Source organism: Photobacterium sp. DNB23_23_1, from assembly GCF_052873815.1.
This window is the reverse complement of record NZ_JBNNXT010000013.1, coordinates 1-55,165: the sequence shown is the minus strand read 5'-3', so window position 1 is coordinate 55,165 and position 55,165 is coordinate 1. Positions and strand designations below refer to the sequence as shown.

Below are 55,165 nucleotides of genomic sequence, written 5' to 3'. Positions count from 1 at the left end.
GCAGCTGTGCTAATTTTTCTTCGTCCAGCGGAGACATAATATTGATATAGCGATATACATCTAACGTATCACTGGCTCTAGCAGCCATTGCAGATTGTGATGCAACCGATATTTCTCGGTTGTTCGTTTCCCATGCTAATGAAGACACGGCTTCAAGGTAGTCATTATCAGCCTTCATCCATTCGGTTGGGTTAACCAGAGTGTTTAGAGCCAGCTTAGGCTGATTCAACATGATATGGGCATTAGATATACGCAACGCTTCAGTGACGTTTAGCGGCCGTCTTTGTTGTAGCCGGTTACCGTAACGGATGACGGAGCGGTGATCACTACGGTAACTGTATAAGCGGGTAGTGTGGCTAAGTAGCTCAGGGTCATTTGGACGTTTTGCAAGTAGAGCTAACAGACTTTGAAATGCGGCTGAGGTTCCTTCACCTTTTTCAAGTGCGTTGAGCCATTGGGCATACTCGGTTGGGTAGATATGGTTATGTGCCGCCAACTTTTTGAAAAAGCTGCCCTCATTAAAGAGATCACCCAGTGCTCGTGATTCATCTATACCGGCACGGATGTTTTTTGCACTCGGATTAATCGAGACCAGTTTGATGCTTACTGACTGTGCTTTTTCTATCTCGCTTTGCCAGCGATATATCTGATGCAGTAATACATAATCATACTGACTGGGTGCGATGGCGATTGCTTCAAGCAGCAATTGCTCGGCAAGGTTGAGCTCACCGATAGCTATCGCGATCTGTGCCGTTTGAGTGTATAGCTCTGCGGTTGGTTCAATTGTTAATAAGTGACGAGAAAGAGCAATGACAACATCAAGGTTTCCTACCTGCTTAGAGTGCGCTATTCCTGCCGCGAGAAAGTCTACGTTGTTGTATAACGGGCCTCTATAACTGTTAAAGAAAGATTCACTTAGCTGTGATTGGCCACTTTGTACCATTAAGTCAAACAACTTCTGGGCGTTTTCAAGATCTTCGAACTCCCGGAATGCATCAAGTTGTACTCTCAATGACTTGTCATAGTCCTCACTTTGTAAGGCAAGAGAAACTAACTCGTCATAAGAGGTTTCACCACTTTGCTGGTGAGGGTACAGGTAATCAAACCCCTTATCCGGCATTGATAGTGATATGGCGGTATCAGCAAATTGCCGGGCAAGTTCTGCTTCAGGTATGTATTCTATTTTATTCAGCAATGCGAGTAACGCTGCTTGAGCTTGTTGTTTCTGTTCTGGTTGGTCTTGGTATGTTTGTTCAAGAAGTAGAGACAGGTACCGGCCGATTGAATCCCAATCGTCGTTACCTTCTGTTGTTTTAAGAATACTTTCTAGCAGTTCAGTCGCATCGTTCAACTGCCCAGTGGCAGCATAGTTATCCACGATTTGTTTTATGATCTCGCGGTTTTTCGGGTCATCAATATAGAGTTGCTGTAAAAAGGCCAATGAAACTTCAGGCGAAGAAGAGCGGGCAATAAGTTTTACTAGCATGGATTTATCAGGCGCAACAAGCCACAGCGCCCATAGAGACGTTGCAGTTAACACCACAAGGGTGAATTTGTTGATGAGCCTTATCCTTGGCTTTTTGTGCTTACTTTTTGCCATCGCTTTCTTAATATTCCTTTCGCGTTATAGCACTTGGCACTGGATAGTGCCCTTGAGCTCCCCTGTTTTAGGGCTTGCTAATTCTATTTGTCCTTTTGCACTGCGTTTTATCGTTAATCTAGGGCCATCAATACGCTTACAGCTTTTGGCGCCTCTTATCACCATTTTTAATGGCATGTGTGCGGAAACACCCCAATCAATAACGTTGTTCTTGACTTCCCAATTTACCAGTTTGCCGTTTGCACTTTTGAGCTGAAGTGCACTGTCTGGTGAACCGTTAGTTGTGAAGCGGGTCTTTGGCTGTTTAAGGATCATAAATTTGCCATCGGGCCCTGAGTTCCAACCTGCAAACTGATTTCCGCGTGGGTAGCCTAATGAATCAGGCAGCCGGATACTTGCGACTCCAGTTGTTGCTATTTGCCATTGCCCATCCAATGTTCGAGCAACCCCTGTCTCATACAGTGCTCGCGCCCTTTGGGCGTATTCACTTAAGTACAAGGGGGTGCTTTGTTGCTTAACAGCCCAATCATAAACTTTCTTTAAGCCATTGAGTGAGGCTGGATAAGCACCTGAGTACATATGGTAGTAAATACTAATATTTTTTAAGCGACGTGGGGTGCCTAGTATTTCAAAAGTTTCAACCGCGCGACTGTAACCATCGTGATGCTCAGTCCAAAGATTGGTATAGAGGTTTTCGTTTTGAACCGGAGCATAAACTTGCACCCCGGAAGGATACCAAGCAATGGTGGGTGATACTTGAGTAAAGTTTTTGTTTCCCCTAACAACGTATGTATTTCCGCCATTTACATTTAATAAATTTGCCTGCTCGGCAATGGCGATGACCTCTTCTGTCGGATCGGCATTTCCAGACCAAAGAATAAGTTTGACCTTTTTGGTACTCGGTGAAAGTGTCGTATTGATATATTCAGTGCTACCAATGATTTCATTGTAATAATCAATGGTATAACCAGGTATGGGTAAGTGATCACCGCATGCCTTTGTTTTACTGGTGTTATTTAAGTCCCAGAAAAAAGGATGGCTGAAGGTGTGCGAAGCAATTTCAACATTAGGTAGTTTAAATATATTTTTAGCAATTCTTTCTAGCTGCGGACTCTGCTCAGGGTATAGGCCACGGAGTCCAACCTCTCCTTCAATGACCGATACCGTTTGAGGGAGTGAGTATTGTTTAAGAATATTTTCGTATAAGACTTCTGCGGTATAAGGTTTATTTGTGAACCAAGCTTTGGATGGAAATCCATCACCATCAATATGGCTAGTCAGTATGCGAAGCCCACTTTCAGTTGTTACATCAGCTGCGGGAATTTTTGTTAACTTCAATGTATTGTCTAATAATCTGAAAGGGTCAATACTCCAACTAATTCTTCCGTTGGCCAGTTGTGTCACTGGGAACGGGGATAATGCAGCACCTCCCCAAGGTGCTTTGAACAGTGCTGTTGTGGTTTGGCCAGCTTCGTTACCAAAGGTAATTTCACTGCTCACACCGATTTGTGTAGGCTGCCAAATGGTGTGTTTTTCAAATTGGCTATATGCCGCAGGGTAAAATTGCTGGGTCCAGTTTTGACCTTGTTGTTGGGTGATGTTGCCGGATATATTACCTTTATCGGCAATCCCCAGCTTGGCCAGAATAGCTCTATTGGTGGGTAACGCATTGAGGAATAAAACAGGGCGCTTACCGATTACAGTATTAACCCAAGACTGTAAGCTAGGCACTTGCTGGTAGCTTGCTTCTTCTAACCAAAAAAAGAAACCCGCATAACGACTGATATCAATAGTGCTGAAGTTAGCTGTGCGAATATCTACACATTCTGGCACATAGCCATAATACTCAATAGGCATCGACATCATTCGGTGACACTGTGATGTCACCATACGGCCAAATTGACCGTCATAAAAACCGAGAACCCGCTTAGCGATGGGTTCGATTGTACTAACACCGAACTCATACAGTAAACCGTCACTGATGTAAGGGGTAAACCCTTCGTTGATCAGGCGTTTGGCGGCTCGTTTCTGGGCGTCTCGGTTACTGGCTGGCAAATAGTCAATGACAATGGCTTCAACCCCCGCCTTTTTTACTTCTTCCAGTTTGCCTGTTAACCATTGGCGGTCAGATTCAGGTACTAATTGGTAGCTATCTGCGAGTGGATCGTAGCTGTTATACATTGACTCGGCGGCTAGCGCATAGGGCTTGAAACGAATCTGGTCGAGTATTTCGAAACCCCGGTTAAATATCAGAAGAGGTTTGGCCGGAAGTGCATGCAACGCATCGAGGGTATTAGCGAGTGCAGTTTGCTGCTTGCTTGTTTCATCAGGTGACGAGGCAAAAAGAGTATAGCTATCTAGCGTATCAAGGAAGATACCGTCAAACCCACGACCAGTAAGAGTGCTTGCTTGATTAGTCAGATATTCTTGCCATGCGGTAGCCGATAAATCCATGACATGGCTAGACCAATTTGGATTGATGAGCGGAGAGAGCCCAGTAAGGCTTTTGGGTAATGCCTCACCGTCGTATTCACCGACACTGAGGTAGGCGAAAACTTGTGTCTCTGCCTTTTGTAGGGTTTTAATTTGCTTATCGGTGATCAAGCTAGGGGTGACAACAACCCGGTCGTAGTTAATAAGCTCTCGAACTGAGTCAATTTGGTTATAATAAAAAGCGACGGACTGCCCTGCGTTTGCTGAGTGAATAGGCAGCAGTAATACGATAATAAACAACGTGCGCTTGATAACATCCATGTCCCACCTCTTCCCTTAGCTATTCACAGTCCTTAAGGGCATTGTTAATGCTTAATATGTAATAGTAAAGTTAAGATTATGAAAATGTATAGTTTTTTATTGAAGTTGTCACAAGATTTTTAAGTGATAGGTTGCATATTGCGTTTTTAGTCTGGTTATCAGTTCAAAAAACAGCCAGTTTGAAAAATATGACGGTTCCATGGTCGGGCAGATTCAAGTACGATACTCCTCTTTTTGGCTTCATGCCGAGCAAAACTCTATAAAGAAAGCGATATGGCACAAAAACATAAGCAGAAAGCGCCGAATAAGGGGCTGCACCCACGAAACCCTCATCGAGCCCGTTATGATTTTGACAAGCTGATTCAGAGCTGTCCGGAATTATCACAGTTTGTAGAGAAGAATCCCTACGGTGACTTGTCGGTCAACTTCAGTGACCCTGACGCCGTTAAAATGCTGAACCGTGCATTGCTTAGCCACTTTTACTCGGTTTCTTATTGGGATATTCCCGCTGGCTTTCTTTGCCCTCCGATCCCTGGAAGGGCTGACTATTTGCACTATATTGCCGATTTATTGGCAGATTCCAACGGTGGCAAGATACCAAAAGGAAAAGCGATAAAGGGTATTGATATCGGAAGCGGAGCAAATTGTGTTTATCCAATCATTGGCCATCGTGTATATGGTTGGCATTTTACGGCTGTCGACATAGATCCGATATCAATCAAATCTGCCAAGTTTATCGTTGAAGCAAATGCTTCATTGAAAGGCGGCATTCAATGTCGGCTGCAGAAAAATCCAGATCATATTTTTACCGGTATGATTAACGATAGCGATTTATTTGATTTCACCTTATGTAACCCTCCGTTTCATGCTTCTTTAGAAGAAGCCATGGCAGGCAGTGCCCGTAAAGTGAAAAACCTTGCTGCTAACTCGCAAAAGAAAGGCTCGCACCATTCTGCAAATGCGATGAAAGGTAAAAAGCCGGTTTTGAATTTTGGCGGTCAAAAAGCCGAGCTATGGTGTCCCGGCGGAGAATCCGCATTTATTAAGCGTATGATTGACCAGAGTGTGGGCAAGGGAAGTCAGTGTTTCTGGTTTACCACGTTAGTGTCGAAGAAAGACAATTTGTCTTTGATTTATAAGCAGCTAAAAAAGGTCGGAGCAACTGAGGTTAAAACGATCGACATGGCGCAGGGACAAAAGCTCACTCGGGTTGTTGCATGGACATTCCTTTCTGCCGAACAACAGGACATATGGCGTAAAACCCGTTGGTCTAAATAATGCCGCCCCCCAAATAGCGCGAAGCTATTTGGGGAGAGGCGAAATACTGTTTGCTGCTCTACATGTTTGGATAATTAGGCCCGCCACCGCCTTCTGGCGGTATCCAGGTAATATTCTGGGAAGGGTCTTTGATATCACAGGTCTTACAATGTACACAGTTGGTGGCATTGATTTGAAATGCCGCTTTACCGTCTTTTTCTATGATTTCGTAAACGCCAGCAGGGCAATATCGTTGACTAGGCTCATCATAACGCTCGAGATGAAAGTTGATCGGAATAGCGTCATCAGCCAATTTTAAATGACAGGGCTGGTTTTCTTCATGCTGTGTTCCAGATAGGAATACTGAAGAAGCTTTATCGAAACTGAGTATACCATCAGGTTTTGAATAGCTGAGTGGCTGGTGGTTAGCTATTGGCTCTAGGCATTCATGATCTGGTTTATTGTCTTCCAGTGTCCATTTGAAGGACTTTCTAAACCATTTCTGTTCGATAGAAGCTAGGGTTCCACCTAGTAATGTACCAAAGCGTTGGATCACCGTCCCGAAGTTTCGTGACTCATGCAGTTCGTTGTGTAACCAAGACTGGCAGAAAATTTTGTCATAACCCGGTGTTGTATGGTGAAACCCTTGTTCTAATTCATGAAAAATTGCCTCGGCGGCAATCAAACCGGACTTCATCCCGGTATGGCTGCCTTTGACTTTCGCCATATTCAAAGTGCCCGCATCACAGCCAATTAACAGCCCGCCTGGAAACTGTTGCCGCGGTAGGGATGACAGGCCGCCTTTGGTGATGGCTCTAGCACCATAAGCGATACGTTGGCCACCGGTTAAATGCTGGGCAAATAGTGGATGGTGCTTGAGTTGTTGGAATTCATCAAAGGGGCTTAAGTAAGGATTATGATAGTTCAAATCGACAATCAACCCGACGGCGACTTGGTTGTTTTCGAGGTGGTAGAGAAAACTGCCACCAGTGGTGCCAGTTTGACTCAGCGGCCATCCGACGCCATGGATAACATGACCGGGACGATGGTGTTCGGCTGGGATCTCCCATAACTCTTTTAGTCCTAAGGCATAATGTTGAGGTTGCTTGCCATGGTCGAGATGGAACTGCTTAATGAGTTGCTTACCCAGATGCCCTCGAGATCCTTCAGCAAAAATTGTGTACTTTGCTTTGAGCTCAATACCGGGCTCGAAAGTGGATTTATGTTCTCCTTGCTTATCAAGCCCCATATCCTTGGTGACGACTCCCGCCACTATACCTTGGCTATTGTAGAGTATGTCACTGGCAGGAAACCCAGGAAAAATTTCGACACCTAGCTCTTCAGCCTGCTTAGCTAGCCAGCGGCAGAGGTTACCTAAGCTGATAGCAAAGTTACCTATGTTCTGTAAGGTTTCGGGTACCAGTGGGTCAGCGACGGTGATGTAGTTGAACTCATTAGTGAGATAACAAAATCTATCGTCGGACACCGCGGTGTGCAGTGGTGCCCCCATGCGTTCCCAGTCAGGAAAAAGTTCATCCAGCGCTTTATGTTCGAATAGTGCACCTGAGAGAACATGGCTTCCGATTTCAGCGCCTTTTTCTACAACGCAAACTGATAATGGGCGTTCATTTTCACTGGCAAGCTGCATCAGTCGACAGGCTGCAGACAGTCCGGCGGGGCCAGCACCGACAATAATAACATCAAACGACATGCTTTCTCTTTGCTGCTCTGAACTCATGCTTTAATCCCTAACTGTACTGCGCTTGGTTAAAATATAGTCCAGTTGACGTAAACGTAAACTCAACTAGGCTCAAAGAATACGTCAATTACGGGGCTTAGCCGCCTTGGTTTGATAAGGATGTGCCTGTGAAAGTGTATGTTGCGATTAAGCGTGTCATTGATCCTTACGTTAAGGTAAGGGTGAAAAGTGATGGCTCAGGTGTTGAAACCGCCAATGTCAAAATGTCCATGAATCCGTTCTGTGAAATTGCGGTAGAGGAAGCAATTCGCCTTCGTGAGGCTGGCCATGCTGATGAAGTTGTTGTGGTCTCTGCCGGTGAGGCCGCTTGCCAAGAACAACTCAGAACTGCCTTGGCGCTGGGTGCTGACAGAGCAATACATATTGAAACCGATGCAGTGGTTGAACCTTTGTCTGTTGCGAAACTATTAGCGGCGCTGGTAAAGCAAGATCAACCAGAACTCTTTATATTAGGTAAGCAATCGATCGATACTGACAATAATCAGGTTGCGCAAATGCTCTCAGCGCTATTGGGCTATCCTCAGGGGACATTTGCATCAAAGGTCCGTGTTGAAGGTGACGATGTCACAAATAAGGAAGGGCAATCAATCAACGTGACACGAGAAGTCGATGGAGGACTAGAGACTCTTCGCCTAACGTTACCTGCGATACTGAGCACAGACTTACGGTTGAACGAACCACGTTATGCATCCCTCCCCAATATCATGAAAGCAAAAAAGAAACCGCTTGATGTAATAACCCCTGAAGCGTTGGGGGTCGAAATAAAGAATCATCAAGAGGTTATCGAAATATTAGCGCCAACGCAGCGAGCTGGGGGGATAAAAGTCGATTCTGTTGCCGAGCTTGTCGATAAACTCAAAAACAGTGCAAAGGTGATCTGATGACGATTCTAGTAATTGCAGAGCATGATAATCACCGTCTGGGTGGGGAAACACTCAAGTCTGTCGGGGCAGTATCCACATTACAACAAAGCATTGATGTATTGGTTATAGGGAGCCAGTGCCAGTCGGTCATTGAAGAAGCCTCAAGCATTGGTGGTATCACTCGAGTCCTTGTTGCCGATAACCTTAATTATAAAGATCAACTTGCTGAAAACTGTGCACAGTTGATCGCCGAGCTTGCCAAGGATTACAGCCATATTGTTGCACCGGCAACAACGTTTGGTAAAAACCTCCTACCTAGGGTCGCAGCATTGTTGGACGTGGGGGTGCTGTCTGATGTCGTTACAATTGAAAGTGAAGACACAGTGATTCGTCCGATATATGCCGGTAATGCGCTCGCAAGAGTACGCAGTCGTGATAGTAAAGTATTGATGACCCTTCGTGGGTCAGCATTCGATGCTGCTTCTTTGGGCAATACTCAAGCGGAACAAAAAAGGGTAGACATTGCTATAGGTAATGATTTGAGTGAGTTTGTTGAGCGACAAGTGTCTGAAAGTGAAAGACCTGAACTCACCGCTGCTCGCGTTGTAATCTCAGGAGGCAGGGCGCTTGGTAGCAAGGAGAACTTTGGGTTAATAGAGCAGCTTGCAGATAAACTTGATGGCGCAATAGGAGCCTCAAGGGCGGCTGTGGATGCTGGGTATATTTCCAATGACTTTCAGGTTGGGCAAACCGGTAAGATTGTCGCACCGGAGTTATACATTGCAGTGGGCATTTCGGGTGCTATTCAACATCTCGCGGGAATGAAGGATGCCAAGGTTATTGTGGCGATCAATAGCGACCCAGAAGCGCCAATCTTTGATATTGCGGATTATGGATTAGTCGGTGATTTGTTTGATATTTTACCTGAACTCATTGACTCGGTGTAAACGATGGCTTGCAAGCTAAACGCTTGTATCGATAGCTGTTAATCAATGATTTTCCAGCCGTGCAGATCTGCCATGTGGGTTAGCGCGGCCATGTCTTTTCTTTCTTCTTGAACCATCCAATCGATAAATCGAGTGACAGTGTCACCTTTGCTAACGGTTTGATAATAATATTGCCAAGTACTATTGGTAACAATGGTTGCTAAGTTCGGTAGTTTTAAATAGCCTTGCTGAATCTCGTGTACAACTAGCATTAGATCGGTAATGGTTACACCTTGGCCTGCAAAGCACGATGTTAACGCCATATCTAATGTGTTGAACGTTAATCCATCTTTATTGACTTGCTCTGACCGGTTGTTGCGGGCGAGCCACTCGCGCCAGTCACATTGGTCAGGTGTTGGGTGTAATCGCGGGTAGTTGGTGATGAGCTCATCGATAGAGATTGGCCGCTCTGTTTTTGTTAATAACTCTGAATATACGGGGGCGAGGTATTCTTTTCTGAAGAAAGTGAGCATATTGCTACTTTTGGTCACCTCAGGGACGTTATATATCGCAATATCACAGTCATCCTCCTCTAATTGCAGCAATTCATTGCTGTGTCCCATACTTGAAGACAAGATAATATTGACATCAGGGTTGAGTGATTTAAAGGAATGCAAACGTGGGATAAGCCAACGGACCGCAAAGCTCATTGCAACCTGTACTCTCAAGGTGCCGGTTTCTTTGGCTTTCAACTGTCGGATGGTTTGGTTCAATTCGCTGTATTGTCGAGTGAGTAATAACGCGACTTCCTTTCCTTGTTGTGAGAGTTCGAGCGAACGGTGATGACGAATAAACAAACTAAACCCAAGTTGTTCTTCTAACTGCCTGATTTGGCGGCTGACAGCACTTTGTGTCACATTGAGTTCGTCAGCTGCCAAAGTAAAGCTTAAGTGACGAGCTGCCGCTTCGAAAACCCGTAACCCGTTTAAAGATGGCGGCAGTAGGCTATGTCTTTTTTTCATCGACTATCCTTTTAACGTAAATGGAAACGGTTGAATTGTGTTCGCATGAGTTTTATGAATGCAAAGGTACTATAAATGTCGTTTGAAACACAAACCTGAAGATCTTAAAGTCTCTAATTCAGTAGTTTGATGCCTATCACACATTGTTAAGCCTCTTTTTCATCACTACTGATATTCCTCTCTGTGTTGCAATGCTTAGTGTTTGTGGTGAAAAATGAAAAAACTGATCAGCTTAGCTGTCCCGCTAATTATCTCTCAGCTGGTTGCGCAATTGTTGGTGTTTACTGATGTTTGGATGATGGCGCAGATGAGCATTCTTGCTATTGCTGGTGGTGGCCTTGGTGCTGCTGTGTATTCGATCATCTTTACTGTTGCAGGTAGCACCGTAGGTTGTGTGGCGAATTTGATTGCTATCGCTTATGGCAAAAGACTGAAAGACACAGACAAAGGAGATGCCGAAGTTAGCATTTCACTCAAGAGTGGACTGTTGCTTTCCGTTATCCTGACACTGACCCTGTTACCACTATTCTTCTTGATGGATGGCTTGCTGCTTAAAGCAAACCAAGATCCAGAGGCTATTGTCCTAGCCGTCGATTACCTCGATGCACTTAAGTGGGCGATGTTACCTACTTTGATTTTGTTGGTGTTACGAAGCCTTGTTAGTGCATTTGGCGATACTCGTTCAGTCATGGTGATGTCAATCGTAACTGTCATCTTAAATGTTCCACTCAGTTATTTGATTGCATTTCATTGGCAGATGGGATTAGCAGGTTTAGGTTATGGCACTGCGTTAGCCGCCTTCATCGTCATGCTTGGTTATGGGTACTGGGTCTTCACCCGCAATAAGTACCGTCAATATAACCCGTTAACCCATTGGCATGAGTATCGTTTGGGGATCCTCGTACCTTTGCTGGCAATTGGGGTACCCATTATGATTGCGACCCTGATGGAGCATGCGCTCTTTTCTACAGCGGTATTATTGGCGGGTACCTTGGGTGCGGTGTCGTTAGCTATTCATCAAATTGCGATGCAGTGTTTGAACCTGTCTTGGAATGTGGCATTTGGCCTGTCGCAGGCGGCTTCTATATTGGTGAGTCAGCATGTTGGCCAGCAAGAGCCTGAGATAGTTAAGTATTATGCTAAACAAGGTTTAATACTCGTGACTATAACCAGTACATTACTTGGGATCTTATTGATTGCAAATCCCGAGTTTCTTACCGTCGTCTTTAACGTGGAAGGCGATACTCTAGCTGGAGAATTGGTTGCCGCTCTGCCTGGCGTGATGATCATGGTCGCTGCCTGCTTTGTTGTTGATGCTTGGCAATTGGCAGCAATCAGCATCTTGCGTGGAATGAAAGTGGTTAAAACGCCAACGGTAACCACGGTGATTGGATATTGGCTTATTGGCCTTCCGGCAGCCTGGCTATTAATGCACAAGTTCGGTTTGGAAGGCGTGTGGGGCGGAATAGCCGTTGGGTTAGCTGCGACAGGGCTAATGCTGTTGTTCATCTTGCTGCGTGAGCTACGAAAGCTGGAGGGACAATATGAAGGCAATTATATCGAGCAAGAGTCAACGGTGATGTCATCCTAAGCGTTATATCCCTAATGTGCCCATAGATAATTCGTACGGAAGTCTTCCGTACGAATTGCCGTTCTGACGATGACAGGTTATACTTTTCTTGTACGGAACACTTCCGTATAGAAGGAGGTTCATATGGCAACAGCGCGCTTAGACTTGCGTTTAGATGAAGAAATTAAAGCTAAAGCCGAGAAAGCCTCAGCATTATTGGGGCTGAAAAGTTTAACTGAATATGTGGTTCGTCTAATGGATGAGGATGCGACCCAAGTAATCGCAAATCATGAAAGTATCACCCTTGATAATGATGCATTTGACCGATTTGTCGAAGCATGTGATAAGGCGAAGTCACCGAATAAAGCATTGCTCGATGCAATTAATTTTGCTGATGAAAAGGGCTTTAAGTAAGTGAGTTGGTCCAAAGAATTTATCGAGCTTGATAAAAAATCACATGATCGTGCCTCGTTTGATTGTGGAGAGCCGGAGCTCAACATATTTATACAGACCCAAGCGGCGAAGCACATGCAGGCAGGTATTAGCCGAACAATGGTACTACCTGCCTTACTTCCGCTTCCAAACCAAAAATTACCGATTTGTGCTTTCTACAGCATTGCGCCAAGCTCAATTTGTCGCGATACATTACCTGCAGTAATGGCAAAAAAGCTCCCAAAATATCCTATCCCCGTATTTCTGTTAGCCCAGTTAGCCGTTCATCATGAATATCATGGTCACGGTTTGGGGAAGGTGAGTCTCGTTAGAGCGTTAAAGTACTTATGGCAAGTTAATGCGCATATGAGAGCTTACGCCATAGTGGTGGATTGTTTGAGCCCAGACGCAGAATCTTTCTATACCAAATACGGTTTTGAAGTATTGTGTGAGCACAATGGTAGGGTCAGGATGTTTATCCCGATGAAAACCGTTGGTCAGCTGTTTGATTGAAGCTAGTCTGCTCGACGTTGAATAAGCGTAAAAAAGCCGGAGTGATTGCTCCGGCTTGATCTAATCAACGTAAACGGAATACGTCAGTTTGTTTGTCGTTTTGTACTTCGGCAAAGCTTCGGATGAACGGACCTTGTTGGCGGACTTCTTCTGGAAGGCGGTCTATTAAGGACTTGGCTTCTTCTTTTGTTTCGAAATCCCCATAAATCACCGCATACCAGCGACCACTTTGACTTTTCTTCCAGTTAACCCAAATAGGTTGCTGGCCTTGGATATGGTTAATGTAGTTTCTAACATCAGCTTGACGCTCTTCAGTCAGAGCAAGCACCTGGATTGTGAAGCGCTCAGGGTTGAGGTGGCCATAGGCTTCTTCAGTGGTCATCTGGCCAATACATTGGCTATCAGTGTGTGTATTTTCAGTGGTAGAACAGCCGGCCAGCAGAAGTACGACTAGCATTGCAAAAATCTTTTGCATCGAAAAAACTCCTTGGTGAATAACCTTTATATCCAGCATCTTGGATATATCTTTTAATTTTTATTAACGACAATTTTATCAACATTGATGAGTGTTTGTTTGACATTACTCGATGTGTAGAGTGTGTTTGCCGAAGAACGCAGCAATAGTTGATTAAAAAACCACCGTCCAACCAATAGGGGCCAGCGCATTCTTGCTATGCGTTTGACGTTGTATAGAAAACAGCTCGTTTGATGATTCTATTTTCAGTTACCTCTAAAGTTGAAACTAAGGTGTGACTATTCTAACTATATTTCATTATACTGTATATATGTACAGTATCTTTGGGAGCGATGGAGATGGAGCTATTTCCTTACTTTATTGAAGGTGTTAAATGCGGTTTTCCGTCACCTGCTGATGGTCATCAAGAAGAACTTGATTTAGAAAGTTATTTGATTCGAAACCCCAATGCGACTTTTTTTCTAAAGGCATCGGGTGACTCAATGATGGGCGCTGGGATTTACGATGGTGATCTATTGGTCGTCGACCGGGCTGAGCCCGTATCTCCTGGGCGAATTGTGATTGCCCGTATTTATGATGAATTTACTTGTAAGCGGTTGATGCGCCATGAGCAAGCATGGTGGCTAGTGGCAGAAAATCCCAGCTTTCAGCCATTCCCGATGCCTGAAGATTCAGAAATCTTTGGGGTGGTGACACGCAATGTTCACAACCTACTGGAGTAAGCCATGGCGGCATTAGATGGGTATCGTGGTCAGGTTTGGGCGCTTGTTGATGTTAAAAGCTTTTATTGTGCCTGTGAGCAAATCTTTGACCCTAAATTAGTTAATAAACCTCTTGTTGTCCTTTCGAATAACGATGGTTGCTGTGTCGCTCTTTCACCACAGGCCAAAGCGTTAGGTATCAAGCGAGGTGCGCCTTGGTTCAAAATTGAACGGGAGGCACGAAAGATGGGGGTTGAGGTCCGGAGCTCCAACTATACCCTCTACGCTGATATGAGCCGTCGCTTTATCGAAGAATTACATCGCTTTTCCCCCCATGTAGAGCAGTATTCCATTGACGAAGCCTTTATACGATTAGATGGTTTTAAATTGGATGGTCTGACACAAATGGGAAAAGACATTCGAGATACCGTCTACACCCACTTGGGGTTACCTGTCAGGGTCGGGATAGGGGCTAGCCCGACGTTGGCCAAGCTGGGTAACCATGCTGCAAAGCAATTCGAACAGCGGGTCGAAGGTGTTATTCAAATTGACAATGAAGAACGGCGTCGTTGGCTGTTAGAGCGTTGCTCGGTGCAAGATATATGGGGAGTCGGGGCAAAAACGGCGACACGTCTACACACCAGCGGTATTGCTAACGCCCTTGCACTATCAGAGCAAAACCCAGCGGATATGCGCCGATTGTGGAATGTTGGGCTAGCCAGAACCGTACTTGAGCTTCAAGGGGTCGCGTGCATAGAGCCTGGGGATATAGATGAAAAGCGCAAGCAGATATTATCCAGCCGTAGCTTCGGCACCGATTTGACGGATTTAGGTGATTTGAACGCTGCGCTTGCTTTTCATTGTCAGCGTGCCGGAGAAAAACTTCGCCGTCAGCACAGTCAAGCCAGTGTTGTCAGTGTGTTTCTTCGGACAAACCACTATAAAGACTTACCACAGCATAATATCAGTTGTGCGAAAGAGCTTATGTGCCCTAGCCAAGATAGCTATCGATTCCTTGATACGGCCATAGCGCTGTTGAAGTCCGTTTATCGCCCGGGTTATGCCTATCAGAAGATAGGGGTGATCTTAGAGGGGGTGACCGATGCCAATAATGATCAGTTTCAATTTGATATGTTCGACAGTAGTGTATTGGAAGAGGTGAAACGGCGAGACTTAATGGCCATTACCGATCAAATGAACGCCAGATTTAAAAATGGCGTTAAGCCGGCTTCAGTGATTGGTTCAACCAACTGGCATATGCGTCAAGCATTTCGTTCCAATCGCTGGACAACACGGCTGGATGAGTTGCAGGTGGCAAAGTGTTGAAGGGAACGTACCCGTTCGGCTAGATATATAACAAAACCGAATGTCATAGAGTGAAAGCGAATTTCTGAATTTAGACAATTAGTTAATAATTACCTGTATCTACTTAGGTTGTTAAAGATAGAGGTTATGAATGTTTGTTTGGATAGGGATTGTGAGTTGCATTCTGATCGCCTCATCGTTTACCTCGGGGCTGATGAGTGCTGTATTAGACTTCGCCGCATTCATCATCATTTTGTGCCTTGGAGTTAGGCGGATAAATCAAAATAGTCGACGAAATAACCTAAAAGAGAGAGACATGAAGGGCGCAAAGAAAAGTGCTGAATTTCATGAGGAATTGAAGCATATTAACAATAAGTCTAACCGAATAGACATTACACCGTAACGAAAGCTAATAAAACCGGTAAACCACAATGGTATTAACCGGCTTCTTAGGAGTAGGCCTTTCTTGTCAGTATTCGTCGGTAATGGTTTAGCTAAAAAATTGGATGTATGCAAAGGAACTGCTGCCGATACATACCCAAAGCAACACACCCAACAATAGTGGTTGGATACCCGCAGCGCGCAGTTTTTGGATCGTGATGCCAGAACCAATCAAAAATAGGCATACCACTAAGAGACGTTTAGATAATGAAAATACTGCACTATAAAAAGGCTGGAAGTTAGGTAGCAAATAAGCCACAACAATCGCTATACAGTAAAATAGAATAAAAAATGGTACCCCAACCTTTTTACTGTTGCCCTTAAACATCAAGGCACTGAGAAACGCGATTGGAATAATCCACAGTGCGCGGGCAAGCTTCAATGTTGTGGCTGTTTTTAATGCTTCATCGCCATATGCACCAGCTGCACCCACAACCGATGAAGTATCATGAATTGCAATTGCGGCCCAAGTACCAAACGCATGTTGACTCATCTCAAAGAAATGACCGATCACCGGAAAGATAAACAATGCAATAGCATTGAGGACAAATACGGTTGCCAGTGCCAATGACGTTTGATCATCTTTCGCGTTAATGGCCGGTGCAACAGCCGCAATCGCGCTTCCTCCACAAATCGCAGTACCCGATGCAATCAGATGGCCAGTCTTCTGTTCAATGCGTAGCAATTTAGTGAATACGTAACCCAGTACCAGCGTAAAGAAGATAGATGCCACGATAAGCCCAAAACCTTGTTTACTGGCTTCGATAGCTTGATCTAGCTGAATACCAAAACCTAAACCAATAATGGAGTACGAAAGCAGCTTCTTGGTTAAGGCAGCTAAATTGAACTGGGTAGGGACAACTCCGAAAGTAGCGAGGGTGAAGCCAAGAACCAAGGCGATAGGCGAGCTAACAACCGGTAGTAGGCATAGCAGCGCTGCTGTGATGAAAATACCGTATTTTGGCGTCAGTTTGCTGAAATTTGGTTGAACTGTAGACATTGTTATTACATATGAACAAAACGTGGCAGGAGTATATGTCTAAAGTGGTATAAGGAAGATTATAATCTTTTTATGCCGGGGTTAAGAAATGCTTAACCAATAGCTTAGTGGTATCGAGTAGACAGAATAAAGGGCAGGAAATATATCGACTCTGGGCTGCTATTTTTTGATCCACTGACCTGAAGAGTCTTGGTAGTAGTTGCCTGAAGAGGTTTTTTCTATCGCTTTTTTGTGAGCAATATGACCAACTTCTTTAACCGTTAAGCCGTGGGAGACCGAAATTCTTTTGAAGGTATTTGTTCGCCGCTTATTAACCTCGGCAACTAAACTTCTGACTTCTTGGGACGGGCGGGCGGTAATAGGAGCAATCAGCCCAGTGTTTGCCTCACCAACCAGACCTTGATCCTTAGCCTGCTGAAGGTTGAGAGCAAATGCACTAAACGCGATAAAGAACGATAGAAGGAAGAGCAGTACTCGTGTCATGGCATACTCCCTGCTGCCTTAAAAAACATCGTCATCATTAAACAACTCATCGATTTCCTTATCAACTTTAATTCGAATCTCGTGCTCTATTTTGACATTCAAATTAACTTCTATCGGCTTTTCTGAAGCGGTAACTTGTACCGTCGGAGTGCAACCTGATAGTGCCGTCAGAGACATTACCGAAAATAGGGTGATAAAAAATGGTATATAAAACAGCTTAAGTTGGATATCCATTGGTTACAACCTTCTGTGGACTTCATACCTAACGTACTGCTTTGTAGCAGCATAGAATCGATAGGCTCGTCCAGCCATGTGATTTGTTAAATTCAAGCGCAAAAAGCTACTTATCCACACCAATCTGCTTTAAGAACATATTTTCCAGCTTCGTTGAATTAATCATATTCAGTGTTTTTATCAAAGCTGGAATGTTTTCTTCTAAACTAAGGTTCAGATTTATTGGGCGTCCGGATAAAACATCAGGGTTTCTCCCTTTAAAATGTGATCTGGCACTCAATTGACCTTCTTTAGAATAGTCTAGATTAACAATCAGTGAGTGGTAGTTATAATTTTTGAGAATTTTACTAACCACGAGCAAGCTACTCTCACTGGCTGCCTCGACATTCTGATCAATGGCTGATCCTTCTTTGTATTTTAGGAGCCCACCCGGGTAACGAGCATGGAGTTTCCCCGCCTGAATAACAGGGGCTTGATCTTCAACGCCAAAAGGCAATATGCCATCTATAACCCCTGTCATCTCAATATCTTTTGCTTCGATGGCCTCAATGAGTTTGGGCAACTTCAATCCATGTACACGAATAGGAACCGGAGGGATATCGGACAAGGAGCGACTGGTTACATTGTGCAGGCTGATGTCTCCTCCTAAGACGTAAGCTTTAGCTCTATGCAGCTTGTAAAACGGTTGCTGGGTATCGAACTCAAGCAAGGCATACAGGTTTTCAAGTAATATCCCGGTATGTAAATAACTGACATGTAAGCTGATAGGCTGACGCGAGCGTATTCCTTGATTGGACATATCGATAGCAAATGATACGTTGAGATCAGCATAATGAATATTATGGATATAGCCGCTTAAGTTTCTTGTATATAACCCAAGTTGGCCTGACCATTGATTGCCTTTTACTGTGATTTTCGCGTCAAAGCCTATTGAACCCGCAGTGATGTCATGATCTATGGGCAGCTTAGGGAGATAATATTTCTTGAGAGATTTTTTGCTAGAAAAAGGAATATCATTGCGGTGTAACTTAATATTTGCTTGCTTAAGAGGCAGTAAGTAATCGATGGTGTAGACAAACAATGTCGTATGGCGCTTGTTTAAAATACTGCCTTTGAACCTGGACCGGCTTGGGGTGATATCAAGTACACCTTCTGTCATTAACCCGGGTAGGCGCTGGTTATTTTGATTCAAGGATAACTGGATTTGATAACCGGCGTTAACATCGAATAGGATGGGGTGCTTTGGCGGCAATTCTATATTGAATGCTAAGTTGGACAAAACGGATGTAAGCTGTCCGTTATAGCGCTGTACCGGTAATTGGCTACTATTTTTAGTCTGGCGGATTGCAGCTATTTTAGCGTCAGATGTTTCTTCTGGAATGATCAGTTTTAGTGCGTCAAGGTTATTGGCTTTTATGGTAATAGGGTGCTTGTCATCGGTCGAAATGGATAACCTGGTAATATTGTCCTGCCTGAATTCCTGGGCAATATTTATTTGTTTAGCTTCAATGGTGACCTTATCAGCATCAGCTTCAATCCACTCACCAGTATGTTGAAAGACTATTCTATCGATGTTGAGCTGAGTATCGACTAGCGTCAATTCAACATGATCGTCTGTCCATTCGCCTACCACGGTTGATGTGATTTGGCTATTTGTCATAGCGAGCTCTGGTACTGGAAATAATTGCGGAATAAGTGCATTGATGACACTTTTCGCATGACATTGTAATGTACTATCGTTTCTGAGAAAGGGCACCAGGCACTGAAGCTTCGAGAAAGTTAACTGCATGTCATAACCTAGCCTGTGGTTGTAAAATCGAAGCTCTTCGCTGTTTTTATCTAACCCCACATCAATATTGCCATTTCGGTAATTAGTGTTAAAAGTCAGTACGCCATCTGTGTTGAGCTCTAGCAATGCAAGGGAAGGGATGGTCTCACTTGAATGATCAGAGCTCAGTGCGGCGTGTTGGAAGGCAAAACGGTTGAGTTCCACACTGACCATTTCCGGCAAGGCGACTTCGATGGCGTAGCTGGCATGTTCGACATCGTGGAAATGAAAGGGATCATTAGCTGCAGAATTAGACGGTGCGTTGTCCTTGAATGATAAGGATGTCTGTTTGGCTGTGATAATAATCGGTTTGGTGAGTTCTGCATTCGGGATATCGTATAACTTGAGCCGATCGGTGAGATCGCGTGTTCGTTTAAATTTAGCCTCGCAGCGGAACTCTTTGGGTAAAGGGCTAATGAAACTTACATCGGCTTTGCAATCAAGTTTATTACCTTTTGGGCCAATAGCCGTACCTTTAAAGTCTGCATCCTCAAGAGAGCGGTGCTTGATCAGAACATTGATGTCGTAGGGCTCGTCAGGGCCGAGTGCTTTACCTTGTAAATGCAGCTTTGCGTGTTTGTCTGGCCTGTTCTCCCTAACCCGTGGGGTATCCAGCACTAGCTTGGCATTCATGATCAAGTTGCCATACGTGAAATGATTCACTTTTAAATGCTTTATAGGCAGCAGGGCTAGATTGGCTATCGCATGGCCAAGGTGCAGGCCTTCATGAGTGTCATCAGGCTTTTCTAAAAACTCTGGTAACTCTATCGGTTGGGCAAAGCGTAATTCTTCTGCCAGCAATCGCATGCTGGAAGTTGGTTGGTTAAGATCAACGGTCAGGGCAATGTCATTACCTTGCTGCTGAAAATCATCAAGTAACGTTTGCCATTGCGGAGTTAGGTTGTCTATATGCACGGCTAACGGTGTTTTGTCTTGTTGCCAGCTGAGCGAAAAGTGTCCTTTGTTGAACGCCATGGGGTAGGTATTTTGCCCGATATCCTGTGGTAGAAAGATGTTTAGTTCAGCGGCATCAATAATACCGGTTAAGGTAATAAAGGGATCGGTGGTCAGAACAAGCTGTAAGTCATTAACCTGTTGTGGGATCTGCGTGCCTACAGTGTTTTCTACTGTCACTGAAGCCTGCTCGCTATGTGCGCTAAAAACATATGGAGCTGATAAATCTGTTAAGTTAAATGTTATATCGTTGAATGTAATGTCATTAATGGAGACCCCATGGGGTTTAATCGCATTCTGTATACTCGGGGCCAAACGAACTACGGTATGAGGTGACAGTAGCCGCCATGATGAGGTAGAGATGGCACTTTGATCATTTGAAAAGTGCTCTAGAGACAATTGCCTGATAGTGATAGCTGTTTTGTTGACTGAAATTGATAGTTCGTCAATTTGAATACGTTTGCCGATATGAATACCTGAGATAGCATTGATTTCAACGCCCTTTGACGCTAACCAAGGGGGGATGAACACAGCGAGTAAAACAATGGAGAAGACGGCCAAGATCATGGCATAGATAAATACCCGCACATACCGGTAGCGGCTTGATTTTGATGGCGAACGATGGTTATTTTTGTCTACAGCGTCATTCATATAGCAATTGAAATTCTAACTAACAAAAGTGTTTTATGACTTTTATAAGCATAAACGCTGTGCTGGGAACTGTGATAAATATTGTATAAATCAAACACTTCTAGCTTAACAATTTTGAGGTTTATTCTACTGCGTTTAAGCTTTTCGTTCTGCTTAGGATAAAATTTTGTCATTTCTTGAAGTTGCTGAATTCCTATGATTTTTTTATTGTTTTTTTGTAAGGGTTTGCCTGATAACAAGAAAGTTTCAGGGTATGGTTTTGATGTATAAATCTACTTTATTCTGATTAGTTGGTGTAATCATCTTATAGCTTGTTTGGGACAGGTTGATTGTTTGTGACAAAACTGAGACAAAGTGAGGTCAAATATAAGAAAATCATCAGGATGTGATTATGTCAGAAACCTCTCCAATACAGTCGTCTACCGCCGGGCCAACCTCATTGAGCAAATTGATTCGCTTACTAGGTCCTGGTGTGATGATGGCAACAGCCGCTGTTGGTGGCTCGCACTTAGTCGCGTCAACCCAGGCGGGGGCAATATATGGTTGGCAGCTTGCTGCTTTGATTTTGCTGGTAAACCTTTTGAAATATCCTTTTTTTAGAGCTGGCGTTCAATACACCATGGGAACAGGGAATAGCCTAGTACAGGGTTATGATGGTATGGGGAGAGGGTACTTATGGGTCTTTACCGGATTAAGTCTGATCTCTGGCGTAGTTAACACGGCCGCATTATTGCTTTTCAGCGCAAGCTTGCTGGGATACTTTTTACCGTTCAGCCTGTCACTACCGGTCTTATCTGGCATTGTCGTTACTTCTTGCTTGGCGATATTGATAGCTGGCCACTATAAGGCGTTAGATAGCTTATCTAAGATCATTATGACGGTGCTGGTTATTGCGACATTATCGGCTGTTGTCATTGCTGCAGGTAAAGGCAGTGTGGCTCCTGCTGATTTCGAAGCACCGTCAGCTTGGTCTATCGCTTCTATTGGCTTCATTGTGGTGATGATGGGGTGGATGCCTGCACCGATTGAAATTTCGTGTCTAACGTCATTGTGGCTTAAGAGCCAGTGTAAAGAGCAGCAAGTCACGCCACAGTCAGCGTTGTTTGACTTCAATGTCGGCTATATTGGTACGGCGGTTCTTGCGATTGTTTTCCTATCTCTTGGCGCACTGGTGTTGCATGGTAATGGGACAGAATTGAAAGCATCGGGTATTGGCTTTTCACATCAATTAGTCAGTATGTATGCGTCAACGATTGGAGAATGGTCGCGCTACCTTATTGCTGTTGTGGCTTTCTTTGCCATATTTGGTAGTACTATTACCGTGATTGACGGCTATGCTCGTTCGTTGGCTGAAGCCCAGTCATTATTGCAGTCAAAGCCTGTTGGCCAACGTGCTTTTCATCATGGTTGGATGTTGTTTATGGCTGTATCTGCAATGGGGATCATTCTGTTCTTTAGTTCAGCATTAATGCCAATGCTTGATTTTGCGATGGTAATGGCCTTTATGACGACCCCGATCTTTGCCTTGCTTAACTATCAATTAGTTTCAAAAGCCGACTTACCGCTGGCGTTGCAATGGTCAAAGAAAATGAAGTTGCTTTCGTGGGTAGGGTTAACGTATCTGTTTGGCTTTTTGGCTGTGTTTATCTGGTGGAAGTGGTTAATGTAAAAAAGAGCCGGATACAGACAGGACGTAGGTATCCGGCAGATTCCATCATGGTGCAGGGCTGTTTATTCTGAGATAAGGATATACAGCCCTTAATTATTGTTATTAAAATTCAGATTAATGCTATCTGTTACATTGCAATAGTATTCAATTATCCAGCAAGAGTTGGCTCACTTAAGGCTTCATTATCTGCTTTCGAATGTATGGTTAAGCACTTTTTTTTAGGGACTGTTAACTCATTATTAATCTGCTTAATGCCTTCAATAAGTGAGTTATGTACAACGTCAGTTTGCCCTGCCTCGAGGGCATGTAGCGCTCGGAATAATGTTTTTTGTAGTTCTGTGACTTGTTTGTTGGCGTGGTCGAGTTCTATAGAGCCGAGAGAGATAAGATCGCTGACTTGTTTCGCTGAGCCCTGAGAAGAAACTGAAAGTTGGTGTGAGATTATTTGTGAAGAGCATAGTTTCAAATACGAAAGGGTTTGGCTTAGTGACTGCGAGGTTTTGTCCATCCGAGAACTCCTTTAGGTTCATTATGCCACAGGGCATAGGCGATAATGATGTCCGTTATTGATAAGTGTTTTAACAAGCAAATAGGTTGAGTAGTTGTTATATTGCCTTTAAATACAATCTAAATCAGTGTAAAGAGAAAGAGTTTGGCTTAGATCAAGTTGAGCATAAACAAGGTGTTGAATCGGCACGATTTTAGTCGCTTTTATGACTAAGTTATCACAATGGTATGAAATTTTACGGGGTATATACAAAACATTTTGAATGATTATTCTGTAGCGTGAATAAGGCGTGTTATGAATTCGAACTCACGTCGCCATATGACAAGGAGAAAGGGTGAACAAGCTATTGTCTTTTGAGGCTTTGATGGTGCTAGATGCTATTGAGCGACGAGGTAGTTTTGCTGCAGCATCGGAAGAGCTTGGCAGGGCACCTTCATCTTTGAGTTATCAGGTTCAGAAACTTGAACAAGATTTAGACTTGGTGATTTTTGATCGCTCTGGCCATAAAGCTGTGTTTACCAAAGCGGGACACCTCCTGCTTGAAAGAGGCCGACTGTTATTGACGGCGGCAGATGAAATGATCGCTGATGCCAGCGCATTGGCTCATGGCTGGGAGCTTGATATTACGATTGCCTACGATGGCTTGGTTAAAGTGGACGCTTTGTTCCCGCTGGTGGAAGGACTTGCTCAGCAAAGTAAAACACGAGTTCGCTTTCAGGAAGAAATACTGGCGGGTTGTTGGGAAGCCTTAGCGCAAGATCGAGCTGATATTCTTATTGCTCCAGCGCCAACTGTCGCACCTCCCGAAGTGAAAATTCAAACATTAGGTACCTTGGACACGATTTGGGTAGCGCACCCCGATCATCCTATTCACAAGCATAAATACCCACTGGATCCGGTCATTCGCAAACAATATCGAGGCATAGCTGTTGCCGACACGGCACGCAATTTACCGCCTATTACTTATAACATTCTTGATGATCAGCCATTACTGACTGTGGGGTCGATGCACGACAAGTTAAAAGCGTTGAAAGCCGGGTTAGGCATTGCGACCATGTCTTATCGTTACGTAAAAGAAGCTATTGAAAGGGGGGAGTTGGTGGTTATTGGTGATGATCCCGTTAATGAGCTTGAGTTGGTGCTAGCTTGGAACCGTAGCCGAATGGGGAAAGCAAAATCTTGGTGTATCCAACATATAGCCTCGCTTTGGAAAAAGCAGGCTCGGAACTAACAACGTTAGTTATTCGAAATTATTTAATGGCGTATAAAGGTAAGCACAAAATCCTGTGACTAATATCATGCACCCTCAACTTAGGAGGATGTATGAAATTTGAAAATACAGCATTTGATGAAGAGTTTGATCGTAATGCATACCTGGAAAGCTTCTTAGCTGATCTTCAATCTGCTATTGAGGATGAAGATTGGGATGTTGCCATTGATTTTGCACAAAACCTGCTGGCTACGGCCATCGTTCTAAAAGAAGAAAAAGAAGAAGAGGTGGCAGCAGCATAGTCATGCTGCCACCTTTCCATCACTCGGTCTGTGATTACTGCTTGAGAGGCAGTAACATTTCAACAATACCGTCTTCCATTTGAATATCGATTTCAAACCCGACTTTTTGAGCAAGCATGATCATGCCTCTGTTTGAAGGCATGGTCATTCCGGTAATACGCTGAATCCTAGCTTCTCGGCAATAGCGAATGATCTTATTCATTAAAATGCTTCCTAGCCCGACGCCTTTAAGATCAGAACGAACAAGGATGGCAAACTCGGCTTCAATGTTTTCTGGATCTGACAGGGCACGCGTAACCCCAATAATAGTTTCTTCAACCAGGCCTTGGCTATTTGTTACCTCCTGAACCGCAACGAAGGCCATTTCACGGTCGTAGTCTATCTGGGTAAAGTTTGCTAGCGCTTCATGGTTGAATTCTCCTACGTCAGAGAAAAAGCGTTTATACAGATCTTCAACCGACACTTTGGCGATAAATTCGGCATGCTGAGGTTCATCCTCTGGCAGGATAGGACGAAGCAATATCTGTTCACCGTTCTTCAAGGCAACCTTTTCCTCAAGCTCTTTCGGATAAGGCCGAATAGCCAGGCGTTCTTGGCGGTTACCAATAAAATTGCGCAGAGTCATCGAGGCATCAATAACTGTCATTTCATTGCCTGCGGCAAGTAGCGGGTGGATATCGAATGATTCTATTTCTGGACAATCAATTATCAACTGAGACGTTTTGACCAACAGGCGGCATAGCGCTGGGATATCAATTTTCTCCGGCAAGTTACGCTGGGTAATTTTGCCTGTTTTGATCGCATTGATGACCATATATCGGGCTAGCGCCATATTTAATGGCGGGATGCCCACAGCGGCATTTTTGTGAATGTCCCAATCTTCCATATCTTCACCCAACAAGATGACAGGACCAAAGACATCATCGTTGTGCACGGATAACCTAAGCTCCTGAGCGCCGGCACGTTTTGCCATTCTCTGGACCAATAGACCGTCGATCCTTGCATGCGGATAATCCAATGACACACGATCAAGGATCGCTTGCGCGCCATTGGCAACTTCTTCCGCCGTTCGCAAATAAAGGAGAACGCCATGAATTTCTGATTTATGGGGAATATCAGGCGAGCGCAACTTCACGGCAACGGGGTAGCCTATTTGGTTAGCAATATGTGCGGCTTCTGCTGGATCGCCAGCAATCCAGGTTGGTAGGGTATTAAAGCCATAGGACTCTAACACTGGCCTAACATCGTGAGTTTCTAATTGAGAGACACCTTGTGCCAGAAGGTGGTTCACAACGTCATGTACGTGCTTTGGGTTGGCCTTGGTCTCACCAAATGATACGGGAGTTTCCATTAACTGTTTTTGGTTTCGTCGGTATTCGACTAAATGCATGAAAGCTGACACGGCACTTTCTGGGGTACGGTATGCGGGGTAACCGGCTTCAGTGAAAATTTTACGAGAGGCAACGGCCTCATCTTCACCTGCCCAGTTGGTTAATATATTAAATTTTCGGGTACGAGGGTGGGCATTGAGCACTTCAACCAATCGGCGAGCTGTCTTGTTGCCTGTCGCAATAGCTGATGGAGAGTGCATGATTAACAGTGCATCAAAGTCATCACTATCAAGGAGAATTTTGACTGCTTCTTCGTAGCGACTAATATCGGCATCGCCAATGATATCTATTGGGTTTGCCTTTGGCCAACATGACGGCAATATAGCCGAGAGTTTGCTGGTGGTCTCTTCACTTAATTGAGCAAGTTTTCCGCCTCGATCGGCCAATGCATCAACCGCCATGATCGCCGGGCCACCACCATTAGTCAAAATAGCCAGCCTTTCTCCACGCAATGGGACTGAGTGGGCGAGTGTTTCAACGGCAGCGAACAGTTCATGGGTATTGTTTACTCTTAGCATACCGGAACGTCGAATCGCTGCGTCATAGACGGCATCCAGTCCGGCAGGAGAGCCGGTATGCAAGAAAGCTGCGGCACTGCCTGCGGGCGTTCTACCGCTTTTCACTACCAAAATCCGTCGGTTTCGCGCTGCGGCTCGAGCTGCCGACATAAACCGTCGTGCATCTTTTACTGAATCAATATAAAGCAATATCGCTTCGGTCTTACTATCCCGACATAAGTTATCCAGTAACTCGGCGAAATTGATATCACAGGCATCGCCAAGGGAAAGGAAAGTCGAGAATCCGACATTTTTGCTTTTAGCCCAGTCCAATATGGTGGTGCATACTGCCGCTGATTGAGAAATGAAGGCGATGTTGCCTTTGTTAGCGGCTATCGGGGAAAAGGATGCGTTAAGATTAATCCATGGCAGAATCAGCCCCATGCTATTGGGCCCGACCAAGCGCATATTGAACTGCCGAGCAACATCGAACATTCGCTGCTCTTCTGTTTGTCCACTTTCTACAATATTGGCCATCCCCGCAGCCAACACAATGGCGACTTTAACGCCTTTTTCACCTAACTGGCGAATAATGTCGACATTGCGATGAGCATTGGTACAAACGATGGCTAAATCTGGTATGCGAGGGAGGCTTTCAATCGTAGGGTAGGCGAGAACACCAGCAACGGCATCGTATTTGGGGGTGACTGGCATTATGGGGCCATGGAAAGAGCCTGATAAAAGGTTACGTATGACCACATTACCGGCTCGGTTTGGGTTGTCCGAGGCACCGATTACGGCAATTGACTTAGGTTTAAGTAGTTTGTCTAATCCGTCCATATCACCCTCATTCTCGCATTGATTTTCACTGAGTGTAACTAAAGCAACATCGAGTTTCTGACTAAAGTGTAGGAGCTGTGATCAATGCCTAATATCAATGAATTAGGTAAGGGAATGATGGTGGCAAGTCCATTGCCACCTGAATAGCCTGATGGAAAATGGTTTATATTTGGTACTTGGATTTATCGCCGATATCGTAATGCATTGGCATGCGCCATTTAGAAAATGCGGCAACAGCCAGTAACATTGCGCCTGTCATACTGAACGCGATGCTGATTTGCAGTTGGCCGAAGACCAAACAAAACCAATACCCGGCTAAAGCCAAAGGGGTGAGCAATAAAGGCTTTAATTGAAAGCAAAAGTACTCTTTTATGGAAAGGGCACTAAAAGAGAATAAAGCCGCCCCAAGAGCCAATGGTTGCCAAAGGCCACTCAAAAGCCAAATAACAGAGAAAAGCGCGCTACCGAGGATTAACCAGCGGAAGCGTTTATCGTAAATATGTACCGTAGTCGTTGCAATAATTGCTGCAATGACAAGTGCCGTTGTACCAACATCAAGTTCCCAAGCGAGAATTGACATTATTCCTGCTGCGGCCGTAAGCGCAGAGCGATATAGGATCACTGTCAATTTATCCAGATTGTCCAAGTCGCTCTTAATGTGAGGATCGGCCATGTTGGACCTCCAATGAAACGAAAGAAAGAATGCAGAAGTATTTTACCTCTAATTCTTGTGATGAAGGGCCGAGAGTTTTTGATCTAACGTAAACTTAGGCTTGAATGGTGGAAATTCAGACGGCAGAATGTGACTAGATTTTTTGTTTGGCAGAGAAATAATGAAAAAACTAGCCATATTGGCCGTAGTTACGGCAATGTCTGGGTGCGCTTCAGATTCTGAAAATACTGAGATTATTACTTCATCCCAAGAAGAAATATATCTTCAGGAGCAAGTTGAGTCAGAGACTTTGGCTAAATTGGAAGAGGATACAATCTCGAGCAGCGAAAGTGTAGATCAAGCAACTGTTGCTGACGTCATAAAAAAAGCCGCTGAAGAGGATAAAGCTTCAGGTTTGCAGCTGTCTAAGGCCAGTTACTCGATACAGGTCTTGGCGCTAAGTCATAATAAAGGCTTCGTATCGTACATGAATAAACTTCCATCAGACCAACCGGTATGGACTAACACAAAACAACTTAACGGTGTTCCGTGGTATACCTTGCTATACGGAAATTTTGATACCAAAGAGCAAGCCCGTAAGGCTCTTGAGGCATTACCTAGAGATGTTAAAGAGTACGGGCCATTTATTCGAGATTTAGCTGAAGTTAAAGCCTCTCCCACACCGAAGTTGACTCGTTTGAACTAACGATAAACCAATCAGGTTTGCCTTGGCGACCATCACTGTCGTTGTTATGTTGTCAAAACCCACAATCCTACATAGTGAGGTTGTGGGTTTTGTGCTTTTTGCAAATCAATATCATGCATTGCGAGTAAATATTGGCTCGAATGACTGCTTATTGTTAAGATTTCGAAATAAGTAGCCATAAAGAACGATATGAGGTGCAATAGTCACCTTTTTTTTATTACTATTAAGGAAGAACTTTAGACAAGGGATGATAATGAGCTCAATCCACGTTTTATTACTCTGTGGCGGTGGAAGTGCCGAACACGAAGTCTCTCTAGTATCTGCAAATTACATTGAACAGCAGCTCAAGCAGATTGACGACATTACCTATACCCGATTGGAAATGAATACGGATGGTTGGTTTGACGAACAAGGTCAGCTTTACCATCTTACGCTTGACCGCACGTTGCATCAGGGTGAACAGCAACAGACTGTCGATTACGTTATTCCATGTGTCCACGGCTTCCCTGGTGAAACTGGCGACCTGCAGTCATTTCTAGATATGGCCAAATTACCGTATCTTGGCTGTGGTGCGGAAGCGAGCACAAATTGTTTTAATAAAATCACGACGAAACTGTGGTTTGATGCACTAGGTATCCCAAATACTCCCTATGTATTCCTAAGTGAAAACTGTGAAGAGTCGCATCTTGAGGCAGCAAACGCTTTTGATAAGTGGGGGAAGGTGTTTGTAAAGGCTGCCAGCCAAGGTTCGTCGGTTGGTTGTTACCGCGTCACTGAAAAAGAAGCATTGGCAGAAGCGGTGAATGCTGCTTTTGGTTACTCCGAGCAAGTGCTGATTGAAAAAGCCATTAAGCCACGTGAATTAGAAATCTCTTCTTACGAATACAATGGTGAGCTAATTATTACCAAGCCAGGTGAAGTGTCTTGTCCTGACGACCAGTTTTATACCTATGAAGAGAAGTACAGCGCTGACAGCCATTCAACGACTGCCGTTGAAGCAATCAACCTGACGGAAGCACAAATAGAAGACATTCGTGAGTATGCTCGTAAAGCGTTTATACATATGAAGCTTAAAGATTTGTCCCGTATTGACTTTTTCTTGAGTGAAAATGGTGAAATCCTGCTAAATGAAATCAATACCTTCCCAGGTATGACACCCATTTCGATGTTTCCTAAAATGCTTGAAAATCATGGTCATACATTTAAGGGCTTCTTAGAGCAAGCGATAATGAATGCTGTGAGGTAATTATAAGCCGGGTTTATCCCGGCTTTTTTCACTCCGAAGTAAACTGGCTATACTTTAGGTAGAGCACGCCAGTAAAGATAACAATTATGAGGCGACAAGTAATTAATGTTAACGGATGATATGAAAAAACAGCGCTTTAAGCAGTTGCAAGGGAAGAACTATCGAGCCAGTTTACGACTAGAAGGTATTCACTTAAAGTCTGATGAGAGTGAAATTAATGATAGTGTACTGACTGAAGTTGAACATATAAAAAAGCTGAAAGGACAATATGCCAGATAAATATGGGGTTGATAGAGACCCAGATTGTTATCCAAACAGTACAGTTCTAATTAACTTGCTCAATATCCGTGATGAGGATGAACTTGAAGCGGCAGAGCGGGATTTCACAAGGGTGCGAGCGAGTCACTTTGAACCTGACTTCCATAACTTCACTTTCGAATACCTTAAACAAATTCACCAAATCCTGTTTCAAGATCTCTACTCATGGGCTGGGTTACAAAGAACGGTTGATATTACCAAGGGAGAAACCCGATTTTGCCATTGGGAAAATATTGAACGTGAATCCCAAAAGCTATTAAGTGAGTTAGCGAACCAAGACCACCTGTGTAATTTAAAACTAAATGACTTCATTGAAAAAATAGCTTTCTTCTATTGTGAACTTAATGTCATCCACCCGTTCAGAGAAGGGAATGGCCGAGTACAACGCATATTTTTTGAAATCCTTGCGATTAATGCTGGGTATGAGATTTGCTGGGAAGGAATTAGCTTGAAAGAGTGGGTAGAGGCCAACCAAGCCGGCTATTTTGGCAATATGGAACGGTTACACGCGTTATTTGAGCGAATAACTACACCAATTAATTTAACGGCGGGTTACAACGAACATTGGACAGATGAGCCAAAACGCTAACATAAGATTAGCTATATCCTAGCGCACTATAATTTTATATTATTAACTCAATATAAAATTATCATCACTAACCTAAAATGACTATTTTTCCCACGGTTTAGGCTTGATAAACTTACCTATCTCTTTCTCATGTCGATCAGTATTTCCGACATATTGAGCCGGCATCGCAGGGCTTTTCCAACGGCCTTGTTCTTGAATATCGATTATTGACATGCCTGCATCGGATAAATCTTTTGCTGCTCCGACACGCGGAGACTGTCCTGAAAATAGGGACGTGTCACCTAATCCTAATTCATCACTGGCACGACGAAAAATACGGTATATGGAAGAGTGATCTAATGGCTTATCACCAATATTACTGTGTCGGTCTATACGCCTGAACACAAAGCCTTCCGAAATCATGCCAATGACGAGCCAGCGTTGTAAGGCTTTAGACGCAATTGAGCTCAATGCAATAGTCGTCGAGCCGACCTCCAAATCTATTAAACCCGAGCTATGGATGTATAAATTTTCCGCACACAGCGCGGCAAGCTCACTACGTTTCAGCATTGCTTCAAACATGACTGCCCATATAGCCAAATCTCTGATATCTTTAGGTTTTGTAGATAATTCGAAACTATCTAGTAGCTGTTGCAGGTGCTCATCACGGAAGGGAGCTGCATTCTGGTAATCGTCGTGTTTATCAAGTTGCTGTTTTTTCATGGCTAGTCGAATCTCTGTTTTAGCACAGGGGTCACTTAAGTTATGACAGCGATGAATAAGCGAGATAGTTATAATGTAACGCTTTAGGCTAGCTAACTTTCGGCTTTTCGCCATTAGCTCAATATAACGATGCACGGTATCTGGTTTAGCTGGTAACGAAGGAATGTGCTCTGAGCTGCAGAACACTAAAAAGTTATTCCAGTCATTTTTGAAGGAGATGAGAGTATTAGATGCATATTGATTGTGTGTCAATTCATCGAGTAATACTGTTGATTCCAAGTGATGACGAAAACGTTTGATACTGGACAAGCAATCAGCTTCATTTTGAATCGGTGGAATTTCTTTGGCCATGATATAATCCCTAATGCACTATAATTTATAGTTTATAACAATCTCATATAGAATTCGATTAACTTGATATATAATTTGTGCAGATGTAACACTAATGGCCTTAACAGCAGGCAATCAAAGATTTTGATGCTTATATTTAAGAATACTGATGATAACCATAGGGCTCAGTATGGCTCAACCAAACGAGGCAGAAATGAAAAAAAGACTGTTCCACAGAGGCCACAACATTGAAAATGCCTCAGGAGCACCAGATGGCTGGAAAACAACCATCAGTGGAAACACCATTATCAGTAAGCTTTCGTTAGTAAAGAAAAGTATTGATTGGTGGTATGACATGCAGACGTTTATGCCACCCGAAAAATTTATTATTGCGGGTTCAAGAGAAAAAGCGAGTCAACAAGTTGAGGACTACAAGGGTTTCAAGTTAATCAATGACAACGGAGATCTCAATGGTTGGTATGTGATCCTTGGAACGAAACTGTTAAAAGGATCGCCGACGGCCATTAAAAAGCACTTGGATCTCGTGATAACTAAAATGCAGAAAAAATAATATCCTCAATAGCTATGACATAGTCGTCAAACAAAAACGCCCAGAGTAGGGCGTTTTTAGTATTTTCGAGCTAGTTGATAGTAATACAAACCTACATATTATCCAGATTGGTATTACTAGTCGTTTTCATCAAGCTTTTCGACATCAACGAGATAATCACCTTCAAGCCAGTTACGCCCAATCAACAGTTTGTAGTCAAGTTTGCTTCTATCACGAAGGTTGACGGTGACTGTTTTATGCTCACCGTTCCAGCCTAAATCCATTTCTACCGAATAACGACGTTCAACGCCTTGAGCATTACGGATTTTGCTCACTTTAACGATTTTTCCTTTGTATTGAGCTTTTTCTCCGTTTTCATTGACGGAGGTGAACTCGACGGTATGGCCCAGATGATCTCGCATATTATCACTGTCACTATCGTCACCAATAACGTTGATATCCTTGGCATGTATCGAAGTCGTCGCGGCACCAGTATCAATGCGGGCAAGATAATCCATTTCTAAATCATAGACTTTAATCGTCTCGACCTGACCTACAATCGATTTCGAATCGTCACTTTTTGACTCAGCCATGGCAAGATTGGAACCAATAACAGAGAAGAACAACATTGCTGGGATAAAAAGTCTTTTCACGAAAACTCCTGACTATTAGGTACAAACTGAGGGCAATATGCCATTTATCAGATGAACGTTATATGAATCTCATCTACTTATGAAAACTCTAGTTAATTCTTAGCAGATTACGAATATCTGAACAGCTTTCACCTGGTGATTTAAAATGGAATACCTCAAACCCCAGCGCTTTTGCCGTATCTAGATTTTTTTGCTGGTCATCAATAAAGAGTGATTCTGTTGGGTCGATACCAAAACGTTGGCAAAGTAATTCAAAAATTTCAGCTTCGGGCTTAATGGCTAGCTCTTTACCCGAAACTAATCCACCGTCGAACAACTGATACAATCCGTGTTGCTCATTCAATTTTTCAAAAAAAGCGCTACTCATGTTCGTAAGAAAGTAAGCGGAATAGTTGAGGCTAAGAACTTGATTGACTAAATCGTAGGTGTCATCGATGAGCTGTAGATTACTTTGAATGTGTTCAAAAAAGTCTTCCATTCTTGATACGGGCAAATTGACCCGGGCAGCACAGCGAGGGATAGCTTCAGCCATTAACATTGTGCCACGGTCCAGTGATATCCAGTCTGGATGTCGAAGTACATGTTCGAGCAAAAGAGCTTGCTCATCCTTGGAATCTGTAAAGGAAGACACGATCTTTGCAGGGTTCCATTCAAACAAAACTGCGCCAAAATCAAAAATTACGTTTTTAATCATATCTGTTTCCGTTACAGTACCTAATATTGATACAATTGTGGTTCAGGTGATAGACAAATGAGAAATCACAAGATATTACCTGGTTCACAGATCCAAGAAATTTAATGAGATTATCCCATGAACGACAACAGCCGCTTGGTATTTTCAACAGAAACTGGCCGCATTAAAGAAGACAAGCCAACTCAACAACGTCCAACAGGCGATGGCATTGTTCGTATTCAGCGCCAGACTAAAGGCCGTAAAGGTAAAGGTGTTTGCATTGTTACGGGTCTAGACCTGGAAGATGCACAATTGAAGTTGCTGGCTGCTGAGCTTAAAAAAGTATGTGGCTGTGGTGGCTCGGTTAAAGATGGTAACATCGAAATCCAGGGCGACAAACGTGACGTAATCAAAGCAGCGTTAGAGAAAAAAGGTCACACAGTAAAGCTGGCTGGCGGTTAATTCAATTGCAAAGCCACTAACAACAAATAGCCCTGAGTTTATAGCTTGGGGCTTTTTATTAGATAATTTTCACGATAGCAAACTGACACACGCATCTTGCGCAAGGCATTTTGCTCATCTGCAAATTATCTACTTTATGGTAAATAAGCATTACTGTTAAATAGCGTTAAGTGACACTGTAATTGAAGAGCAAAATTAAAATTGTTGATAGAAGAGCAGGTTAGAATGGAGAGGCAATCGGTTCTAGGTACAAATAGTTAAATACCTTATTTAACATAATATACATAATGCGCACTGAATCTTGGGTTCACTCAGGGCTAAAAATCCAGTCAAACCAAGGGTTAAGCCCCTAAATCCTTGGCTACTCAATTTTGCCGTGATGTCCGCCCATATCTGTTGGGCCTTGAAATCTTTGGCCCTGTCAGCAGCTAGATAAATCAAGGCTTCGTGCGGGTCGATGTTTGCGTGCTCGGCTAGAAAAATTGCTTGTGTATCAGACATATGGCGTTTGCCATTGCGAAATTCGGAGATTCTTGATGCACCTACACCTAAGTCATGTGCTATTTGCTTATCTTGGATGTAGTTTTTGGCCTGTTTATAGGCGTTTAATAGTTGATTCTGATACATAAGCCCTCCGGTGTTTTAGTCATTGTAGCCTGTTAATTACCAAAATTGGTATCTTGTAATTACCAGCTTTGGTATTTACGATTACCACAACTGGTAATTAATATGATTTGAGGCACATACAACGTGAACAATTCGGCCTCTCAGCTTTACTTCGAAATGAATGATGACGGTACGGGCTTTGCCTTTATTGATGGTGAACCGGAATACTTTCGCAATTACGCCGAACTGCACCAAATCGGACAAGATTTCTATCCGGATGGTTATGACCTCCACTTGGTCACGGCGGATAACTGGCAATCACTTTATGACTCGGGGGTTTTCGACAATGTCTGCGATTATTGATTTCCTATCCTTCTCTTGGACCCCCGAAGAGCTGGCCCAAATTTTCGACCTGACTAAAATGGGCGCATCCATCAAGGCCATTCGCGGGTTTGAATTTAACGAATACGGTGACAACGTCACTCATCAAGCATTAGATACTGCCGCTATTGATTACAAGGCGGCGATTAATGCCAAGCTGCGGGATACTGAATTTGCCATTGGTACTGACTCCCGCAAGTTTCATGAAATCAAACGCGACATGCTTGACCATTTCGGCCTGAATACCTTGGATTGCTTATGTCGTGGTGAGGTTGACCGTTTCATTAATCGTTTGAATCATGGCCTCGGTTTGTTTGGCAATGACTGGTCCTTTTCCCTGCGTTCCGGTGGCTTTTCTGGTTATCCGCATTCCGCCAACATCCTTGTGAATGGTCAACAAGCTGGCTTGTGTGCTTGGGGGGCTAAAAATCACGGTTGCTATATTTCGTTCTCCGGTACGGGTACGGCGGTATTGGATTTGAACGAGGTTTATCGCGCATTACACGAATTGCCTGGTGCAAAAATTACCCGTGTTGATATCGCTTACGATTCATTGGATGGCAAATACAACATCAAAACGGCTCGTAAAATGGCTGAACATGGTGAATTTATTACCCGTGGTCGTCCTGCTTCTTATTGTTATATCGAGTCGGGTCATATGTCGTCACTTTGCAGTTATCAGAAAACATCAGGCAAAGAAGAGACTGTCAAAAAGCGCTATGGCTTTGTGGCTGATAAGGGCAAGTCATTTTATGTTGGTACACGTGACGCGGGTAAGTTGTTGCGTGTGTATGAAAAAGGAAAGCAACTCAAATCAGAACAACATAAAGATTGGGTTCGTTGGGAGCTTGAGCTTCGCGCCAAAGACCGTATCTTGCCTTTTGATGTATTGCTTACGCCTGATAAGTATTTGGCGGGTGCATACCCTGCCCTTGGCTTTGTCAGCAAAGAAGAGCAATGCAGTATTGCTACTCACAAGCGCAAATGGTTTACCAGTGTTGATAATGCGGTGCGTAATGGTGCTACCCAATGTGGCAAGCTCGTCAACTTCATGCGTCAATGTTTGGATTTGGATGATTCACAGATTGTGAATATGCTGACCAATCACCTCGAATCGCATGAAATACCCAACCGACTTAATCAACCTGTTTATCAGGAAACGGAAAATTCAAAAGATATTCGGCTTCGGTGTATGAAACTCATCAATCCGGATAATCAAGATATTTATTCCCTAGCATAATGAATAAGGAAATCGACAATGACAACATTAACGGTAATGGTAACGGGTTCTGTACTTGGCTCGGGTATCTCTAAAAAATCGGGCTCCCCTAAGCCTTATCAAATGGCCAATGTGATGTATCTTGCTGCTGCTGAATCATTTCAAAATGATGACCACAATATCCAGCGTTGCGGTATGCAGGAAAAACAAATTCCAATGGTGTTTAATCAAAACCTGTATGCACAATTTGCGGGACTCTCCTATCCTATCCAGCTTCAACTTGTATTAGAGCCTGACCCGCAAAATCCAACTCGAAATGTTGTTGTGGATTTTAAGGAATAACTGAAATTGTTTATTGGGGGTGTGTCTCATGCCAAAGGATGATATCTGTGTTGACATTAGCGAGCAAGGTTATTTGTTCGTCACTCCTCAAGATTTATCAGAGTGTACTAGTTATGTGTTAGTTAGTAGCTCGAACTATGACAGCTATATAGCCGATTTTGAAATAACAGCAGAAGAAATAACAGAGGCATTTGGTTATGGTTTTGCTGCAATTATCATCTTTGGTTATTTTGCTGCCTATCCTGTCGGTATTGCGAAAAAATTGATTCGCAAACTTTAATTTGTTAAACGGAGATTACAATTATGACTGAGATTTTTGCTGCTGTTGATTTGGCAAGTGTTGCGACCTTTGTTGGTACAACGGGTGTTGTTATTATTGGTATTGCTATGGCGTTTAAAGGAATTACCCTTGCCAAGCGTGCCGTTAACAAGGCTTAATATATGGTTCCCCTTTTGCATGATTTAATTATAACTGTCTGGTCATTGATTGGGGCAATATCCGGTTATGCCGTCTTGCAAGGTTGGCGGTGATAAAACGGTAAATATATAAGGCGGCTTCGGTCGCCTTTTTTTATCAAGGATGATTATGCGTGTATTTATATTTGTAATATCCATTATGTTGTTAATTTCTTCTTATTCCGCTAATGCTGGATACTATCTATATCAATTACGTACTTCAGGATATCCGGGTGTTTCTTCGTGGGAACAATGTATTGGTCGAGAGTTGGAAACTGAATATTATTTTGCTTCTAATGCTGCTTGTGCCAATGGTATGAGTAAGAGTGATACGAAAGTTTACCAAAATTGTCATTATCGCCAATCAAATTTGGATCTCTATTGTGATGTTATTAGTACTACTACTGGCTTGAAAATTGACTTTGTTGCTTATGGTTTTAATCGGTTTTGGCAAGATGAGGATATAGATTCAAATTATTGTAATAGTGCTGAGGCGTATAATGCTGAACAACAAGCTAAACAGGCTTGTAGTGATTCGGCTGGAGAAAATCAAGAGGTGGTCATAAATGAAGCGTATTGTGAGGTTGCAACATCAGTAATTCATACTATTTGTGATATTAGGGATACTGATGACGGCGGTGACGGCGGTGACGGCGGTGACGGCGGTGACGGCGGTGACGGCGGTGACGGCGGTGACGGCGGTGACGGTGGTGACGGTGGTGACGGTGGTGACGGCGGTGGTACAGGTGACGGCGGTGGTACAGGTGATGGCGGTGGTACGGGTGACGGCGGTGGTACGGGTGACGGTTCCGGTGATTTATCATCTGTATTAAGTGGTATTTCTAACTTGGAAGGGTTAATTAATACCAATTCGTCTGAACTTAATGCCGCTATATTGGATGTGAAGTCAACCAATCAAGATGCATTTGCTAATATTCTTGAGTCAACTAACGGGCTTGGGGGTTATTTGGGTGATATAGAAACCAATACCTCACAGACAATTAATAGTATTAATAATTTATCATCTGGGTTAGATAATATTGAATCAGCTACTCGTGGTCTTGGGGGGAGCTTATTGGATATTGAAGGAAATACAGCATCAACGGCAACAAGAATTAATAATCTATCGTCGTCTAATCGTGAGGGTTTATCTTCTCTTCAATCTTCTAATGAGGCAACAGGCAATAAATTGAGCATTGATATTAATAAGTTGCTTGATATAGATACAGAAATAAATGCCACCCTTTCTGAGCAATTGGCCCTTTATAATAAGTATGTTGATACTGCGGATTCATCCAATAATTATTTAGAGCATATGGCTAATTTCACTGACCAAGAATTAGCGGTGTTGCGTGAAATGCAATCTGATTATCTTACTCATTTCGACCATCAATATAACCAATTTTCAAATATTGATACGTCTATTACTGATATGACGCAATCAATACATGAAGATAATATGATGTTGGTAAATCAGGCTGTAGAAGATTTTAAACAACGTGAAATGCTGGCTAATCAATCTTTGGATGGTTTAGAAAATATTGCTGAGTTAACCAAGGGGCTTGGTGATAATCAAGTTATATCAAATGATAATCTGGATAATATAAATGAAACATTGCTAGCCAATGAGCAACAACGTAATGCGCAATCTGATGAGCTGTTAGCGGCGATAAATAATCTTGATTTTTCTGACGGTGAATTGATTGACCAGCTAGGCATGGTTAATGATGAGTTGGTTGGTATTGGTGATACTTTGGATGGTATCGCTGATGGTCAATATGCTTTGCAAAATCTTGATATTGGTGGTGCTGGTACGGTTCCTTGTTTTCAAGATGATGCATGTCGCGGTTTTTACTCATCGAAATATCCGCAAGGCATAGCTGGTGTTATGCAAGAATTTACCGATGAATTGCGTTCTGGTGATTATTTTGCGTTCCTTGACCAGTTTAATGTTGATGTGGGTAACGCGTCCCCCCCTGATTTTGAATTGCAATTTGATTTAGGCAAGATGGGCAACTTTGGTCGTCATAGCTTTGATATTGGCCCTGATATTTGGCTGTTTGTCCGGTTATGTATCATGTTCGGTGCGGCTATTTTATCTCGTGCGTTAGTGTTTGGGGGTTAATATGTTTGATTGGATTGTAGACTTATTTAATATACTGCTGGATTTTTTGTATAAATTGGTTTTATCGCTGGTTGATATGCTGATTGATTCTGTGTATTTCATTCTTGAGCAATTATTGGTTGTGGGTAAGGGGTTAATTTCGCTTATATCTGATATGTTGGCTCCGGTGGACTTATCCGAGTACATGACTGGATTCCCTCCTTCGGTGTCTTGGGTGTTGGGGCAAATTGGATTACCGCAAGCATTAGGGATAATTATCACGGCGATTACAATCCGTTTGATTCTCCAGTTAATTCCGTTCGTTCGGTTGGGGTCTTGATATGATTAATTTAATCGTCGGTAGACCAGGTGGCGGCAAAAGTTACGAGGCGGTGGTTTTTCATATTATTCCAGCGGTGCAATCTGGCCGCAAGGTTGTGACCAACCTCCCCTTGAACATTGACCATTTTGTACAGGTGTTTGGTGAGGATGTACGGGCGTTAATCCGCATCATTGATACCCAACTCGATGATTTTGGTAATATCAATCGCTCTTTCAGTAGGCCCGATGATTATCAGGATGAATGGAAAAATGACAAGGGCCAAGGTGTGCTTGTTGTGGTGGATGAGGCACACATGGTATTGCCGTGTGGCCGTTCCCCTGTTGAGGTGTTGGAATTTTTGAGTTTGCACCGGCACTATGGTATTGACGTTATTTTGATTACCCAGTCAGACCGTAAATTACATAAAGATGTGCGTGACATGGTCCAGCTTGTTTATCGCTGCTCCAAGAATACGGCGTTAGGAAGTAATGAAACATACACTCAAAAAGTCAAAGACGGCTGTCGTGGTGAGGTGGTCAATACTAACATCCGTAAATACAAGAAATCCTATTTTCCCTTTTATCAATCGCATACGGCTTCCAACACGGCGGTCAAAGAGGCAATGGCAAGTGATGTTAAACCGTTATGGCAACATTGGAGCTTTATCGGGGCTGGTATTTGTTTTTTGTTTGTTTTGGGTATGCTGGCAACGGGTAAGATTAAAAATCCGCTGTCAGTGGATGAGGCCCCAATAGAAGAGCTAGAACATGTTGAGGTAATACAACCTGTCAATCATTCCGTCACACCTCCCCCTGTGGCTCCTGCACCCTCTAAGGCCAAGTCTAATTTAACGCACCCTTTGGCGGATTATTCATTGTTTGTCACTGGGTTTGCCAAACAGATTGCAATGAAGTCAGACCGTCATTTTGATTTGGATTTGTCGTTTGACCGTGTTTATTTGGTGGCATTCCAGAAAAACATTCGTCAATTTGAATTGAATTCGTCGGAGCTTCGGCGTTTGGGGTATACCTTTAGACGGCTTGGGGAGTGTTTGTATAGTCTTCAATATGAATCGTTTGAATCTCTTGTTGTTTGTTCAAATAATCAGGATTACCAGCCTGATGATATTATTCCTAGTTTCATGCCAATGTGATTGGGGGTAACGGGAGGGGTCCCCGCCTGCGGGGAGGGGCATGTTACCATCCAAGCAAAGTATTTGCGCATGATAAACGATGACATGGCTTCCCTGCCCTTTGTGCTATTCAGCACCGCAAATGAACATTCCGAGCCAACTGAACACACCATGCGGAGCTACCCACATTATTGACAGGTAGCCCGAAACCTCCTTCCTGCTAGGCCCAAGCAGAACCATCAGCAAAGTGCTAAATCAGAGTTTGAAGTAATTAAATGACGGTTCCGGCTTAACCCATGCCTTTTTGCAGCGCACACAACAGTATGTTCTTCGACGTACGTCATAGCGAATCAAGCCCCTACCGCAATAGGAATTACAAAGCTCAAGTAAATCTGGATGCTGTTCTTTAAGGATGTGGCTATATAGCCGTGGCTTACCCATAGAGACCGATACTGTATAAAAACACAGTATTAGTATAAATCGTGTATTTTAGACATTCCAGTGCAAAACATCGCTTAAACGAGTCGTGCTTTTTTGGATAGTGAATACGGCTAGATTATGTGGCTAACTTTCAAGTCATTTTGGTATGGATTTGTATGCTGTAAGTTGTACAATTGATTGCATTATGGCGTTTTGTGGCTGAAGTCGCTGTTTTTTAACGTAAAATCAGCTATTTAACGTAATGAGTATAATAAGTACATTTTGACAGGTAATTTTTATGACAATCAGATCTAACATCTTAAAATTTCAAATCGCTCTTTTTTTCTCGGAAGTTTTGACTCGTCCCGATCGTGATTTTTACAATTTAGATAGAACAATTGATGCATTTGATACAATGCCTGTTATGCAACCTCTCCCAACAGGGGTTGAAATTGATAATTATCCTGTTATTAAATTCACATCAAAAAATGGGCTATTTCAATGTGATGTGTCTCAAACTCGAATTGACTTTTATATAAATCATGCGGCTTGCTTTGGACAATACAAATTTGATGTCCTTCATAGTGAATTTAGGAAATATGCTAATGCGTTAATAGAATATGTCTATAATGAGACAACTGTTCGTATTTCACGAGCAGGAGTTGTTGGTGATTTTGGTTATTTTGATTCAAATCCAATTAAACTATTGCAAGATAGTCAAATGAAATCAACAAATGATGAAACCGTTGAACTACAAATTAGAAGGAATACTCCAAGAGAGTATGCTGGATTATATTGTAATGATATTGTGAACTTGAGTAATGGTGGCTATCTATTAAATAATACGCTCCATCCAGCAATTATTATTCAAAAGGATATTAATCATAGAGTAGATGGTAAACCTATGCCTTTAGATGTTGAGAGTTTGAAGCAAATGGTTAACCAAAGTATAGCCCTGTTAACTGAGAATAATTTTGTCGAGGCTTTATAAATGGATCCTAATTATGTGGGAATTATAAAAGGAATAGCTAATAGTCTAACGACAAACCCTAATCAAGTTACTGATGTTTCGAGTAATGCTTCAGATTCTCGAACTTCTACTAACCCTGAAAACACACAAAGCAATAACACAGAAGAGCTTTTAATTAGTTGGATAAACCAGTCAAATCAGGAATCTAGAGAGAAAGTTAGTATTTTAGAGAGTGATATATCAGCAATAAGAAAAGTTAATGACCAGTTAAATAGTGAACATGCCACATTAAAATCTGAGTTAGATTCTAAAATTGCTTACTCAGATTTAGTTAAAGGTTCCGTTGCGATAATCATAGCTGCTTTTGCTCTATTTGTTTTTTTATATAATGAATTCAAAGAAGTTAATAGTAATATTCATAAGGTAAGTATTGTTCTCAATAAAAACTCTAATTCAATGACTAGTTTAAATTCTGATTTGGATAAATTATCACCACTAGTTACAGACGTAGTAGTTATTCAAAATAATTTGGATTCAATCAATAATGAGTTCAAACTTGTTAAGTCTTCAGTAGAAAATATTAAGCGTTCTACCCTTAATAACTCTGATGAGATCAAGCTATTCAATAATAAGGTTTCTTTATTGCAAGAGCGATAGTCTTTCCTACCCCGTCTAGTAATACGGGGTGAAAGGTTAAGTGTTCGTCATGCCCTACAGCGTGGTGAGGTATCGAGGTTCAACAATGAATTAGCCCCTTTTAATCGGGGCTTTTGTTGCTTTATGCTCTAGGTAGCTTTTTGAGTTGTCGCGCTACCCTGATTATTTTGACCATGTTCTTTCTGTCGGTATCGGCATTGATTTCTAATAGTGCGTTTCCGGCTATGATTCTATCGGGTGATACACTCCATCCGCCGGGTATGACTAACTTTTCCTTGTTCATCTTCCAACCGTTCCATCCTTCATCTAACACGCCTAATTCCCTGCCTGCATAAATTTTCATTAGCCGTTTACATTCAGGTGGAATCTCTTGACCCCCATCCCATCGAGTGACCGTCCTCACAGTTTTAAAACATAATTCTGCGGTTTCTTTTTTGCTTAATCCGCAAGTAAATTTCCTGAAAATGTAATTGTTCGTTAATTTTTTGGACACCATGACACTTTTACAACTTTCCTTGTTTGAAAAATATCATATTAAACTGAACGAATATCACGTTTTCAGAGGGTTACAGCGGCTTACATAGAGTTACGTTGTTTAACATAACGCAATCATAATGCGTACTGAAGGGTGTTTTATTAACATAGTTCATGAGGTTTCTGCTCCTAATGAGTCAAACTCGAAACTTCTATTCTAGGAGATTTAAAATGCTTTGGAAACAGTTAATTAAATTGAAACCACCTGCTTTTTATCTCGCTCATCATTCGATAGCTTCCTACACTCACAAACGTTCGGTTTCGTTCGATTGCTCTTGTTGGCTAGGTTTTATCGGCGTGCTCTATCAATCAGCGTTTGATTAATCGGAAATAACTTTTATAAACGATAAATTTTGCGAGGCACATCATGCTACATGAATCCTTCGTCAAGCTGTTCTGGCGTCACTTCGATAACATTGCTGAGGCTTCCGCGTGGTTTCACGTCCGGCCAATCACCGTCAAACGATGGCTTACGGGAAAAATTGACGTAAACCCGATGGCCGAAAAACTCCTGTTGATCCGTGCCCGTGGCTATCTGCCCGATGATACCCGCTGGCAAGGTTTTCGGGTTGATGAAGATCGCTGCATCATCATTACTCCCGAGGGTCGCCAATTCAGTCCCAAAGAGTTGGACTCTTGGGCCATACGTTATGATCGCTACCATGCGTTAAGCCGAATGTATGAATTGGACTATGTCCCGGTGCGAACCAACGTGGTTACACCATTGCCGTTCCGTGGTGGCCGACGCTTGAAACAACCTCGGGAAGAAACGATCACCAAAGACAAAAAGAAAGCCTACCGTAGAGCCAAGGAAAAAGCTGACGCCAAGAAACAACAAGCATCAGCTCCCTAGCCTCTGTTTAGGCGTAAAAAAGCCCGCGATTGCGGGCTTATTTGAATTCATACTTTGTTTTTTTTAATTTTCCTATTCTTTTCATGGTTACTTTCTTATCTTGTAAGTTAAGTATTTTAAATGTTGGTGATAAATTATTGTTTTCATCAACCTTCGTTGTTATTGATCTATTACCATAAGTTTTTATAACTATAGTATCACCTTTAATTGTTGGGTAGTAATCAAGCTCTTTGGCATTATAATACCCCAATCCAAAAGAAGGTAAAATACTAATTGTTATAATGAGGAACATTAGCATGAAGTAATTGCCCGCTTTATTGTTGAACAAAATACTAAAAAAGCTATGACCTCCAATCCTCTTTCTATGTATATGATTTTTAATCTTTTTTTCTGGAGAGTCACCAGCGCTTGAATTAAGTAAAGGTAAGATTATATCAATAACAACCTCCATTAAAACAAGTATAGATATAAGGGTTGTTATTAAGGTAAATCCAAAGCTGAAGATTAAGACAGCGACAAAAACCAAACAAAAAACATGATAAATAATAACAATCATAACTGTTTTGGATTTTATTAAAAGTGCAATCATCAAAGATATTGAGTTAATAAGAATAATGATTGGAATTGCTAATAAAGTAATGCTAATTCCTGATTTTATCAAGGTTGAAGTGTTTATTTCAAAGAAGTCAAAAGGCACACCATAAAAGCTCAAGTAACCATACTCATATGCACCTATACAAAAATATGCTAGTAGAGTAAAATAAATCACCTGAACTCCATCGGTAATTTGTATTCTTTTAGCAACTGTTACGTTGTTCATTTCAGTCATTACAGTTCCTTTAAGCAAGAAAGAACATGTCTAATGCTCTTTCTTTTTTTCTAATATTGTCAGTCTATGTTCATGATACTTAATAATATTCTTTATCCAAGAAATATCCGTCTTCATCGCTATTCCAGTCCCAAATGCGGAAAAAAAACCTGTTGCCGCAGCTACAAGCACCGTTTGATAAACATCCATCCAAGCCCCCTAACCTTTTTCCTTTCGAACCGTGTCGAATAAGCCGATAAGCATGGCGGCAATGACCGGGATTGTACCGCCCAATTGCGCACCGGATTCACCAATGGTCACGGTAACTAGTTCGCTATTGCCAGTCAGCAAACCTACGGCTGCACTGCCTAGTAACATCAAACCCGTTTTAGTGCTTGTCTCTTCAAGGTTAATCACCCGTTTCAAATCAATCATAACCATCCTTTTTTACGTAGAAATTTGAGTGTGTATGCGCCGATAATCACGCCTGCAACACTGATTGCTACCGAAGTAGCAGCTTTCTTTGTCGTCATGCCAGTGCCACTCCTTCGATAACTTCATGAATTGGATATTGGCGGCCGACTTCCATACGTGCCATGGCCTGAATCAGCACGGCGGCGGTGTTATCGTTGGTCGCATCAAGTGCCTGGTACTTGTCGTAACCCGTCCAAGTCGCCACCATGTTGGCGTAATGATCACTGTCGTTTTCATGACTTGGTGCGAATGTCTGGATGATGTCGTTAATGGTGGTGATCCCGCGTTTCTGGTAGCTGCGCAAGATACGGGCCGCCGCACGGAAGCCCCATTTATCATCTTCAAAAATCACAAATCGGCCATCGCTGGATACTTGGCCGCGCCAGTTGTTGTGCTTGCTGTACTCGATATTCAGTGGGTTGTTATTACGGATACCCCGTGGCATTCCGGTGGTCATATCTTCATTCATCCCTGTGTTATTTGATGGTTGGCTTGGCTGGTTATTGGAAACAACCAGCCCTTTGCGGCTATTAAGCCATAACAGCACCATGGCAAGTGCTATCAGCCATTTCATTCGTAGAACCCAAGCCCTACAGGCATTTTGCTGTACTGGCAGCAATAAAGGATATGGTCTCCATGCTCTCGATAGTGCTCATACTGTTCAGAGTTAATCTGTATCGTTACACTCAAAGGATCAATTTCAAGCACTCTAAATTCAGAGTCATACCTCTCTCCAGTGAATATCATATGGTGCAGAAGACCATAGGGCGCATCTATTGGCCTTGAACGAGAAAACCTTATTTTGTTATTACCCAGTAACTCTATAGGTAAGTCGTAAAAATCATCAATCGGGCTTTCTGCTGGAAAGTCGTAATAAGCATTTGGGGCATGATTATGAGTAAAGTCGCCTGGGGAATCCCCATAAATTTTAGAGTGCCAAAGTTGAGCACTTTCAATAGCACATCGCCTAGAACTAGGGTTTTCTATTCTGATATAAAAGACCTTTGTTGGATTGAACCACCACCCATAGTAGCCAACAAAGAACGGTTCAAAATCAAAGGTTTTAGGAGTGTCAGCGACAAACTCATCGTTATATTCTATCGTTTCAGACCAATGGAAAACATTACCGTCTAAGAACGGTCCTTTATACTCAAGGTTAATATCTCTCACTCCCACCGTGATTTTAGTCCCAGGTGATAGATTAAAGAGTGATACCCTAGCTTTAACCTCATTGTGAAGAGAACCACCAAGCGGAATATTTAGAATTTGATATAACGTCGTATCACCACTAAGATGCAGCTCTCCACATTCTGGGTTTAGGTGAGGCTTAATTTCATCACCGCCTCTCTGAATGTAGTGATTAAAACTTAGATACTCATCTACTTGATGGTCAACCGCCCAATATGGAGCGAGCAATGTTGACCCCCTACCATTTTTAGTACCACGAGATATATCTGGAACATTGCTAGTAGTAGTGAGTGTATTCGCTTCAACCGTAGATGGCCTGTACTTCGTGAGAAACTCAGTAAAATTGGGGTTAGAAAGCAGATTTACCGCCTTATCCTGCAAACGGCCATACAAGTCATTGGCTGTTTTCTCAAACTCTTCAGCCAGATATTCCACTTTGTTCCGGGGGCTTCCTACGGGCAGACGTTCCTTTAATGTCTTCTCTGTCATCGTGTGACCTCGATAATTTGTATAGTGTCACCGTCGGTGCCTGAAAAGCTCAAGGCTGCGGTGGTTTCAAGTTTGAGTTGTTCGCCAGCTGCGAGGGTCCAGCCATTACCGAGCATAATGATATCGGTGTTGGTTAAACTGGCTTTTAGCAAAACGTGACAGCGTGACGAATTAGCGGTTAGATCGGCTATGCCTTCGGTAATGCTCAACACACTTACCGCCATGTTCTCACCACCAACGGGTTTGGTTAGCATCGGTGTAGTGGCATAAACGCGAACCGCTTGCCCGCTTTCAAATTTCACCCTTGGTAATGCCGTTACCTCGACTTGTTGCCCTTCAGACAACGACACAGCCGGGAGATGTGACACGGTCACTGGCTGGTTTGGCTCTAGCTGTACTTTGGGTAGCTGTGACACCACAACCGCCTGCCCATCGACCAAAGCCACTTGTGGCAACTGACCAATATTCACCTGTTGGTTAGGTGACAGGGTCACGGTTGGCATTTGAGTAACAGACACTTGCTGGCCGTCTGTCGGCGGGATATATCGACCAAAGCCACAGATGATCGTGACTGCTCCCGCCTCGCCCATGTTTTCAACGGTCACGCGGCCTGATAATTGCGGGTCAATAATTTGGGCACCCTGCTTCAAGCGATAATCGCCGCGCTCGGTAGTAATCGACACCGATTCAGTACACGTCTCGACATACAGAAACTCGCCCACGGCTTGGAATTGCGAACGCTGGCGCGGTTGCATGATCTGGTGAAAATTCATCGTTTACCTCCAAGCATCATGATCGCCATGAATGTCATTACCAAGCCAACAACAATGGTCATTTGCCGGGTGGTGGCGACTTGCCCGCCATCGGATTTCATCCCGGCCAAATCTTTCAGTGTTGATAAGCTCTCACTGTTTTGGGCGGCTTGGTTGCCAGCCAGTCCCGCAATCATTTGCAGGTTCTCATGGTGTGCCTGACTGACTTCATCAATCGCGTTGTTGCTCAATTCGGCATTAAGTTGCATGGCTTCACTACCGAATGACAATGCTCCGTCCAGCGAGTCACGGCCAAAACTCATGGCTTCATCCATGGCGTCCTGTCCAAAGCCAAGGGCTTTATCGACTGACCGTTCCCCCATTTCCAACGCGGCCTCACTGACATCAGCCATCCCCCAAAGGGCTTCTTCGGTCACATCGGCATTACTGAGCAGTGCCAACTCTGACAAATCAGAAGCCCGTTGTATCGCGCCGTGGTCGGTCATGGTCATCGAAACGTTAACATTGGAATCATTGACGCCCGCAATTGATACACCAAGGTTATCGCCGTCGATGGCGTTCTGACCGCTAGTGTTGGTGTTGGTGGTGGTGCTTGAGCTTTTGCTCTTTCCTCCCTTACCCATCAAGACCTCCGTAAACGACTAGCTTTGCTTTGGCTAGTTGTGCGTAGTTCCGAAACACCTTCACGCCTTGCCAAGTTTCCTTGTGCGTTTTTTGCTCCGCTGCTCGCACTACCGCCAGATTTACCCTGTAAGTTTTCGGCCAGCGTTGGACGGCGAGCTTTACCGTTTGTAGGTCGAGCGGTAACGCGTGACGGTTGTTTGCCTGACCGACGAGAGCGGCGTTCAGCACTGCTACTCCCTGACGGTGTTTTGGCTGTTGGCCTTGTCGTGGTGTTTGTTGGCTTTTTCGTTGCCGCGACTTTGTTGGCGCTGCTTGCTGAAGCTTTACCCATCTTATGACCCCTCAATATCTAGTTGATGGACGGTTTCCTTGGTGTCGTTGAACTCCCTGAGTTGTTCAACCTGCTTAAAGCCAAAGGTACTCAAAATACGGCGCATCCCTTTGCGGTAGGTATGATAAGAAATGGCCGAGTAGCCACACTCGGCAACGCGCTCGATAATATGGCTGGCAGCATCAACCAAACCTTTCCCGGTCATTGCAATGATGTGGTAACGGTTGTCTTGAATACGGCTGATAAACCACAATTTGATCCCTTTGCCAGTCAGTAGGTAAAAACTGGCTTCCTTGGCACAGACCATTGATTTCACATCATCAAATTCCGCTTTTGGGGTATCAGAACCTGCAAACGCGGGTTTGATTTTTTCCAAGTGGGCGTGAAAGTCTGGTGCCGACGGTCGAATTAATCGAAAGTGCATCATCGCCCTCCTTTAATCAGAAACCACAAAGCAACGGCACCCATTCCAACAAGTAACCAGTTGGGCAACGAACTGCTACCCATACTGATCCCACCGACACGCAACGCCGAATCATTTTGGCTATGCACACCCGATGGTCCCGCCGAACCGCCGCCTGCATTAATTGGCATACTGCCGGAGTTGGTTAAACCGGGAATATTCATCATGCTTTCTTCCCTGTCACAATGTCATAGAGCCACAGCCCCATGATCACCGCCGCCAGAATGCGCACCGTGCGCCCGACTTTCTCGCTGGTAAACATGCCAGTGGCAAAACCAACGGTTCCCGCCAGTAGCGGCCAAAATAGAAATGGCATTATTTCCCCCTAAGCAGAATGACCAAGGCCAACAACGCAACACTGCCACCCATCAATATCATGGGGGTATTGCTCGGCATCATGGAATATATCGGTTGGCCCGTTGGCTGTTGCGCAGGCTCTTGATGTTGTGGCGTGCGGTTTTCTTCCGGTGCTGCCGAGGCCACTTTGTTGGCCTCGTTATCAAACCAAGAATTTAACCAGGCTTCGCCACCATCGCTGGCGGTATCCCAAATTCCACCCAGTGTTTCACCTACCGAATCAAGTAGACTCATTGCGCCTCCTTAGCCCTTGGTCGGCAATGCGTTCACCTGTTCAACGGCTTCGATGATCACCGGTACGCTGCCCACCTCTGACTTATCTAGCTCAAAAGCCAACTGGCTACGAGCGGCCGTATTCAACATGCCATCAGCACCAAAGCCATAACGGATGAAGTCGAGGCTGAACCATTCAGGGTTTTGCTCTTTCTTGGCCTGTGCCAAGTCATACGCGTTATCTTCTTTGGTGACGTTCATTTCTTCGAAGCTGTCACGCAGTACACGAACGCGATCAACGGACTTATCAAGGAAATGAATCCGCTTGAGGTTCAGTGCTGGACTGCGCTCGGAGAAATCAAACGGCGTGCGACCAGTTGCCGAGGCAAACCAAGTTAGTTCGTAAATGCGCGGCATGTAGTAACGCACCGATTGCGCTGGCAGTACATGGGCACGAGCACGGACAGTTGGCGGTGTGGTTCCGGCAGGTTTTGACTTGAGGGTGATATACACAAACCAAATTTCACCACCCAAGGTGACAAGATCGGTTTGGCGTACACCAATTTTTGTACGCAGCGTGGCATCACCAAAGGAAATGATATAGCGCCCGTCTTGGGCGTAGTTCTTACGGTGGGCTTGCAGCTTAACCAGTGTTTCGCCTGTCACATTGATTTTGGCCGAACCGTTCAATGACACTTCAACACGTTCAATGTCGGTGGGATCGGTAATATCCGTGACCAGTTCAATGCTGTGATAAGTCGGGCCCGAGACTAGACGCAGTGACGCACGGTTGCCCCAACCTACTCCCTCGACCGGGTCTAGCTCTTTGGGACGTGGCGCGAATGGGGTTTGCACTAATTCCATAATGCTCCCCTTATCCAATTGTGTCTTCGACGGCATCAACGTTATTTGATGCCCAGACTACCGCGCCAGCGACAAAAAGCGCGATCACACCTGTGATCACATAGCCCTTAGTTTTTGCACTCATGATGTTTGCTCTCTGTTGGTTAACAAAATTCCCCATCAGGAAAGCAAGTGATTTGGTTTTAAGGCAAGCACAAAAAAGCCCGCTAAGGCTATAGGCTTAAAGATTTGTAAAAATTTGGTTTAAATCTAAACTTAAAAAAATATCAGATTTTATTTTTTGCTATGGCACATTTAAAACATAAAGAAGTTAGAGACAAAATAAAGAACACATTTCAATCAATAAATTTTGAAATTTTATTTTCATTAATCAACACCATTACCATTGTTACAGGTGTTTTCTTGGCGGTTCAGCAATTAAAATACATATCCGAGCAAAACTCAATACAGAAAAATAGCTATTTCCACGGCATTCTTGATAAATACAATGAAGTGGTGCACAAGGAGGCCAATATGATTTTTATAGATTATAAATATGATGCCGAGATAATATCCGTACCGGATAATCCCAATCAAAATATAAATGTAGAACGTAGCTTTTCAATGAATTTTAGTGATGAAAAAGTTGGATTTGATAATCATAAGTTGAAATTTGAAGAGATTCATTCGATAAACTGGGTCATGAAAATGCGTAACCATAAGATTGGTGAAAATTTGGATATAGATCAAATTGCTGATTCTTTCTTCAATATAGAGTCTGTAATAAGGAGGGTTTACTCATGTGAAATAATTGATTTGTGCCCAACCAATGAAGCATCAACTCTAATATGTAGCACCCTTCAAGATATTTATTCAGTAACCAGTACTTATCTATTACTTTCAGGCAATGATATAAATATTGATTACTCAACTATACCAATTAACCCTAAAATGACATACGTAGAATACATGAGTAGAGCTGAAAATAGCTTCAAAAAATACATAAATCATTTTAGCTGTAAAATTGAAGCTAGAGATCAACACTTCAAGAAAATGAAAGAGCATGAAGAAAAAATAAGGAAAGAGAAAGCAATTTACTTTCAAATTGACTCTATCAACCCTATATCTCTAACCCCAGATTTTAAGACGAGTTAAACGACATTTATTTAAGCCAAACTAATAATTTAATTACCAAAATATTATATCTTTATTCCACAACTTCCCATCCTGCAAAACATACTCCAGCTTCTCTAGGTCAATAATCACACCTGCTGGTATCCCCGTTTTCTGCTGCAAGTATCGCGCACTATCATCTGCCTTTTGCATCATCACACAGGCAAACTGGCAGTTATCAATGATGGTCTTTGATACCTCTTGTCCACGCTGGAACATGTTGATGGAATGCAGGCCAAACTTACGCCCTAGCCTCAAGATTTTGCCGTGGTAGCCCGTTGCTTTGCCTGCGGTGTTGGTATGCTCGGCCACTTCTTCGCAGATCACCTTTAATGGTTTCTTGTGCTTGCCGTTCCCCATGCCCCAGACCACCATGCAGAATTTGTCGAAATCTTCCTCGGTGGTTTCGTGGTTTGGGTAGTAAGCGATCTTAAAGCCTTGGTTAGTTTTACGCCCAGCAATTAAAGCGGCGGCAAAGGCTTTCAAGCTGGCATAGCTGCGAACCTGACGCCCGGCCAATTTACCTTCATAATCACCAAGTGGGTCAAAGATAGCGACTTGGTCGGTCGGTTTGATAAACAGCTTTTTGGCTGCGGAAGTTTTCCCGCAGCCAGACATACCAACCACATAGACATGATGATTACTCAGCGCATTGTTTTGGTTGATAGGTTGTAGTTTCAAGCGGCCTCCTGCTGCTGGTCATCATTGGCGGCCTGCTTCGCTTTCTTGGCAAGTTCAGCATCTTTAATCTTGAGGCTACGCACCTGCATATAGCTAGACAGCCCAAGCATCCCAATGGCCGCAACAGCCATGATTTCATCCATGTACTTAGCTAACCATGGTGGCGGATTACCGCCGTATTTCACGATAAGCGGTGCTATTTTCTGTGATACGTTTTCAGCTTGTTGTGGGTCAAATTCAAAGTTATGGTGCACCATGGTTTTCATGGTCTGCTCGATAGTCATCAAGCCCACAAACACCATTGCGCCAGCGGCTTGGGTTTCTATCTCTTGTTGCTGCACTTTGGTATCGGCAACGGCTGGATCAAAGTCTTCATCTAGGCTGTTGATGAAATCTTTCTCGTCTTGCTCGTTGTGGGTTTGAATCCCTTCATTGCTATTCAGCTCGTCATCATTGGCGGCTAGTTGTTCGGTTTCCATATCGACTCTCTCGGTTTGTTTAGGTTAAAAGCGGGCTATCATCCCGCCAGTTAAAGCACCAAGCACCACGCCCGCTATGACTGACTTCCAACCGGACGGTTTTGCATCCGGTTGGGTTTCTGATTCGGGTTCGCTTTGGCTTGGTTGCGGTTCAGCTTTGGTTACTGGTTGCGCAGTTTCGGTTGCTAAGTCAGCATCCAGTTCGGTTAATTCCGGTTCAACGATCGGCTCGGCTTCGGGTTCCGATGCCACTACTGGCGCGGTTTGTTCGGCTTGATTCAATGCTTCAATCGTTGGGTAATGCAGCTCAAACCGTGACTGCCAGTATTTTCCGGTTTGCTGGTTGGTTCCGCAGTCGTCACAAATCGCATACAGATACTTAGAGCGTTTTCCCCTTGCCCGGTGGATGGTACGGACATTGCCACACTCACACCGATTGACCCCTTCGACCTTGTTGGCCGATGCACGAACGGGCATTGATTCAGCCATGCTTCCCCCTTTGCTCTAATTCCATGAGTTTGTTGTTTACGCCTTGCATCCAGACCAGCACCAAGCGGAGCGGTGACATCACTTTGCCCGCGAACGGGTTTTTCGCCGCTTTGGTTACTTCATCTTTAAGTTGGTCTGTGATTTGGTTCAGTTCATCCATTTGATAGCGTCCTTTACGCGGCTAGTTGCTGACTTTGATACCATTCGAGATCAGCTTTAGCGGCTGACACATCGAGTTCGGTGGGTTCTTCCCTGTTTGGAGCAAGCGGGTCATTCAAGACTGATTCCCAATAAGCCTGTTTAAGCAAAAAGCGTTGGTACTGTTGGCCGTACTCTTGTTGGGCTATCGCTCGGGCTTCGGAAACATTCTGGTGGTAATCGGGATCATCATCTTTGGACTGCATGGACCACCCTCGGGCCCCTGCTGCCCACAGCAGAAAATCATAGGCTTTGTTTTCGGCCTGTTCGCCTTCGAATGACATACAGAAACGGTTCTTGGTACTGGCGTGAATACCACGCGCTTTGATTTGGTTATTAATAACTTGTTGTTGGCCTTCAAGCCGAGCAATTAAGGCTGTGAGCTTTTGGATTGCGGCCTTGGGTCGTTGGGCTTTTTTCGCTATAGCTTTGGCCTTAATGGCGCGTTCTTTTTGCTTTTCCAGTCGGTAAAGGCTGCGCTGTAATGGCTTTTTCCAGTGCTCCAACCGATAGCCACATTCTTTGATGATCGCGGCCATGTTATGGGCTTCGAAATTAGCTAAACAATCCCAACCGGGGGCACGACTGCAGCGGGCAATGTTATAGCGGTTGCCTTTGATTAACCCTTGGTCGGCGTTCTCGCCTTTGGCGGCATAGCCAACAGCTTTGATGATGTATGAACCCGCCGCTTTGGGTTGGCGGATCCGCTCCAAATGGGCAAACCCGTTACCCCAAATACCTTCTAATCGTTCGGACCAGGCGCGAAAATATTGCTTATCCACTTTCCAATTCATGATCAGGTGAACGTGTGGATTAGGTTCGCCGTCTTCATTGGCCGGACACTCTGCTACCCATATGTAATGGAACGGATCGGCAATGCCATCGAGTTCAAACGGTTCGCCCTCTGCATCAATGCCTTGCCAGCCACGCTGGAACATCTTTTTGATGCCATCAAGAAAGCGCGAGACTTCACGGCCAAGCGTGGTTTCACCACCAAAGATGGCATTACGTTGCTCAGGGGTGAAAGTTAGAGTCAGGAAGGTGGTAAACCCTTCTTCGCAAGCGGCAACATACGCACCCGATTCAAAAATTTTGGTTACTGCTCGTTGGGTTAGTTTTTCGGTGTAGCGCTCACCGCTTTGTGGGTCTGGTGCATCGCCCGGTCTGGTTTGGGTATGGTGCAAAATTCGGAAACTGCCTGACCATTCACGGTGCATCAAACGAACGGAAGATAAGCGCTTGTCAGCAGGCGTGTCAGGAAGATCATACAGGCGGTCATGGTTGTAGTGGGACTCGGTGCTTTCCAACTCGATATCACGGCGCTGTGCCTTACGTAGCCTGCCCACACGGCTGGATATATTAACCACTCTCTGGTGTGTCGGACTTTTGCGCCCTTGGACAAGCCTATTGTCTCCGTCACTTCGTGCCGCCGCTTCGCGGATGGGTTCGGCATACATTTCACGCCCTTGCTTGGCGAATGCTTTGGTGTTCACGTAGTGAAGTTGAGCAAACTGGTTGAG

At 43.7% G+C, this 55,165-nt stretch carries 64 protein-coding genes (1 of these 64 cut by a window edge); 30 read left to right on the top strand and 34 right to left on the bottom strand.

From position 1 onward, the window contains the following. On the bottom strand, window positions 1-1,600 hold the 5' portion of the coding sequence (locus tag ACVA53_RS10570; RefSeq protein WP_446505079.1) for a tetratricopeptide repeat protein. Its footprint begins 1,910 nt before the window's first position; only the first 1,600 of its 3,510 coding nucleotides appear in the window; its start codon is at window positions 1,598-1,600; its stop codon lies beyond the left edge, outside the window. Between the two features lie 24 nt (window positions 1,601-1,624). Then, window positions 1,625-4,354, bottom strand: a complete 2,730-nt coding sequence (locus tag ACVA53_RS10565; protein ID WP_446505078.1) for an endo alpha-1,4 polygalactosaminidase — start codon at window positions 4,352-4,354, stop codon at window positions 1,625-1,627. Between the two features lie 273 nt (window positions 4,355-4,627). Between ACVA53_RS10565 and rlmF the strand changes: the two genes are divergently transcribed. Beyond that, window positions 4,628-5,632 (top strand): 23S rRNA (adenine(1618)-N(6))-methyltransferase RlmF, encoded by a 1,005-nt coding sequence (gene rlmF, locus ACVA53_RS10560; protein WP_255040561.1) that lies wholly within the window; start codon window positions 4,628-4,630, stop codon window positions 5,630-5,632. A gap of 58 nt (window positions 5,633-5,690) precedes the next feature. On the opposite strand, the gene ACVA53_RS10555 is transcribed toward rlmF, so the two are convergent. Then, window positions 5,691-7,322 (bottom strand): electron transfer flavoprotein-ubiquinone oxidoreductase, encoded by a 1,632-nt coding sequence (locus ACVA53_RS10555; protein ID WP_255040597.1) that lies wholly within the window; start codon window positions 7,320-7,322, stop codon window positions 5,691-5,693. A 155-nt stretch (window positions 7,323-7,477) separates the two neighbouring features. Between ACVA53_RS10555 and ACVA53_RS10550 the strand changes: the two genes are divergently transcribed. Beyond that, a complete protein-coding gene (locus ACVA53_RS10550; RefSeq protein ID WP_255040559.1) occupies window positions 7,478-8,251 on the top strand; it encodes an electron transfer flavoprotein subunit beta/FixA family protein in 774 nt (257 codons plus the stop codon). Beyond that, on the top strand, window positions 8,251-9,180 hold the full coding sequence (locus tag ACVA53_RS10545; protein ID WP_255040558.1) for an electron transfer flavoprotein subunit alpha/FixB family protein: 930 nt from the start codon (window positions 8,251-8,253) through the stop codon (window positions 9,178-9,180). Before ACVA53_RS10550 ends, ACVA53_RS10545 begins: the two co-directional genes overlap by 1 nt. A gap of 38 nt (window positions 9,181-9,218) precedes the next feature. On the opposite strand, the gene ACVA53_RS10540 is transcribed toward ACVA53_RS10545, so the two are convergent. Then, window positions 9,219-10,181 carry a LysR family transcriptional regulator gene (locus tag ACVA53_RS10540; RefSeq protein ID WP_446505077.1) on the bottom strand — a complete coding sequence of 321 codons (963 nt, stop codon included), beginning with the start codon at window positions 10,179-10,181 and terminating at the stop codon, window positions 9,219-9,221. 214 nt (window positions 10,182-10,395) lie between these two features. On the opposite strand from ACVA53_RS10540, the gene ACVA53_RS10535 reads away from it, so the two are divergent. From ACVA53_RS10535 to ACVA53_RS10525, 3 genes are all read left to right on the top strand, one after another. Further along, window positions 10,396-11,772, top strand: a complete 1,377-nt coding sequence (locus tag ACVA53_RS10535) for an MATE family efflux transporter (protein WP_446505076.1) — start codon at window positions 10,396-10,398, stop codon at window positions 11,770-11,772. 123 nt (window positions 11,773-11,895) lie between these two features. Further along, window positions 11,896-12,165, top strand: coding sequence for a type II toxin-antitoxin system TacA family antitoxin (locus ACVA53_RS10530; protein WP_255040555.1), 270 nt, complete (start codon window positions 11,896-11,898; stop codon window positions 12,163-12,165). Next, on the top strand, window positions 12,166-12,696 hold the full coding sequence (locus ACVA53_RS10525) for a GNAT family N-acetyltransferase (protein WP_255040553.1): 531 nt from the start codon (window positions 12,166-12,168) through the stop codon (window positions 12,694-12,696). A gap of 64 nt (window positions 12,697-12,760) precedes the next feature. On the opposite strand, the gene ACVA53_RS10520 is transcribed toward ACVA53_RS10525, so the two are convergent. Further along, window positions 12,761-13,171: an SPOR domain-containing protein gene (locus ACVA53_RS10520; protein WP_255040552.1), complete on the bottom strand. Its 411-nt coding sequence runs from the start codon at window positions 13,169-13,171 to the stop codon at window positions 12,761-12,763. Between the two features lie 338 nt (window positions 13,172-13,509). On the opposite strand from ACVA53_RS10520, the gene ACVA53_RS10515 reads away from it, so the two are divergent. Together ACVA53_RS10515 and ACVA53_RS10510 are read left to right on the top strand one after the other, a co-directional pair. Further along, window positions 13,510-13,893 (top strand): LexA family protein, encoded by a 384-nt coding sequence (locus ACVA53_RS10515; protein ID WP_255040551.1) that lies wholly within the window; start codon window positions 13,510-13,512, stop codon window positions 13,891-13,893. Window positions 13,894-13,896: 3 nt separating this feature from the next. After that, complete coding sequence (locus ACVA53_RS10510; protein ID WP_446505075.1) at window positions 13,897-15,198, top strand: Y-family DNA polymerase; 1,302 nt, start codon at window positions 13,897-13,899, stop codon at window positions 15,196-15,198. 469 nt (window positions 15,199-15,667) lie between these two features. Here ACVA53_RS10510 and ACVA53_RS10505 read toward each other — a convergent pair whose 3' ends face one another. The 4 genes from ACVA53_RS10505 to ACVA53_RS10490 all read right to left on the bottom strand — a co-directional run bounded on the left by ACVA53_RS10505 (window position 15,668) and on the right by ACVA53_RS10490 (window position 20,768). Next, the gene (locus tag ACVA53_RS10505; RefSeq protein WP_255040549.1) at window positions 15,668-16,618 is read right to left on the bottom strand and encodes a YeiH family protein; all 951 of its coding nucleotides are present in this window, start codon (window positions 16,616-16,618) and stop codon (window positions 15,668-15,670) included. A gap of 159 nt (window positions 16,619-16,777) precedes the next feature. Further along, window positions 16,778-17,101: a YdbL family protein gene (locus ACVA53_RS10500; protein WP_255040548.1), complete on the bottom strand. Its 324-nt coding sequence runs from the start codon at window positions 17,099-17,101 to the stop codon at window positions 16,778-16,780. Window positions 17,102-17,119: 18 nt separating this feature from the next. Then, on the bottom strand, window positions 17,120-17,335 hold the full coding sequence (locus ACVA53_RS10495; RefSeq protein ID WP_373689531.1) for a YnbE family lipoprotein: 216 nt from the start codon (window positions 17,333-17,335) through the stop codon (window positions 17,120-17,122). A 106-nt stretch (window positions 17,336-17,441) separates the two neighbouring features. Beyond that, the gene (locus ACVA53_RS10490) at window positions 17,442-20,768 is read right to left on the bottom strand and encodes an intermembrane phospholipid transport protein YdbH family protein (protein ID WP_446505074.1); all 3,327 of its coding nucleotides are present in this window, start codon (window positions 20,766-20,768) and stop codon (window positions 17,442-17,444) included. A 391-nt stretch (window positions 20,769-21,159) separates the two neighbouring features. Between ACVA53_RS10490 and ACVA53_RS10485 the strand changes: the two genes are divergently transcribed. Further along, window positions 21,160-22,437: an NRAMP family divalent metal transporter gene (locus ACVA53_RS10485; protein ID WP_446505073.1), complete on the top strand. Its 1,278-nt coding sequence runs from the start codon at window positions 21,160-21,162 to the stop codon at window positions 22,435-22,437. A 148-nt stretch (window positions 22,438-22,585) separates the two neighbouring features. On the opposite strand, the gene ACVA53_RS10480 is transcribed toward ACVA53_RS10485, so the two are convergent. Further along, on the bottom strand, window positions 22,586-22,945 hold the full coding sequence (locus tag ACVA53_RS10480; RefSeq protein WP_255040545.1) for a hypothetical protein: 360 nt from the start codon (window positions 22,943-22,945) through the stop codon (window positions 22,586-22,588). Window positions 22,946-23,279: 334 nt separating this feature from the next. On the opposite strand from ACVA53_RS10480, the gene ACVA53_RS10475 reads away from it, so the two are divergent. Together ACVA53_RS10475 and ACVA53_RS10470 are read left to right on the top strand one after the other, a co-directional pair. After that, window positions 23,280-24,176 carry a LysR family transcriptional regulator gene (locus tag ACVA53_RS10475; RefSeq protein WP_274125081.1) on the top strand — a complete coding sequence of 299 codons (897 nt, stop codon included), beginning with the start codon at window positions 23,280-23,282 and terminating at the stop codon, window positions 24,174-24,176. A gap of 92 nt (window positions 24,177-24,268) precedes the next feature. Then, window positions 24,269-24,457: a hypothetical protein gene (locus ACVA53_RS10470; protein ID WP_255040544.1), complete on the top strand. Its 189-nt coding sequence runs from the start codon at window positions 24,269-24,271 to the stop codon at window positions 24,455-24,457. A gap of 34 nt (window positions 24,458-24,491) precedes the next feature. On the opposite strand, the gene ACVA53_RS10465 is transcribed toward ACVA53_RS10470, so the two are convergent. Together ACVA53_RS10465 and ACVA53_RS10460 are read right to left on the bottom strand one after the other, a co-directional pair. After that, complete coding sequence (locus tag ACVA53_RS10465; RefSeq protein ID WP_446505072.1) at window positions 24,492-27,185, bottom strand: bifunctional acetate--CoA ligase family protein/GNAT family N-acetyltransferase; 2,694 nt, start codon at window positions 27,183-27,185, stop codon at window positions 24,492-24,494. A gap of 163 nt (window positions 27,186-27,348) precedes the next feature. Next, the gene (locus tag ACVA53_RS10460; RefSeq protein WP_446505071.1) at window positions 27,349-27,858 is read right to left on the bottom strand and encodes a DUF2301 domain-containing membrane protein; all 510 of its coding nucleotides are present in this window, start codon (window positions 27,856-27,858) and stop codon (window positions 27,349-27,351) included. A gap of 160 nt (window positions 27,859-28,018) precedes the next feature. Here ACVA53_RS10460 and ACVA53_RS10455 point away from each other — a divergent pair, with 160 nt between their 5' ends. The 4 genes from ACVA53_RS10455 to ACVA53_RS10440 all read left to right on the top strand — a co-directional run bounded on the left by ACVA53_RS10455 (window position 28,019) and on the right by ACVA53_RS10440 (window position 30,696). Continuing rightward, window positions 28,019-28,543: an SPOR domain-containing protein gene (locus ACVA53_RS10455; protein ID WP_255040541.1), complete on the top strand. Its 525-nt coding sequence runs from the start codon at window positions 28,019-28,021 to the stop codon at window positions 28,541-28,543. Window positions 28,544-28,796: 253 nt separating this feature from the next. Next, on the top strand, window positions 28,797-29,789 hold the full coding sequence (locus ACVA53_RS10450; protein ID WP_255040540.1) for a D-alanine--D-alanine ligase: 993 nt from the start codon (window positions 28,797-28,799) through the stop codon (window positions 29,787-29,789). 120 nt (window positions 29,790-29,909) lie between these two features. Further along, window positions 29,910-30,068: a YhfG family protein gene (locus ACVA53_RS10445; RefSeq protein ID WP_446505070.1), complete on the top strand. Its 159-nt coding sequence runs from the start codon at window positions 29,910-29,912 to the stop codon at window positions 30,066-30,068. Further along, window positions 30,058-30,696: a putative adenosine monophosphate-protein transferase Fic gene (locus ACVA53_RS10440; RefSeq protein ID WP_446505069.1), complete on the top strand. Its 639-nt coding sequence runs from the start codon at window positions 30,058-30,060 to the stop codon at window positions 30,694-30,696. The genes ACVA53_RS10445 and ACVA53_RS10440 overlap by 11 nt, the downstream gene beginning before the upstream one ends. 81 nt (window positions 30,697-30,777) lie before the next feature. Here ACVA53_RS10440 and ACVA53_RS10435 read toward each other — a convergent pair whose 3' ends face one another. Continuing rightward, window positions 30,778-31,749: a tyrosine-type recombinase/integrase gene (locus ACVA53_RS10435; protein ID WP_446505068.1), complete on the bottom strand. Its 972-nt coding sequence runs from the start codon at window positions 31,747-31,749 to the stop codon at window positions 30,778-30,780. 169 nt (window positions 31,750-31,918) lie between these two features. Between ACVA53_RS10435 and ACVA53_RS10430 the strand changes: the two genes are divergently transcribed. After that, on the top strand, window positions 31,919-32,299 hold the full coding sequence (locus ACVA53_RS10430) for a DUF3319 domain-containing protein (protein WP_446505067.1): 381 nt from the start codon (window positions 31,919-31,921) through the stop codon (window positions 32,297-32,299). Between the two features lie 116 nt (window positions 32,300-32,415). Here the strand turns inward: ACVA53_RS10430 and ACVA53_RS10425 are convergent, their stop codons facing one another. Beyond that, the gene (locus ACVA53_RS10425) at window positions 32,416-32,907 is read right to left on the bottom strand and encodes an ATP-dependent zinc protease family protein (protein WP_373689533.1); all 492 of its coding nucleotides are present in this window, start codon (window positions 32,905-32,907) and stop codon (window positions 32,416-32,418) included. Between the two features lie 112 nt (window positions 32,908-33,019). Then, window positions 33,020-33,625 (bottom strand): HAD family hydrolase, encoded by a 606-nt coding sequence (locus ACVA53_RS10420; RefSeq protein WP_255040535.1) that lies wholly within the window; start codon window positions 33,623-33,625, stop codon window positions 33,020-33,022. A gap of 117 nt (window positions 33,626-33,742) precedes the next feature. Between ACVA53_RS10420 and yciH the strand changes: the two genes are divergently transcribed. Beyond that, the gene (gene yciH, locus ACVA53_RS10415; RefSeq protein ID WP_446505066.1) at window positions 33,743-34,066 is read left to right on the top strand and encodes a stress response translation initiation inhibitor YciH; all 324 of its coding nucleotides are present in this window, start codon (window positions 33,743-33,745) and stop codon (window positions 34,064-34,066) included. Window positions 34,067-34,336: 270 nt separating this feature from the next. Here yciH and ACVA53_RS10410 read toward each other — a convergent pair whose 3' ends face one another. Next, window positions 34,337-34,693 carry a DUF3693 domain-containing protein gene (locus tag ACVA53_RS10410; protein WP_446505065.1) on the bottom strand — a complete coding sequence of 119 codons (357 nt, stop codon included), beginning with the start codon at window positions 34,691-34,693 and terminating at the stop codon, window positions 34,337-34,339. A 123-nt stretch (window positions 34,694-34,816) separates the two neighbouring features. Here ACVA53_RS10410 and ACVA53_RS10405 point away from each other — a divergent pair, with 123 nt between their 5' ends. From ACVA53_RS10405 to ACVA53_RS10360, 10 genes are all read left to right on the top strand, one after another. Further along, a complete protein-coding gene (locus tag ACVA53_RS10405) occupies window positions 34,817-35,035 on the top strand; it encodes a hypothetical protein (protein WP_446505064.1) in 219 nt (72 codons plus the stop codon). Further along, window positions 35,019-36,293: a replication initiation factor domain-containing protein gene (locus ACVA53_RS10400; protein ID WP_446505063.1), complete on the top strand. Its 1,275-nt coding sequence runs from the start codon at window positions 35,019-35,021 to the stop codon at window positions 36,291-36,293. Before ACVA53_RS10405 ends, ACVA53_RS10400 begins: the two co-directional genes overlap by 17 nt. Before the next feature lie 18 nt (window positions 36,294-36,311). After that, complete coding sequence (locus ACVA53_RS10395) at window positions 36,312-36,614, top strand: hypothetical protein (RefSeq protein ID WP_255040529.1); 303 nt, start codon at window positions 36,312-36,314, stop codon at window positions 36,612-36,614. Between the two features lie 28 nt (window positions 36,615-36,642). Next, window positions 36,643-36,894, top strand: coding sequence for a hypothetical protein (locus ACVA53_RS10390; protein ID WP_446505062.1), 252 nt, complete (start codon window positions 36,643-36,645; stop codon window positions 36,892-36,894). 23 nt (window positions 36,895-36,917) lie between these two features. Next, on the top strand, window positions 36,918-37,052 hold the full coding sequence (locus tag ACVA53_RS10385; protein WP_255040527.1) for a hypothetical protein: 135 nt from the start codon (window positions 36,918-36,920) through the stop codon (window positions 37,050-37,052). 148 nt (window positions 37,053-37,200) lie between these two features. After that, window positions 37,201-39,195 (top strand): hypothetical protein, encoded by a 1,995-nt coding sequence (locus tag ACVA53_RS10380; protein WP_446505061.1) that lies wholly within the window; start codon window positions 37,201-37,203, stop codon window positions 39,193-39,195. A 1-nt stretch (window position 39,196) separates the two neighbouring features. Then, window positions 39,197-39,514 carry a DUF2523 family protein gene (locus ACVA53_RS10375; RefSeq protein WP_255040525.1) on the top strand — a complete coding sequence of 106 codons (318 nt, stop codon included), beginning with the start codon at window positions 39,197-39,199 and terminating at the stop codon, window positions 39,512-39,514. A gap of 1 nt (window position 39,515) precedes the next feature. Continuing rightward, window positions 39,516-40,649: a zonular occludens toxin domain-containing protein gene (locus ACVA53_RS10370; protein WP_446505060.1), complete on the top strand. Its 1,134-nt coding sequence runs from the start codon at window positions 39,516-39,518 to the stop codon at window positions 40,647-40,649. Between the two features lie 697 nt (window positions 40,650-41,346). Further along, a complete protein-coding gene (locus ACVA53_RS10365; protein ID WP_446505059.1) occupies window positions 41,347-42,039 on the top strand; it encodes a hypothetical protein in 693 nt (230 codons plus the stop codon). Beyond that, complete coding sequence (locus ACVA53_RS10360; protein WP_446505058.1) at window positions 42,040-42,675, top strand: hypothetical protein; 636 nt, start codon at window positions 42,040-42,042, stop codon at window positions 42,673-42,675. A 121-nt stretch (window positions 42,676-42,796) separates the two neighbouring features. On the opposite strand, the gene ACVA53_RS10355 is transcribed toward ACVA53_RS10360, so the two are convergent. Next, entirely contained in the window at window positions 42,797-43,018 is a 222-nt protein-coding gene (locus tag ACVA53_RS10355; RefSeq protein WP_446505057.1) for a DUF3653 domain-containing protein, read from the bottom strand. Window positions 43,019-43,576: 558 nt separating this feature from the next. Here ACVA53_RS10355 and ACVA53_RS10350 point away from each other — a divergent pair. After that, entirely contained in the window at window positions 43,577-44,062 is a 486-nt protein-coding gene (locus ACVA53_RS10350; RefSeq protein ID WP_446505056.1) for a phage protein, read from the top strand. A gap of 37 nt (window positions 44,063-44,099) precedes the next feature. Here ACVA53_RS10350 and ACVA53_RS10345 read toward each other — a convergent pair whose 3' ends face one another. The 7 genes from ACVA53_RS10345 to ACVA53_RS10315 form a co-directional block, all read right to left on the bottom strand. Next, window positions 44,100-44,891: a hypothetical protein gene (locus ACVA53_RS10345; protein ID WP_446505055.1), complete on the bottom strand. Its 792-nt coding sequence runs from the start codon at window positions 44,889-44,891 to the stop codon at window positions 44,100-44,102. Window positions 44,892-44,921: 30 nt separating this feature from the next. Continuing rightward, the gene (locus ACVA53_RS10340; RefSeq protein WP_446505054.1) at window positions 44,922-45,080 is read right to left on the bottom strand and encodes a hypothetical protein; all 159 of its coding nucleotides are present in this window, start codon (window positions 45,078-45,080) and stop codon (window positions 44,922-44,924) included. A gap of 9 nt (window positions 45,081-45,089) precedes the next feature. Further along, complete coding sequence (locus ACVA53_RS10335) at window positions 45,090-45,305, bottom strand: hypothetical protein (RefSeq protein ID WP_446505053.1); 216 nt, start codon at window positions 45,303-45,305, stop codon at window positions 45,090-45,092. 94 nt (window positions 45,306-45,399) lie between these two features. Beyond that, window positions 45,400-45,918, bottom strand: coding sequence for a virion protein (locus ACVA53_RS10330; protein ID WP_446505052.1), 519 nt, complete (start codon window positions 45,916-45,918; stop codon window positions 45,400-45,402). Further along, window positions 45,915-47,021, bottom strand: a complete 1,107-nt coding sequence (locus ACVA53_RS10325; RefSeq protein WP_446505051.1) for a hypothetical protein — start codon at window positions 47,019-47,021, stop codon at window positions 45,915-45,917. Before ACVA53_RS10325 ends, ACVA53_RS10330 begins: the two co-directional genes overlap by 4 nt. Then, complete coding sequence (locus ACVA53_RS10320) at window positions 47,018-47,794, bottom strand: hypothetical protein (RefSeq protein WP_446505050.1); 777 nt, start codon at window positions 47,792-47,794, stop codon at window positions 47,018-47,020. The genes ACVA53_RS10325 and ACVA53_RS10320 overlap by 4 nt, the downstream gene beginning before the upstream one ends. Further along, a complete protein-coding gene (locus tag ACVA53_RS10315; RefSeq protein ID WP_446505049.1) occupies window positions 47,791-48,417 on the bottom strand; it encodes a chemotaxis protein in 627 nt (208 codons plus the stop codon). Before ACVA53_RS10315 ends, ACVA53_RS10320 begins: the two co-directional genes overlap by 4 nt. 39 nt (window positions 48,418-48,456) lie before the next feature. Here ACVA53_RS10315 and ACVA53_RS10310 point away from each other — a divergent pair, with 39 nt between their 5' ends. Beyond that, the gene (locus tag ACVA53_RS10310) at window positions 48,457-48,756 is read left to right on the top strand and encodes a hypothetical protein (RefSeq protein WP_446505048.1); all 300 of its coding nucleotides are present in this window, start codon (window positions 48,457-48,459) and stop codon (window positions 48,754-48,756) included. On the opposite strand, the gene ACVA53_RS10305 is transcribed toward ACVA53_RS10310, so the two are convergent. From ACVA53_RS10305 to ACVA53_RS10285, 5 genes are read right to left on the bottom strand one after another with little or no spacing between them, the layout of a single operon-like run. After that, complete coding sequence (locus ACVA53_RS10305) at window positions 48,751-49,176, bottom strand: hypothetical protein (RefSeq protein ID WP_446505047.1); 426 nt, start codon at window positions 49,174-49,176, stop codon at window positions 48,751-48,753. The genes ACVA53_RS10310 and ACVA53_RS10305 overlap by 6 nt on opposite strands. Then, complete coding sequence (locus ACVA53_RS10300) at window positions 49,173-49,379, bottom strand: hypothetical protein (RefSeq protein ID WP_446505046.1); 207 nt, start codon at window positions 49,377-49,379, stop codon at window positions 49,173-49,175. Before ACVA53_RS10300 ends, ACVA53_RS10305 begins: the two co-directional genes overlap by 4 nt. Further along, complete coding sequence (locus ACVA53_RS10295) at window positions 49,376-49,528, bottom strand: hypothetical protein (protein WP_446505045.1); 153 nt, start codon at window positions 49,526-49,528, stop codon at window positions 49,376-49,378. The genes ACVA53_RS10300 and ACVA53_RS10295 overlap by 4 nt, the downstream gene beginning before the upstream one ends. Continuing rightward, window positions 49,528-49,803 (bottom strand): hypothetical protein, encoded by a 276-nt coding sequence (locus ACVA53_RS10290; RefSeq protein WP_446505044.1) that lies wholly within the window; start codon window positions 49,801-49,803, stop codon window positions 49,528-49,530. Before ACVA53_RS10290 ends, ACVA53_RS10295 begins: the two co-directional genes overlap by 1 nt. 9 nt (window positions 49,804-49,812) lie before the next feature. Beyond that, entirely contained in the window at window positions 49,813-50,646 is an 834-nt protein-coding gene (locus ACVA53_RS10285) for a major capsid protein P2 (protein WP_446505043.1), read from the bottom strand. Between the two features lie 285 nt (window positions 50,647-50,931). Here ACVA53_RS10285 and ACVA53_RS10280 point away from each other — a divergent pair, with 285 nt between their 5' ends. Then, window positions 50,932-51,780, top strand: coding sequence for a hypothetical protein (locus ACVA53_RS10280; protein ID WP_446505042.1), 849 nt, complete (start codon window positions 50,932-50,934; stop codon window positions 51,778-51,780). A gap of 33 nt (window positions 51,781-51,813) precedes the next feature. On the opposite strand, the gene ACVA53_RS10275 is transcribed toward ACVA53_RS10280, so the two are convergent. The 5 genes from ACVA53_RS10275 to ACVA53_RS10255 all read right to left on the bottom strand — a co-directional run. After that, a complete protein-coding gene (locus tag ACVA53_RS10275) occupies window positions 51,814-52,416 on the bottom strand; it encodes an ATP-binding protein (protein WP_446505099.1) in 603 nt (200 codons plus the stop codon). Window positions 52,417-52,475: 59 nt separating this feature from the next. Then, window positions 52,476-52,958, bottom strand: coding sequence for a hypothetical protein (locus tag ACVA53_RS10270; RefSeq protein ID WP_446505041.1), 483 nt, complete (start codon window positions 52,956-52,958; stop codon window positions 52,476-52,478). Between the two features lie 24 nt (window positions 52,959-52,982). After that, entirely contained in the window at window positions 52,983-53,447 is a 465-nt protein-coding gene (locus ACVA53_RS10265) for a hypothetical protein (RefSeq protein WP_446505040.1), read from the bottom strand. Next, complete coding sequence (locus ACVA53_RS10260; RefSeq protein ID WP_446505039.1) at window positions 53,440-53,607, bottom strand: hypothetical protein; 168 nt, start codon at window positions 53,605-53,607, stop codon at window positions 53,440-53,442. The genes ACVA53_RS10265 and ACVA53_RS10260 overlap by 8 nt, the downstream gene beginning before the upstream one ends. Before the next feature lie 13 nt (window positions 53,608-53,620). Continuing rightward, window positions 53,621-55,165, bottom strand: a 1,545-nt coding sequence (locus tag ACVA53_RS10255) for a rolling circle replication-associated protein (RefSeq protein WP_446505038.1), incomplete at its 5' end; no start/stop codon positions are given.

Excerpts from the sequence above, each read along its gene's own strand:
- ACVA53_RS10565 (WP_446505078.1), bottom strand. The coding sequence starts at position 4,354 with ATGGATGTTATCAAGCGCACGTTGTTTATTATCGTATTACTGCTGCCT.
- rlmF (WP_255040561.1), top strand. The coding sequence starts at position 4,628 with ATGGCACAAAAACATAAGCAGAAAGCGCCGAATAAGGGGCTGCACCCA.
- ACVA53_RS10555 (WP_255040597.1), bottom strand. The coding sequence starts at position 7,322 with ATGTCGTTTGATGTTATTATTGTCGGTGCTGGCCCCGCCGGACTGTCT.
- ACVA53_RS10545 (WP_255040558.1), top strand. The coding sequence starts at position 8,251 with ATGACGATTCTAGTAATTGCAGAGCATGATAATCACCGTCTGGGTGGG.
- ACVA53_RS10540 (WP_446505077.1), bottom strand. The coding sequence starts at position 10,181 with ATGAAAAAAAGACATAGCCTACTGCCGCCATCTTTAAACGGGTTACGG.
- ACVA53_RS10535 (WP_446505076.1), top strand. The coding sequence starts at position 10,396 with ATGAAAAAACTGATCAGCTTAGCTGTCCCGCTAATTATCTCTCAGCTG.
- ACVA53_RS10530 (WP_255040555.1), top strand. The coding sequence starts at position 11,896 with ATGGCAACAGCGCGCTTAGACTTGCGTTTAGATGAAGAAATTAAAGCT.
- ACVA53_RS10520 (WP_255040552.1), bottom strand. The coding sequence starts at position 13,171 with ATGCAAAAGATTTTTGCAATGCTAGTCGTACTTCTGCTGGCCGGCTGT.
- ACVA53_RS10515 (WP_255040551.1), top strand. The coding sequence starts at position 13,510 with ATGGAGCTATTTCCTTACTTTATTGAAGGTGTTAAATGCGGTTTTCCG.
- ACVA53_RS10510 (WP_446505075.1), top strand. The coding sequence starts at position 13,897 with ATGGCGGCATTAGATGGGTATCGTGGTCAGGTTTGGGCGCTTGTTGAT.
- ACVA53_RS10505 (WP_255040549.1), bottom strand. The coding sequence starts at position 16,618 with ATGTCTACAGTTCAACCAAATTTCAGCAAACTGACGCCAAAATACGGT.
- ACVA53_RS10500 (WP_255040548.1), bottom strand. The coding sequence starts at position 17,101 with ATGACACGAGTACTGCTCTTCCTTCTATCGTTCTTTATCGCGTTTAGT.
- ACVA53_RS10495 (WP_373689531.1), bottom strand. The coding sequence starts at position 17,335 with ATGGATATCCAACTTAAGCTGTTTTATATACCATTTTTTATCACCCTA.
- ACVA53_RS10490 (WP_446505074.1), bottom strand. The coding sequence starts at position 20,768 with ATGAATGACGCTGTAGACAAAAATAACCATCGTTCGCCATCAAAATCA.
- ACVA53_RS10485 (WP_446505073.1), top strand. The coding sequence starts at position 21,160 with ATGTCAGAAACCTCTCCAATACAGTCGTCTACCGCCGGGCCAACCTCA.
- ACVA53_RS10480 (WP_255040545.1), bottom strand. The coding sequence starts at position 22,945 with ATGGACAAAACCTCGCAGTCACTAAGCCAAACCCTTTCGTATTTGAAA.
- ACVA53_RS10470 (WP_255040544.1), top strand. The coding sequence starts at position 24,269 with ATGAAATTTGAAAATACAGCATTTGATGAAGAGTTTGATCGTAATGCA.
- ACVA53_RS10465 (WP_446505072.1), bottom strand. The coding sequence starts at position 27,185 with ATGGACGGATTAGACAAACTACTTAAACCTAAGTCAATTGCCGTAATC.
- ACVA53_RS10460 (WP_446505071.1), bottom strand. The coding sequence starts at position 27,858 with ATGGCCGATCCTCACATTAAGAGCGACTTGGACAATCTGGATAAATTG.
- ACVA53_RS10455 (WP_255040541.1), top strand. The coding sequence starts at position 28,019 with ATGAAAAAACTAGCCATATTGGCCGTAGTTACGGCAATGTCTGGGTGC.
- ACVA53_RS10450 (WP_255040540.1), top strand. The coding sequence starts at position 28,797 with ATGAGCTCAATCCACGTTTTATTACTCTGTGGCGGTGGAAGTGCCGAA.
- ACVA53_RS10445 (WP_446505070.1), top strand. The coding sequence starts at position 29,910 with ATGAAAAAACAGCGCTTTAAGCAGTTGCAAGGGAAGAACTATCGAGCC.
- ACVA53_RS10440 (WP_446505069.1), top strand. The coding sequence starts at position 30,058 with ATGCCAGATAAATATGGGGTTGATAGAGACCCAGATTGTTATCCAAAC.
- ACVA53_RS10435 (WP_446505068.1), bottom strand. The coding sequence starts at position 31,749 with ATGGCCAAAGAAATTCCACCGATTCAAAATGAAGCTGATTGCTTGTCC.
- ACVA53_RS10430 (WP_446505067.1), top strand. The coding sequence starts at position 31,919 with ATGGCTCAACCAAACGAGGCAGAAATGAAAAAAAGACTGTTCCACAGA.
- ACVA53_RS10425 (WP_373689533.1), bottom strand. The coding sequence starts at position 32,907 with ATGTTGTTCTTCTCTGTTATTGGTTCCAATCTTGCCATGGCTGAGTCA.
- ACVA53_RS10420 (WP_255040535.1), bottom strand. The coding sequence starts at position 33,625 with ATGATTAAAAACGTAATTTTTGATTTTGGCGCAGTTTTGTTTGAATGG.
- yciH (WP_446505066.1), top strand. The coding sequence starts at position 33,743 with ATGAACGACAACAGCCGCTTGGTATTTTCAACAGAAACTGGCCGCATT.
- ACVA53_RS10410 (WP_446505065.1), bottom strand. The coding sequence starts at position 34,693 with ATGTATCAGAATCAACTATTAAACGCCTATAAACAGGCCAAAAACTAC.
- ACVA53_RS10400 (WP_446505063.1), top strand. The coding sequence starts at position 35,019 with ATGTCTGCGATTATTGATTTCCTATCCTTCTCTTGGACCCCCGAAGAG.
- ACVA53_RS10395 (WP_255040529.1), top strand. The coding sequence starts at position 36,312 with ATGACAACATTAACGGTAATGGTAACGGGTTCTGTACTTGGCTCGGGT.
- ACVA53_RS10390 (WP_446505062.1), top strand. The coding sequence starts at position 36,643 with ATGCCAAAGGATGATATCTGTGTTGACATTAGCGAGCAAGGTTATTTG.
- ACVA53_RS10385 (WP_255040527.1), top strand. The coding sequence starts at position 36,918 with ATGACTGAGATTTTTGCTGCTGTTGATTTGGCAAGTGTTGCGACCTTT.
- ACVA53_RS10380 (WP_446505061.1), top strand. The coding sequence starts at position 37,201 with ATGCGTGTATTTATATTTGTAATATCCATTATGTTGTTAATTTCTTCT.
- ACVA53_RS10375 (WP_255040525.1), top strand. The coding sequence starts at position 39,197 with ATGTTTGATTGGATTGTAGACTTATTTAATATACTGCTGGATTTTTTG.
- ACVA53_RS10370 (WP_446505060.1), top strand. The coding sequence starts at position 39,516 with ATGATTAATTTAATCGTCGGTAGACCAGGTGGCGGCAAAAGTTACGAG.
- ACVA53_RS10365 (WP_446505059.1), top strand. The coding sequence starts at position 41,347 with ATGACAATCAGATCTAACATCTTAAAATTTCAAATCGCTCTTTTTTTC.
- ACVA53_RS10360 (WP_446505058.1), top strand. The coding sequence starts at position 42,040 with ATGGATCCTAATTATGTGGGAATTATAAAAGGAATAGCTAATAGTCTA.
- ACVA53_RS10355 (WP_446505057.1), bottom strand. The coding sequence starts at position 43,018 with ATGAAAATTTATGCAGGCAGGGAATTAGGCGTGTTAGATGAAGGATGG.
- ACVA53_RS10350 (WP_446505056.1), top strand. The coding sequence starts at position 43,577 with ATGCTACATGAATCCTTCGTCAAGCTGTTCTGGCGTCACTTCGATAAC.
- ACVA53_RS10345 (WP_446505055.1), bottom strand. The coding sequence starts at position 44,891 with ATGACTGAAATGAACAACGTAACAGTTGCTAAAAGAATACAAATTACC.
- ACVA53_RS10340 (WP_446505054.1), bottom strand. The coding sequence starts at position 45,080 with ATGGATGTTTATCAAACGGTGCTTGTAGCTGCGGCAACAGGTTTTTTT.
- ACVA53_RS10335 (WP_446505053.1), bottom strand. The coding sequence starts at position 45,305 with ATGATTGATTTGAAACGGGTGATTAACCTTGAAGAGACAAGCACTAAA.
- ACVA53_RS10330 (WP_446505052.1), bottom strand. The coding sequence starts at position 45,918 with ATGAAATGGCTGATAGCACTTGCCATGGTGCTGTTATGGCTTAATAGC.
- ACVA53_RS10325 (WP_446505051.1), bottom strand. The coding sequence starts at position 47,021 with ATGACAGAGAAGACATTAAAGGAACGTCTGCCCGTAGGAAGCCCCCGG.
- ACVA53_RS10320 (WP_446505050.1), bottom strand. The coding sequence starts at position 47,794 with ATGAATTTTCACCAGATCATGCAACCGCGCCAGCGTTCGCAATTCCAA.
- ACVA53_RS10315 (WP_446505049.1), bottom strand. The coding sequence starts at position 48,417 with ATGGGTAAGGGAGGAAAGAGCAAAAGCTCAAGCACCACCACCAACACC.
- ACVA53_RS10305 (WP_446505047.1), bottom strand. The coding sequence starts at position 49,176 with ATGATGCACTTTCGATTAATTCGACCGTCGGCACCAGACTTTCACGCC.
- ACVA53_RS10300 (WP_446505046.1), bottom strand. The coding sequence starts at position 49,379 with ATGATGAATATTCCCGGTTTAACCAACTCCGGCAGTATGCCAATTAAT.
- ACVA53_RS10295 (WP_446505045.1), bottom strand. The coding sequence starts at position 49,528 with ATGCCATTTCTATTTTGGCCGCTACTGGCGGGAACCGTTGGTTTTGCC.
- ACVA53_RS10290 (WP_446505044.1), bottom strand. The coding sequence starts at position 49,803 with ATGAGTCTACTTGATTCGGTAGGTGAAACACTGGGTGGAATTTGGGAT.
- ACVA53_RS10285 (WP_446505043.1), bottom strand. The coding sequence starts at position 50,646 with ATGGAATTAGTGCAAACCCCATTCGCGCCACGTCCCAAAGAGCTAGAC.
- ACVA53_RS10280 (WP_446505042.1), top strand. The coding sequence starts at position 50,932 with ATGGCACATTTAAAACATAAAGAAGTTAGAGACAAAATAAAGAACACA.
- ACVA53_RS10275 (WP_446505099.1), bottom strand. The coding sequence starts at position 52,416 with ATGTCTGGCTGCGGGAAAACTTCCGCAGCCAAAAAGCTGTTTATCAAA.
- ACVA53_RS10270 (WP_446505041.1), bottom strand. The coding sequence starts at position 52,958 with ATGGAAACCGAACAACTAGCCGCCAATGATGACGAGCTGAATAGCAAT.
- ACVA53_RS10265 (WP_446505040.1), bottom strand. The coding sequence starts at position 53,447 with ATGGCTGAATCAATGCCCGTTCGTGCATCGGCCAACAAGGTCGAAGGG.
- ACVA53_RS10260 (WP_446505039.1), bottom strand. The coding sequence starts at position 53,607 with ATGGATGAACTGAACCAAATCACAGACCAACTTAAAGATGAAGTAACC.